The organism is Bacillus cereus group sp. BfR-BA-01380, assembly GCF_022663535.1.
GTDB lineage: Bacteria > Bacillota > Bacilli > Bacillales > Bacillaceae_G > Bacillus_A > Bacillus_A cereus_BB.
The window spans coordinates 1-57,671 of record NZ_JAKUFS010000019.1 but is presented as its reverse complement, the minus strand read 5'-3'; the positions used below and the strand labels follow the sequence as shown (position 1 = coordinate 57,671).

Genomic DNA, 57,671 nt, shown 5'->3' with positions numbered 1-57,671 from the left:
GCTGCAAATTCAATATCATGCGTCGCCATAACAATTGTCGTTCCTTCTCTTTGTAATTGTTGAAACAACTTGCCCAGTTCTTCTTTCTTCCCTGGATCTAGTCCCTTTGTCGGTTCATCTAATAATAAGAGATTTGGCTTTGATAATAATACTGTACAAAGAGCAATTAATTGCTGTTCCCCGCCGCTGCAATCATGCGGATGGCGATTGCGAATATGGAAGATTGAAAACTTCCGAAGCATTTCTTCTACTTGTTCATTCGCTTCTCTTTTATATAATTCTTCTGCACGGCTCAATAACTCGTCCCAAACAGTATCATGCGTAAAATGATAGTAAGGATACTGGGACACATAACCGATGTTTTTAAAACGTTCTTTCACTTCCGCTTTATGAATGGGCTTTCCTTCCCAAATTACTTTTCCTCTGCGACATTTTTGCAATCCTGCTAAAAGCGTTAATAGCGTTGATTTTCCAGTACCATTTTTTCCAACAAGCGCTGTCCATTGCCCTTGTTTAACATCCAACGTCAAATCCTGTAAAATGAACGGTCCATGTTTTTCATATTGAAATGAAACATGTTTTGCTTGTAATAGTACATCTCTTTTTTCTATATGCTGTAATGGTATGTCATACCGAAACTCATTTAAAATAGGACGAATTTGTTTTTGTGCATCACGAACTGTAAACGGAACATGTTCAGCCTTCCACTCTAAAAACAATCGTGGAATTTGCGGAATATATGGGCGGAACGCTTCTACTTTCCACATTTCTGGAATCACTTCATTTGGCTTTCCATCATAAACAATGGTTCCTTCATCCATAAAAACAATTCGGTCAGCAAGCGGAACCACTTCGTCTAAACGATGTTCACTCATAATAATTGTAATTCCTAATTCTTCATGAATTCGTTTCAATAGTCCTAAAAAATCTTTTGCTGCAATTGGATCCAACTGTGCTGTCGGTTCATCTAATAACAACAATTTAGGCTGTAAAACAAGTACAGCAGCTAAATTTACAAGCTGCTTTTGTCCTCCAGATAACGTATGTACAGATTGATGTAACATATCTTGAAATCCTAAAAAACTAATTAATTCAGCAATTCTCTTTTGAATGACAGTTGTTTCATAGCCGATGTTCTCTAATGAAAATGCAAGTTCTTGAATCACCGTATCCATCACAAGCTGATTCTCTGGATTTTGAAATACCATACCGATTTCCTGAGCCGATAATAAATCTGGTATTGTTTGTAAGGATGCTCCATCATAATACATGTTGCCCTCTCTCATACCAATTGGGAGAAGTTCTTTTTTGAAATGTTTTAATAGCGTCGTCTTACCGCAACCAGAACGGCCTGCTAATACAACAAATTCTCCATGGGAAATAGATAAAGATACATTGCATAAAGCAGCAGACTCCTCGTCTGTATATGTAAATGACAACTCTTTTATTTCTGCATGCGCCACCATAACCACTCTCTTCCTTCTATTAGAATTGGTAGACTTATATACATAAGAAATGGAATCAATACAAGCACATCATTCCGCTCTAAAAACAGCGATTCTACTTTTGGATAGATTGTTAAAATACCATATCCCCTACTTACACCGAAAAGACAACATACAAATAAAATGACGAACAAACTAAGGATCAACCAATCTCTACGTCCCATACGGTACCGAATATATGTACTTCGTTTTGTCACACCGAATCCACGTGCTTGCATAGAATCAGCCGTTTGAAGTGCTTCTTCTAATGAGAAAACTAATAATACTTGTAAAAGCTTCATACCATTCTGTGCCCTTTCTTTCAAAGAACCCGCATCCACTTGAACTCCCTTTGTTTTTTGTACAAGTGTAATATGAGTAAGACGCCTCATAAATAAAGGTACAAAACGGACTGTAATCATCGTGAGCAATGCTGCTTTTGGTGAAATACGGGAAAATAAATATAAAAACTTATGACTCGAAATCATTTCATTATAAGAGGTGAATGTAAACATAATGACAACCAACGATAACGCCATTGTGCATCCATATGTTACAGCTTCTAATGTAATTGGATTATAACCAATATAAAATAAAATCGTACTGCCTCGATGCGTTAATAACGGATTGGCTATTGTAATAATAAAAGCGAAAAAAAGTGAACTAGGTAACATTTTTCTCAATTTTTCTCCATTACCTTGCGTAATATTTAATATAAGGATCATACAAATTGCACCAATTAAAAAAACAGGGTGAAGACATACCATACATAGTATCATCACCCCTACATAATACAGGAAATTAACGAATGGATGCATAGAAGAAAATGCTAGTTTCATTGACCTTTACCGCTCTTCTTTCCTATAATCTAACGTATAAAACCATTCAATTTTATCTCCTTGTTTCACTTTATACCTACCCGCACCCATATTAGCAACAACGCCATTTACACTATATTTCCATCCACTCCCGGCACCTTTAGCTTTCTCGTATAAGTTATTAATCCCTTGAACATATACACCACTTCCTGAACCTGTATATTCCATTTGAATCCCTTTTTGCTTCAATGTCCGGCCTAACACTTTAAACACAGTATCTCCATCTTGAAGTTCTACTTCTGTATCTCCTAAAATTGCACCTTGATCATCCCGAACTGATAACGTAACTATCTTTTTCTCTGGTTTTGGTTCTGGTTTCGGCTCCGATTTTGGTTCTGGTGCAGGTACTGGATTTACTTGTGTCTGCTGTACATTTTCTTGTTTCGGTGTTTCTTTCGGTTCATTTACAACTTTCGATTGTTCTTGTTGATTTTGTGATGGTTCTGCCGCTTTCGTTTGAGAGTGATTCTGTTCTATAGATTTTGAATCTGCATTTTTTTCTTCTTTTTGTTTCTCTGCTTGTTTCTGTTCTTCTGCTGGCTTTTGTTCTTGCTTACTATCTTCTTGTTTTTGCTCTTCCTGTTTATTCTCTTCTTGCTTCTTTTCTTCTTTTTTCTCTATTTGCTTTTCAGCAACTTTTGTGTCGGTTTTCACTTCATTTTGACTACATCCCGCAATAAAGCTAAATGAGAAAACTAACAATACAAGCCATTTCATCATTTTCATCTTTCTCACACCTTTCTTTCATAATAAAATTAGGAGCAAATATTTGCTCCTAATTTTGTCAAGCCGCATTTCTTCTCCATAATACATATGCACCGGTCATACATAATACGCCGAGCGCTGCTGACGTAGCAATGCCTCCACCTGACATACCTGTCTCTGGTAAGTAACGATTTTCTACTTTCGTCTCTTTTTGTACGGGTTGCTTTCCATCATTTGAGGCAAAAGGTTCATTTGTTTGCTTTTGCGGTTCTTCTGCTACTGGTTGTTTTGGCTCGTCAGTTGGTTTATTTCCTTCATTTGTTGACGCCCCCGTTTTTGTCCAATCATAAACAGAGCCTTTACCCGTTAAAAAGTTCTTATATTGTACAAGTGCTAACATTGCTTGCTCCGTTGTCATGCCACTATCTTCCGTATCAGCTGGCAACCATTTAAACCCACCATTTTCCAGTTGATAGGATAATAGATTTTGGACCGCATTATAATTATTTTTTGTAAATGTAGCACTCGTTGGATCGATACCAGCTGCCGCTAGCCCAAGAACAGCTTGCGCTACACTGTTAGCATTTTCTACACCAGCAGATAAAAATCCACCTTTACCTGTTTGTGTACTAGCTAAATATTGCTTCGCTTTTTCTAACGATTGTTTTACTTCTGCTTGATCTTGATATGGTGCTAATGCCGTAAGAGCCATCCCTGTTACATCAGCATCACCTGGTTCCTCTAAATTCCCCATATACGCCCAGCTACCGTCTGTATGTTGTGATTTTAAAATTGCTTTAATTAAGCCATCGCGATTCCATTTTGCATTCGCTGGCACTTCATATTTTTTTGTGTCTAACGCAATTAAACTAAAAATGTAACCTGTAATAGAATCTGTCTTTTCGAAGTTATATAACTTTGAAATTAAGTTATTACTAGCAATGTTTGTTGGATCTCCACCTACTGCTGAAACTGCTAAAATTGTACGCGCTAATTCAGTAGAAGAAAAATTATTTTCTTTTTCTTCAACACGTTCTACTATCGATTGTAAATAACTAGACTTTGCATCTTTAGAAACTTCTTGACCTGATTGAGTAAGTCCAATCATGACCCAGTCACTATCGATACCGTCTTTCATCATCTTTTGTGCAGTTTTTGCAATCGCTTCATCAACTTTCTTTGTTACATCAACTTTTGTAGGTTCTTGTGGTTTTGGTGCATCTGGCTTATCTGTATTTGGTTTTTCCGTATCAGGTTGTTTCTTACACGTACCAAGTTTCTCTAACACTTGCTGCAAAGTTTCTTGATTCATATTGTTCCAATCCACAACATAGCGATACGCTACAACATCTCCAGCCTTTAATTTATAGCTATCTGCCCCAACCATTGGTGATTGATTATTTACCTCATATGTCCAGCCGCTTGTTGCACCAGCCATTAATCCATCAATACCTTTAATATATGCACCGTATTTTGTATTTTCTGCCGTTACTTTATTACCCATTTCTTTGTTGAGTAAACTATAGGCTGTTTCTCCATCTTGAATGGCAACTTCTTTTGGACATAGCATAATTCCTTTTTGTGAATCTCCAACAATCGCTAACGTTGCTGTATTCCCTTCAGCAAACGTAATATGTACAGTATTTACAAAAGACAACACAACCAATGCAACTGTCATAAATGACGTTAACAACCACTTTTTCATGTTCGTCATACTGATGAATCCTCCCCTCTCCTAACAATCACATAAAGTGAAACTTCCATTAGTGGGGGTTTCCTTCATCCCACAATGGATCCGCATAAACACGCGTCGAAATGAATATTCAATACATACATAACACCTTTGTTGCTTCCTTTATATAGGAAACAATAATTTTTTACATCATAAAATTTTGCGATCTTACAAAATTCTGTACTATTTTACTATTTATATATTTTTTTGTCCATCATTTATCATATTTCCTTCTTAAGAATAACAATATTTTTATCCGTCTATTCGTGGGCATTAAGCCCCCCATCTCAAGATTGTAAGAAATTCCAAAAAGATAGGATCCGTAACAAGTAGCCATCAATAGAAGATGGAAAAAACACGAATAGAATCTTCACTTTATTCCCTCATTTTTATATCATTACTCATGATGAATTTCTTTTTCACATACAATTACACCATCTTCGTCAACATAAACATAATTTCCTGGAATCCAAGAAACTCCGCCAAAAGACACAGGAATATTTGTTTCTCCCTTCCCTTCTTTCACACTTCGCTTTGGCATTGTCGCAATTGCTAAAATACCGAGTTCTATTTTCCGAAGTTCCACACAATCACGAACACATCCATAGATAATTATGCCTGCTAAATTCCGTTCCCTTGCTATGTTTGCTAAATTATCACCAAGTAATGCGCAATTTGTTGAACCCTCTCCATCTACAACTAATACCGTTCCCTCTGGTACCATCTCTAGCGCCCTTCTTACGAGTACGTTATCATCTTTAACTTTCACCGTCGCGATTTTCCCGTGAAACTGCTTTGTCTTTCCATACGATTGAAATAATGGTTTACATACTTGCACTTTCATTTCATTTGCATCATAAAGATCAGTCGTTCTCCACATCACTTTTCCTCTTTCCTTTTTACGATTTATCCCGCTACTTTAGGGCAGTAAAAGCCCGATTGGGCGGGCTTTCCATGAGTGGGGGATGAAGAAAAATCCCCACTCATGGAAGCTTCACTTTATGTTACATATTCTTGTCCTTTCCTATTTTCCCTGTCTTAATTTGCAAAATTTTGTATACTAAAAAGAAGAACTAAAAAAGGAAGTGTGTAACATGAGTAGTAAAACAAATGCTTGTCGTTTATTAGATAAGCACAAAATCGCATATACAGTTCACGAATATGAATGGGATGAGGAGAACCTAGATGCGAAACATGTCGCTGAGCAAGTTCATTTACAATTAGAACAAGTCTTTAAAACACTCGTCCTTCGCGGCGATAAAACGGGGGTCATTATGGCTTGTATCCCTTCGCATAAAGAGCTCAATTTAAAAGCGTTAGCATCTGCAAGTAAAAATAAAAAAGTTGAAATGGTTCCAATGAAAGAAATACTCGGATTAACAGGATACATACGCGGCGGTGTTTCACCACTTGGTGTGAAGAAAAATTATCCACTCTTTATTGACGAATCTGCTGCAAATTTAGACCCAGTTAGCATTAGTGCTGGAAAAAGAGGATTACAAATTTTTATGAATGGCGCCGCCCTAATCAAAATTAGTAACGCAACACCTAGTTCCATTACTTCATAACAAAACCTGTCTCAACAGATGAGACAGGTTTTGTTTAAAATTCTCGGCGAATTGCTGATAACACATTAATATTAGTTGCCTTTATTGCCGGCCTTAGTCCAGAAAAAATCGCAATAATTATACTAATAGAAACAGAAATAACAATAAGAAATGGGGGAATCATTGAAAATATAAATCCTTTTGGTGCCTCCGTTTTTGCAAATTCTTTTAATAAAATGGGAATTAATTCATTTACACCTAAACTAATAAGGTATGAGATGAAAATCGCTAACAGAGAACCAACAAATCCTATTATTGCGCTCTCCATTACAAACATCCTTCTAATGATTGCTGGATTTGTTCCAATAGCTTTCATAATACCAATCTCACTTGTCCGCTCCGTTACAGCCATCGTCATCGTATTAAAAATTCCAATTGATGCAATGAGTACAGCAATTGTACCTACAAAGATTAGTCCAATCTTTACAATCAAGAAGAAAGTATCTACTTGTTCAATTTCTTCACTAACAGAATATACATGAAATCCCTTTTCTTTTAACATTTTTGTTGTACTTGCCACTTTATCAAACGATTTTGCATATACCTTTATTTCAGGATGAAATAGTTCGTTTTTCCCCCCCTGCTCTTTAAATAATTCATTTATTTCGTTTTCTATTTCTGCATTCATATAAATTCGATTGTCTTCCATCCAATCTCTTGATGGTGCCTTTAAAACTCCGACAACTGTAAAATTGTATTCTTTTTTCACTTCACCTTTCTCATCTTTTATTTTTAATATTATGTTCTTATTTAAAAGTTTTCCTTCATAACCAGTCACCTTTTTATCCGGCTCATTTTCTATTACTTGTTTTTCTTCCGCAGTTAACAAACTCTTCGCGAAATTATGACCAATTACTACTTCTGTTTTGTTTTTCGGAAGGCGGCCTTCTGCTAGTTCTGCTTGCGCTTTCAGTTCTTCTTCCATATTCGTTGTTACTGCTTGTACATTTCCAATACGATTTTCAAAGAAAGCTTCAGTTTGCATCGTCCAATATTTTTGCATAATTACTGCTTTTATTTCAGAACTTTGCTTTAAATAATTTAAATCTTCCTCAGAAATTTCTTTTTTATCTTTTTTTCCATGAATACTAATTTCCGTAATAATTTGTCTTGATAATATATCATCTGTAATACTCTTTTGTAGCCCAAAACCAACAGAGGCTAAGACAATAAGAAATGCACAACCAATTGTTGTCGCAAAAATCGTCATAAATACTCTTAGCTTATTTTTCTTCATATTCCGCCATACAAATTGTAACTGATCTTTAAACTTCAAATGGAACCCTCCCATCTATTAAACGACCATCAATTAGGCGTAATTTCCTATCAGCAATTGAAGCCACTGCTTCATCATGCGTAATCATGACAAATGTGATGTTCTTTTCTTCGTTCAATTGTTTAATAAGCTGCAAAATATCTTGTTCTGTTTCTGTATCCAGACTTCCAGTTGGTTCGTCAGCTAAGATAATCCCCGGTTCTGTAATAAGCGCTCTTGCAATACTAACACGCTGTTGTTGCCCACCTGATAACTCATTCGGATAATGATGCCTATATGATTGCAAACCTAATTTTGTTAATAATTCTAAAACCCTATCTGTCCGCTCTTTCTTTTCTATTCCTTTGAGTGTAAGCGGAAGTTCCACATTTTCAAAAGCTGTTAAACTAGAAATCAATTGAAAGTTCTGAAAGACAAACCCAAAATGTTCTAGTCGAAATAGAGCCCATTCTTTTTCAGTAAAATTTGTAGTATCAATATCTTGTACAAAAATACTGCCTATATTTGGTGCTATATACCCAGATAATAAATGTAATAGTGTGGATTTTCCTGAACCACTTCTACCAACGATTGCTACTCTTTCTCCTTTATTTATAGAAAATGAAACATTGTCTAACACTCGAATGGATTGTTCCTTTCCTTTTTTACCGACCTTAAAAGAGTATGATAAATTCTTTACTTCAATCATAGAATTCCTCCATCTTCTTAATATTACGTGTACTATTACATATAGTACACCTAATACACTATTAAACATTCCTAATTTTGTCAATCTATTTTTAAACAAAAATAAAAATTGATAATTCCAATAATTCGTAGTATACTACTTAAAAATCTATAGGAGAGATTGCTTATGTTTAGAATAGATTGTTCTTTCCAACTTCATCATCATACATAAAGCCTTGTATCCGAAGAAATTTTTTCTTCGTGGGTACAGGGCTGTTCCTGTTTACCCACGAAGCGATTATAAAGCTATGTGGGTATTTTCATACCTGCATAGCTTTTTTTATTTTAAAAAGGAGTGATAAATATGAACTTGCAAAATGTAAAAGGGACAAAAGACTATTTACCTGAAGAACAAATGCTGCGTAATACAATTAAACGGACTTGTGAAGAAACATTTGAGGCTTATGGCTGCAAACCACTAGAAACACCTATTTTGAACATGTATGATTTGATGGCTTATAAATACGGAGGAGGATCTGAAATTTTAAAGGAGATGTACACGCTTCAAGATCAAGGTAATCGCGAACTTGCACTGCGGTATGATTTAACCATTCCCTTTGCAAAAGTTGTCGCTATGAATCCAGAAATCCGCCTTCCTTTTAAACGTTATGAAATTGGGAAAGTATTTCGTAACGGTCCAATTAAACAAGGGAGATTTCGAGAGTTTGTACAGTGTGATGTAGATATAGTTGGCGTTGAATCTGTCTTAGCAGAAGCTGAATTAATGGTAATGGCTCTTGATATATTTAACAAATTGAACTTAGACGTAACCATTCAATATAATAACCGAAAACTATTAACAGGATTGTTACAAGCGATTCAAATCCCCGAATCACAGGTGCAAGATGTTATTTTATCTGTAGATAAACTTGAGAAAATCGGTATTGACGGTGTAAGAAATGATTTAATGAATCGAGAAATACAAAGTGAAACGATTGATATGTTATGTAAGACATTAGAAACATGTATGTCCATGCCACTTTCTGAATTTGATAAAGCCTTCCCTAACCCTCTTGTTAAAGAAGGAGTTACTGAACTTCAAGAACTTAGGCAATACTTAGTTGCACTTGGCATTCAATCTAATACAATGTTCTCTCCTTTTCTTGCAAGAGGGCTCACAATGTACACCGGAACGATTTATGAAATATTTTTAACCGATGGCAGTATTACTTCTAGCATTGGTAGTGGTGGGCGCTATGATCACATCATTGGTGCATTTCGAAGTGATCATAAATCTTATCCGACAGTTGGAATCTCGTTTGGTTTAGACGTCATTTATACTGCTCTTATCCAAAAAGAACGTGCCTCCTCTTCTGTCGATATCTTTATCATTCCACTCGGAACACAGGCAAAGTGTTTAAAAATTGCTCACACATTGCGAACAAATGAAAATGTAAAGATAGAACTTGAACTGGCAGATCGTAAATTAAAACGAGCCCTTAACTATGCAAACAAAGAAAACATTCCATATGTACTTATTATTGGTGAAGAAGAAATAAATAACAATGTAGCTGTTTTACGAAATATGAAGGAAGGAACAGAACAAACGATTCCTCTTGCTTGTATTGAAAATGGAACTTTCAAACAATATTTATATCGTTAATTGACTCCTCCCGTACATACTTGATTTTTTTATGTATTTGTTACAACGAATTATAAAAGGAGAAACGTACATTTCTGCTACGTTTCTCCTTTTAATACATAGGCTATATATAAGATAAGATTTAATTTCGCATTCATTTTTGATTAAAGCTTATTCAAAAATTGATTTAAATCTTGCTTTGTTTTCGTCGTTAATGTCTTTAGCTTCTTTAAATCTTGTTTTTGTTTTCCCATTTCAACAAGGAGTGGATATAAATTTTGCTCAATTGTTTTATAATCGGATACGTGCTGCGTTTCAACTTCTTTCTCAACTACATCCCATTTATCAGTAAGTTGCTTGCCAAGTTTATTTACAGCTTCTTGTTTTGGATTAGCTTTCAATTGCTTGTCCACTTCTTCTATTAATTGTACAACTTCTTTTACCCCACTCTTCACACTAGCATTTTGCTTTCCATTTGTTGATTTTGTTTCAGTTGTTCCGTTTTTCTCATTTTTTGTTTGATCTGTATTCGTTGATTTCGTTTCATTTGTTCCGTTTTTCTCATTTTTTGTCTGCTCTGCATTCGTTGATTTCGTTTCAGTTTTCCCATCTGCGTTTGTTGTTTTTGAATCCTTTTCCTCATTTTTACTCGTATTTGTTTGTTCTGCACTTGTTGTTTTCGCTTCTTCTTGATTGTTTGTTTGTTCCTTTTTACCTTGATTTGCTTGTTCTTTTTCTGTTGAGGTACCGCAAGCTGTAATGGAGAGCATCGCTCCAATTGCCAAAGAAGCAATCGATATTTTTTTCAATTTCATAATAAGCCTCCTAAAATTACAATTTCGCCTCCCAAATAGGTTTCTATATACTTCCAAAAATCCCTTTTTATTATTTATTGAAAATGAAAATTTCTCAATAACATCCTCCAGTCGAATGAATAACCTGTCCGGTCACCCATGCCGCTTCTTCACTTGCTAAAAAAGCAATCAACTGAGCTGCATCCTTTGGCTCACCAATTCTTTCTGCTGGAAATCTCGTTACAAGATGCTGTTTCACCTCTTCATTCATCGCCCCTGTATCCGTTGGTCCTGGATTAACCGCATTTACTGTGATTCCTTTTTTGGCAGCAGCTGGTGCAATCGAAGTCGTAAATGTTTCGATTGCACCTTTTGTTATGGCATATGCAAGTTCATCTGGCATCGGCCTTAATGATTGCCCCGACGTAAGGTTAATAATTCTTCCGCCTGTTTCTTTTGTAAAGTGCTTCATAAATAGTGTACTTAACAAAATCGGTGCTCTTACATTCACCGTATAATGCGAATCTAACTCTTCCACATCGATTGACTCATAATTTGTATTTATAGAATATGCAGCATTATTTACTAAAATTGTTGGCTCTCCGAAACGTTCTGATACCATATATAACAAACGGTTCGGTGCATAAGACTGCGCCAAATTAATCTCAGCCATATCACAACGTACGCCAAAACTTTCAACTTCTTCTTTTAATAAAAACGGCTCATCTCTGTTCATTCCCCAAGACATCGCTTTATCATAGCGAGAACAATAAGTAAAAAAGATATCTATTCCTTTCTGAGCTAATTCTTTGCAAACTGCTGCTCCAATCCCATGTAACCTTGTTGCACCTGTGACAATTGCAATTTTCCCCATAGCAATTTCTCCTCCTCATATAATAAATCCTCTGTACAGTAACAGAGGATTTACGATTTATTTAATATTTGCTAGAATACGTTCAGCACCAAGTTGTAAACTACGAGACACGATCACATTTACAATAGTGAAAATAACTAGGATACTGAAAAACATCCCCCACATTCCAACTCCTAATGAGAAAAATAATGCACATACTCCGCCAACAGTAATGCCCACTAACAGTATATTCACAAAAAAGTTCCAAAGCGTAGTATAACGACTTTTAAACATTTTTTGTTCGGTATCCCAATGAATATCAGCTGTTTGCGCATCCCAACGTGTGCCAATTAAATTGTTTAACCATAACCCATTTGCAGAAAGTAAGAACCAAAGTAAGATAAATACTAGTGACACACCGCCTACAATGATAAGCACTAGACCAACGATCGCTAAAATAGTAGTATTAATGAGCCAAGCTGTAAATACTTTCGCAAAGAAAATGCCTTCTGCCTTAACTGGTAAATAACGATTGATAAACCACGTACGACCTTCCCTCGAAAAAGATGTTGTCGCAATAACGTTGGACCCCATTAAAAACATACCTGCACAAAAAGCAAGACCAAGCGCAAGACCTGTTGTTTTACTATCATTTATAAATTTATTTATCCAAGCTAAGTTACCGTCTTGCACAAAAATAATAAAGAAAAACATAATTGGCATCACGAAAGTTTGCACAATACAATTAATAAAAAATTGTGGCGTACGAGTCAAAATACGAAATTCTTTTTTCACATATGCTTTCCAGTGTGAATTTTGTACGGTAGCTTTATTAAAATTCTCAGAAGAAATCACTTCTTTTTTCGCAGTACTATTTGAAATCCCAATAACCCCTTTTAAATATGTGCGTTCTGCAACATAGAAAAACAATGCATAAAATGCGAACGAAATCGCAGCGAAAAGAAGTAAATATAAAGTCCCTTTCCACGAAGTACTTTCTGTTAATGCAATTGCACCAAAATATGTTGTCGGAAAATAGCTTGTCATTTCAAATAGAAATGAAGACTGATTATTTGTAAGAAAGTCTGCTGCTGATCGCCCAGAAGCAGCACTTCTATTTTTCCATTGTATAAATATATTAATACCGACAACTAGTAATAAAGTAAATAACCCCATAAACATATTATTTCGATCTTTATTTTTTGCAATATTTGTATAACGCATAATGATTATCATAAGAAGTGAAGCAAGAACTAACGGAATAATCGGGAAAAATACGTAAACAATTAAAAAGTAAACATAATATGTAATAAATGCACCACTTTGTAATCCATACACAATGAAAATAGGAAATAAAATAAACGAAGTCATTACATATTGTGTAATTAAAACGGTAATAAACTTCGCAGTAATAATGTGGGCGGGCTTAAGTGGTAGTGGTAATAACATTTCAACGTCATTGCTATAGTAAAACACTGTTAAAATTGTCGTAATACTAAACACAAATACCCAGATGCTGCCAATAGCTAATCCCATGCCAAGTAGTACGTTTTCCTGATTAACTTGTTTTAATACGCCATACACACCATTCGCAAGTGGAGCTATAAATAAAAACCCAACAAGCAAAAGACCTAATAATGAAAATAAAGATGTAACACGCTTCTTCTTATCAGTTACCATATCAGCATAGTTCATCTTTAATAATATTTTCGTTAACATCCAAATTTTATTCATTTTCTGTCATCTCCAAGAACATTTTTTCAAGAGATTCATTAGATTCAAAGTGCTCCCGTATTTCTGCTAAATTCCCTTGAAATTGAAGTGTTCCTTTATTAATAATCGCAACTTGATCACATATTTTTTCAGCAACTTCTAACACATGCGTTGAAAAGAACACTGTTTTCCCTTTATCAGCGTGTTCACGCATCATTTGTTTTAATATAAATGCCGATTTTGGATCTAATCCCGTCATTGGCTCGTCTAAAATCCAGACATCTGGATCATGCAACAAAACTCCAATAATAATAATTTTTTGGCGCATTCCATGTGAGTAACTTTGAATTTGATCAGATAATGCTTCGTACAAACTAAAACGCTCTGCTAGTGTTCGAATCTTTTCTTGGCGCACGTCCTTCGGAACATCATACATATCCGCCATAAAATTTAAATATTCAATCCCTTTTAAGCGCAAAAACATATCAGGACTGTCAGGAACATACCCAAATAACTTTTTCGCTTCAAGCGGCTCTTTCGTAATGTCTTTTCCATTTACAGAAATCGTCCCTCTATCAAGAGAGTGAATACCTGTTATCATTTTAATTGTCGTTGATTTCCCTGCACCATTTGGTCCTAAAAAACCAAATATCTCTCCGCTCGGCACTGTTAAATTTAAATCTTTTACCGCAAATTTGCTACCATTATAGCTCTTTGATACACTAACAATTTCAATCATCCATATCCAACCCTTCTCTTATTTTCCAATAATTACATTATGATTATAACATAATACGTTTCTGTACTTTGTAAATTCCTAGAATTATCAGACACGAAAAAACCCTCTTCCTTCCACATTAACGAATAGTAAGACCTCCACTGCCGGAAGTCTTACTTTATTTCTACTATCCTATGTTTCCTTATCCATAAAAATATATATACGAAGCTACCCCAACTGCTAAAATAACCCCTAAAAGAAGATAAATAATTGAAAGTCTTGTAATATTTCCTTTCGTTGAAGTTCCGTAATTTTCTTCTTCACTTTTTCCTACCATAATCGTCACCATAACTGTCACTACTACTATAATTAATACCCCTAATATCCATGTTAACATTTCATCATCTCCTCCCTTCATTTCAAATTTTACGTTATTTATACTATTTATAACGTTGATACCTTTGTTATTATTTCAACAATTTTCAAATTAATTGTAAAATAAAGAAAATAAAAAAGATAGAGATTCTAAAAAGTAATCTCATGACTCTTTAAAATCTCTACCTTCTATTTTATTTTTCTTCTAACAATAAATCGCGCAAAGCGTGTAACTGTTCTTTCGTAAGTCCAATTCCTTTTTCGGCATATTGCCACGCGGAACCATATACATTGTGAATTTCATCAAATGCCGCTTGTAAATATTCAACTCTTGCTTCAAACATTGCACTTAAAATTTCAATACTTGCTTCATCTTTAAGATGTGCTCCTAAAAAGGCCATCATTTTCTCATTCAACTGTTGACGAAATCCATTACTCAGTAAATAATCCTGCATGATCGTCTCTTCTGGTACACCTAGTAACAGTAATAATAAAGCAGATGCAAAGCCAGTCCGATCCTTTCCTGCTGTACAATGGTTTAGAAGCGGTAAGTTGTTTGCGTCTTGTATAAGTTCTAAAAATGTCACAAATGCATCATTACCCGTCACGAAATCTCGGTTCATCTTCACTAAATATTCTCCCGGCTTGCCAAGCATTGATAAATCTCCTAGACGGAAAAACTCGTTAATATTTAAATCTTTCGCTAAATCTTGCATAACTGGTAAGGAAACTTGACGAACATCTTGTATCTCAGGGTTTGGTTTATGTTGCACTTCGAAATCTGTACGATAATCGCAGACAGTTCTTAATCCTAAATCATGTATATAACGAATATCTTCTTCTGTTAATCCTGCCAATTCTTCAGAACGGTACAATTTCCCCCATTTCACCATGCGGCCATCTTTTGTTTCATACCCGCCTAAGTCACGAAAGTTAAACGCACCTTGCAATGGTAAGCGGCGCTCTGCTACTGTAATACGCTCTCCTTTATTCGTAACTAATCGAAAATAAACTCGCATAGCTGGATTAGGATCTTCAATTGTAACTGAAGAAGCGTTTGTTACAATCGTTAATAATTGCCCATTTTCTTCAATACCTTCTGGAGATGTACTCCAATAAACACGTACTGATTCTTCAACACTGCCCCAGTTTATAGATAGAATGTTATCGTTTTCTCGTTCTACTGTTACATCTAAACCTGTCTGTTTCATGTTCGTTGCCATTTTTTCACCTATCACTTTCTCTATCGTTTCTAGCATTTATTGTATATCACATCATATAACACATCTTACATATTTCATGACATTTTGCCATCAATTTTTATATACGAAGAAAACATTCCCTGTATATCTGTAAAAGATGTACAAGGTATTCCTCGAAATACATAGGCAATTTGTTCATTCCCCAAATCCTGATATACAACTGTACCTCTTTGTGGATGCACATAGTATTCACAGTTTCCAATCTTTTGCGGGGAACTGTAATTTCTTATCCATGAGGATACAGGGTGATAGCTATAATTGGTATGCCGACATGCCCATAGTGTATATAATTGTTCTTTTGCATCCCAATATACATACTGCGTTTCGTTATCACCAAAACCAACAGACTCTAATTCCCATGAACAAGGAACTAAAAGCGGTAATGATACAAATTCCTTTTCTTCAGGTGAACACCATGCGGAGCAACGACTGATTTCGCCTCCAGCCTTTTCTATATGAGCCTGAAAACTTAGACGATGAAATGGTAATTTCATTTGTTGTTTTGCTTTTTCTAATTCAAGTGGCTGTAGTCCATATAAAAATTGCTCCATCTGATGCTGTTCGATAACTCCATCATCAATAGAAATTTCAATTTGTGTTTTCCACTTAGAAGTGACGTAACTATCGTATCCTTTATAATTTATCCCGCGCCAATATGTAAGTTTATTATATTGAAAACAGTCACCCTGTGCGTGATACAGACAACTGTCTGGAAAAGTTGGTTCCATAATATCCAGAAAAAACTGTTTCACGCGAAATATTCCTGTAGGAGTAATCACCTGAAACCAAAGCGTTTCCCACTTTCCACTCTCCTGCCGCTGCGATATGTGCTCTACATGCCAGTCTGGAAATAAAATTTCCGGATATAACGGAATCATTCTTTTAAATGCTTGTTTTAACATCCAATTCCCCCTTGATTTATTTCTTCAATATTTCGAGAGGGATCTTCATTTACCCTTTTCTAATCGCTCTAGTGTATTTCTCTATCTTCCCTAACTGTATACAGTTGTTGTTAGAAAACACTCGTTTCATAGCATCGTTCATTTCGTCAGTGCTCCCTACATAATATGAGGCACCAATTTCTTTTAAAATGTATAAGGCTTTTTCATGAAGCATTGTCCCGTATCGTTTACCACGCATATTCGGGACAATACCAAGATAAAACAATCTTCCCTCTTCTACTGTACCTGGCTCTATATGCGGCAAAATAACACCTACTGGATCTTCTTCTTGAAAGGCGACTAAACAATGTTCGTTCCATCTGCCGCCAATTTCTGTTTGAAAAGCAGCTAATAATTGATCTATTGATAATGTTTCTTTCGTATGCAAAGAATCTTGCATAGATTCCAGCCAAATTGTTTTAAATGTGTCTTCGCCTACTTCATCTATTGTTTTCAACGTAAACGGAACTTCCACATCCGTAACATCAGATAAATCTTTCAGTACCATAACACAACTTTTTTGATGCTGAAATTGTAAACACTGAAACACCTCTTCATAATGTGTATAATTTGGACTTTTTGATGAAATAACAAAATGTAAATGTAAAACTCCTTTATCTGTTGCTTTTTCTATCCAATATTGTACAACATCTGTCACTTGTTCCTTTGTAAAGGAAACTGTATTATTTTCTTCAATGGTAATATAATAAGGCTCCCCTACTAATACTTTAAAATCTCGTTCCAAATTAACAAATTGATTCATTCTTTAACCTCTTTCTGTAAAATTTTTAAAATAACACGTTTTCTATTGCATGAGCAGGAATTTTTATGAATATGTAGAATACTAGAAATTTAATATTTATAACATCCATCTTCGGTCAAGAAAAGGGATCTGATCGATAAAGTCATAACGAGGAGGAGCATCATTGAATACCATTATGCTGCAGCAATTATTAGAAACGATTCAAAAAAACGGATATTTATTGCCTCAAAATATCGATTTAAATCGATTAAGCTTACGTATGCTAAAGCATATTGGAACGTTAGACAGCTATTTACGTGATCAATTGATTTACTCTACCTTTTCTAACCTCATTTCATGTGGTTACTTTCATGAAACTCAGTTAGAAAAATTACTTATGCTAACTTTAGAAGACCAATACTTATATTACGACATCAATTCTAATGATAATGATAGCGTGTTTACACGTTCTTTCACAACATTATTAATCGCATTAATATTATGTGCAGATAATAAAACAGATTTTTTATCACAAGAAACGATTGTTACCGTAAAAGAAAAATTAGTAGATTACATGAACAAAGAAATGGATTTAAGAGGATATGTACACCCTCACGGCTGGGCACATAGTATCGCTCATGCAGCCGATACTTTTGATGCCCTTATTCACAATCCAAAACTGCCGCAGCAATATTACGAAGAACTAACTCATTGTCTTTTAAATAAAATATTCGTCTATTCTATTGTGTATCATTTTGATGAAGATGAGCGTATTATTACCCCTCTTCTTTCCATGATATCAAACGGTTTCTCGCAAACGCAGCTATTTGAGATTATTCGTATCAAGCTAAATTTGCTCCCACAATACCAAAAAAGACTTCCAGTCAACGATTATTATAATCTATGTACAAATATAAAAACTTTCCTACGCAGTTTATATTTTAGAACAGCACATAATATTCAGTTTAGTTATATAACATCCCAAACAGAAATGATGTTAAAAGAACTTCCAACATTCTATTAATATATATATGAAAATAGTAAATGTCGCAACTATACAAAACGCGAAGAAAAAAGCCTTATTTTAGCAATATGTCAGGCAGGAGCAGGTCATTCTGCTCCAACTCCATGCGAAAACATACTTACCATTTGTATGTATGTAATATAAATAAAGGAACCGGTGTCTATATGGGATATATCGAAGAAATGCGCAATTTAGTTGGAAATCGTCCACTCATTTTAATAGGTTCACATGTGATGATCTTAAACAAAAATAATGAGGTACTTCTTCAACTTCGCAGTGATTACAATTGCTGGGGCATAATTGGCGGTGCGCTTGAATGCGGTGAAACATTAGAAGAAGCCGCTAAGCGAGAAGTTTATGAAGAAACAGGGTTAATCGTAAAACATTTAGAACCATTTCAAACCTTTTCTGGGAAAGAATTTTTTAATATTTATCCAAATGGAGATCAAGTATACGGAGTTCTTGTTACATATATTTGTCGTGATTTTGAAGGAACATTACAGATTGATCACGCTGAATCAAAAGATTTGCGATTCTTTTCCATCCATAATCTTCCTGACAATGTTGGATCAGTGCATAAATTAGTTTTAGATACATTTTTAAAGAAAATATAAATGAATTGCAGGCTCTCTCCTATTTCGTTAGGAGAGAGCCTTTATTTTGCCGTCTCATTTTCCAAGACAATAAACTAACCCTTTATTTTTAAATTGACAGGTTAGTTTTTAAGCCGTAAAATAATATGGAACAATTTGTTAAGGAGGTTTTTTTATGGAAAAAGAAATCAATTATTCATCTTTTGAGAATAATAGATCACTTACAAACTTTTTAAGAAAAATGAAAGGTACCGGAACATCAACGCTCAAGATTAATATGCATGATGTTGCTCTTGGATTTATCGGAGGATTTCTAACGATTGCAATTCTTGCGTATTTAACAACCTTTACTTCTACACCTTGGCTTATGGCTCCATTCGGTGCAAGCTGTGTATTAGCATTCGGATTATGGAATGCCCCGCTTTCTCAGCCTCGTAATATTATTGGTGGACATATAATTTCAACATTAGTTGGAATTAGTTTATATCAACTCTTTGGTAATGAACCATGGGTCATTGCACTAGGAGTAGCCACTGCAATTTCTTGTATGATGCTTACTAAAACAACACATCCACCAGCAGGTGCTAATCCAATTGTGGTTATTTTAACAGGCAGCTCTTGGCACTATTTATTTAGCCCTGTTCTTATTGGTACTATTGTTATCGTTATCATTGCATTACTTGTAAATAATTTGAACCATAACCGACAATACCCAACTTTTTGGGTATAAGTACCTTTATTTTTAGGTACTTTTCTTTTATCATCAAAGAAAGGAGATCTTGGAAAGAAGGTTGAATGATGGAAGAACAAACATATTTCCCATTAATCTCTGGGGAAATTGCAATTGATTTTGTAAATACAGAAGTAATTCGCTGGGGAAAAAGACATGAATTATTAACAAATACAGCTACGTTAGAACAGTGGTTACATACAATGAGCACTCATCATTTAAGCTTACAATATATACTACAGAAGCATGAACACACTTTATCAGAAACAGATGTAGCAGACATGCTAACGTTTCGCAATGTACTGCGCCAAGCGTATGATATAGTCATTCATAAAAAAGACTGTTCTTCTCTCATAGAACTCATGCAGCAAACTATTCGTGAAACACCATTTATTTTCACACTTTTTCAAAATGAAGTTATACCAATACCAACAGGCAATTATATTTCATCGTTGCAATCCCTTATTTGTTTAAATGTCTTGCAACTTATCGCAAACAATCAGCTGCAACAATTACGTCATTGTCAAAACGAAGCATGTATTCTACTGTTCATTGATAAGACAGGTCGGCGAAAATGGTGTTCTATGAAAATATGCGGAAACAGAACAAAAGTCACGAAACATATACAAAAAAATAAACAAGTAGAATAGAAAATAGGCACAGATGAAAAAGCATCTACTTTCTGTGCCTATTTCACATCACTTTAGTTAGTAAGAACTTCTTATAAAAAGAGCCGAATACACCGGCTCCCTTACAAGTTAACACCCAATCCGTTTTTTTATTTCCGCTAAATTCACCCTAGCAATTCCCCTTACCCGCTCTACTCCTTTTTCCATTGCTTCTTGAAGTAAATGAGGCTCATTCATATACATTTCATATTTCTTTCTCGGCTCTTCTAACTCACGATTGATGACATGAAATAGCTCTTTTTTTACATCCCCCCAGCCAATTCCTGTTGCATATTGCCCTTTCATTTTTGCGATTTCCTCAGCTATCGCAAATTCTTTATACAACATAAATAATGTTTCGAGTTCCTTCGGTTCACTTGGTAAGGAAGAATCTATTTTTATTTTGAAAATAAGTTTTTTCAGCTTTTTTGGTTCTTCAAATAACGGAATGACATTTCCATAGTTTTTATTCATTTTCCATCCATCGAGACCTGGTACAATTGCTCCTTCTTCTTGAATGATATATTCTGGCAATATAAAGATTTCACCGAACGTGCCTATACTTTTAATTATAAATTGCCATATAGTAAACTTCTTTCTATTATTAGAAAATAACACCTTAAAACCCCATGACTTATTTGTTATACTGAATAACGTAATAGATTCATGTTAGTTTTAAGGAGGACATATTTTGAAAGACACTGTAAAAATACTAAAATGGGTAAGTGGTGGTTTGGAAGCCCTATTAGGAATACCTGTACTAGGTGGAACAATTATTGTTTCTTTATTTTGGCTACCTCTTCTCTTCATGTTAGCATTACATATCATTACTTTAGTATTAGCTAAACAGAGTGGTATGAACGCTAACGGTAATATTTTAGGAATTGTAACATCTTGTATTGCTTGGATTCCATTTGTCGGAATGATTATGCACATTTTATCGGCTATCTTTATTATGGTGGACGCAGCTCGTAAAGAAGAAACTTCAATTTAACATTCATCAAAAAAGGTAGAGTTACATGTATTTTATCTTATACACAAAAGCTCTTCTCATATGAGAGGGCTTTTTACTTTATTCATTAAGTCTCGTGAAAAAGTTTCTTCTAAGTATCTAAATGCAGCAACCTCTTCTTTTTTCATTTCTTTTACATAAATTGATTCCTCGCGTGTCAATGGCTCTAATAATACCAATCCTGACATGTTTCTATACTCTCTTCCAAAATTCATTTTATCTTTCTCACTAGGAATTTTACTAAGAAATAGTCCAACAGGAACAGGTGTTAAAAATTTATTATTTTCATCAATTTCCCGAATGTAAAACAAGAAATTTTTATCTTGCTGAGATACTTGCACTAAATACGATATTATCTTTTGCTCATCAATTAGTGTCCATTCCAATAAAATCAGCCTCTTAAGTTGACGGACATGTGGTGTGTGCTACCCCCTATTAAAATTAAAGTGGGTCAAGTCAGAGGAAGGTACCTTAAGGTGTCTTTTCTTATTTACTTTCAATATACGATGAATTACTAATGGCCGTATAATATTTAGTCATACATGTTACCTGTATCTATCTCTTAAGAGACTTTCCAACAAAACTGCTATTCTAATATCAAGAGATGTTCTTTTGAACTATCTCCATCAGCATAACTAAATTTAACCTTATGTTCATTTACCCAAGTTGGAGAATCTGTAGGTAATCCAGAATTAATTAGTACTAAATCTTTTCCTACTATTTTTTTCATAAAAACACCATATTTCTCTTGGTAAAAAACATATATATAACGAGTCTCCCCTAACGTTGCCGTACGATGTCCTATATAAAGTATTTCACTTTCCTCAGGTGAAGTACTGGTACTATACTCAAGATTAGTAATAGAAAAGAAAAATGAATAGCCTCCTAAAATGATTATCCCTAAAATTAAGACAATACCATTAATGTCATTAGAAAGCTTTAACGTTTTTCCTATCACAAAAAACACTATAATATTTAAAATGATTGGAAAAATATAACCTGTTGATTTAAGAAAAATAAAATAATATTCATTTCTATCTAACCAAAACAAGACCATATCAAATAAAATAATAACTAATAATAACAATATACATATTACTTTCCTTCTACTCATTTCACACCTCTAATATTTTTAACTCCATGAAATACTAATTATCAACCCCTATAAACTATATCAACCTTAAATAATTTGATTTTTCAACAACTCAAACTTCTCAGTATAAAATGTACTCTTTGTACCATCAGCTTTTGTAGTGTCCACTTTAAAACGACATGTACCCACTTCTACAATTGTTCCACCCTAACCTGATTCTAACCAACCTTCTTCCCATGTATTTGCCGATAATTCAGTATGATAAGGATAAGTATCATACTAAACCCATCCATCTTTACTCAATTTCTCAGTACTTACATAAAAATATGCTTTTTGATCAGTATCATTTATCAATTTGAAAATAATATTTTGACCTTGTCTATACGATTCGGCTGAAAGGTTCAAACGTAAATTATCCTGCGTAGCCGCAGCTGCTTGCTTTGTTGTTGAAATCATATCTACCGTCGCGGAAATCCCAAAATTCAACAATACGACTAGCGCCATTTTTCCTAATCCCCCAAAGAACACCCTAATATTTTCAATAAATAGAATACTATTCAAGTATAAACAAACGAAATAGTAATGTAATGCTAATTTGTAATTACGTATTTTTTATATTCAATAAGTAAGATTCTTCCTCAGTAAAACCTCATACCCATCAAGCTAATATTTTGAGAAACCTCCCATAACAAAAATTTTATCTTTTCACAGTTATTTATAAGAGTTCGGCTCATTTTTTCTTTTTTTGGGCGTTTATTTTTCTTAAGTTGATGGGCATGCGGCATGACCCCACCAAGGAATTATTGCACTTTTTAATAATGCTTTCTATTATCACTATTATTAAAGGGTTTTTTCTCCATGCAATGGTATATCACCAAGCCGCACATACCAGAAACAAGGGGACAATAAAAAACCTAACTAATTATAGTTAGGTTTTTATAAAAGTTTAATTTATCTTTTTAAATGGTTTTATATATATTATAAAAATTAAACTGACTATTATGTAATAGATTCCTAATATTGATAAGCAATCTGTTGTAACGATCCATAGTTGAGTATTTTTTATAAAATATCTCCAAAGAAAAGAGCTTATCAAAAATATACATGGAAAAAGCACAAAGTAACCAATAAAATAATATATTATTTTTTTATTCACTATAAAACCACCTTATATTAATTTAACTTGCACATTTTGCACCATAGTAAGTTGAAAATAGTGTGAATTTCTGGAAATTGAGATTATACTTTTTCTGTTTCATAAACAACACTCTTTTTTTAATATTTTGGTAATAAACTTTATTAATCCAAATTTTAACAGTTGATATTTACTAATGCAACCCTTTTTTGAAATTAACAATATCTTTATCTGAATATTTTGAAATATTTTTCAATAAGTGTAAAAGAAGTATTGGTTGTTGATTCTGGTGATATGGATCCCAATCATGCTACTGTAATTACCTTAGATTTTAGTGATTGGGTAAATGCAGGGTGTTTAAATGAGAAAACACAGAAGATAGCAGTGGAATTTCCTGATACGTGTAATATAGTGTTAGTTGGAACTCCTAATGGAGGATTAAAAGACTTAGTAAAAATAAAAAGTGTATTAGCACTTGACATTTCAACAGGGGATTTATTAAAGGGTTCGAAAAATCATGTTAAAGTTGCATAGCATAAGTTTTTACATGTCAGCATTACATTTTAGGTCTCGTATATTAACGAGACCTCTTTTTTAGCGCAAATACGCACCTTTAAATTGGACACATTTACCAATATTATTTTTTGAAAGTTCATGTTAAATTTACTTAGTCGAGTACGCCATTACTTGACACATTACCCGTAGAAGTCCCGTATACCCCGGGACTTCTTTTTTTAAGCATTCCTGAGTTAATCAACAAAAAATTATGTTTCCTTTTTAATTGCCTCAATATAGTTCCCAAGATGAGGATGTCCAGTTGGTTTAATTCCTGTTAACATAACTTTTTTATTCACAACTATTCCCCCTTTTCCATATAAAAAAGCCCCTCAATCCTAACAAGGACGAGGGACTCCCGTGGTACCACCTTTATTAGCTACAATTTCATAGCTCTCTTTATGATTCGAATAACGTCGAAACAACCGTCAAAGCCTACTCAATTCAGCTTGCAGTCCCAGAGCCCATTCCATATTTCCCCTTTTGTTTTCACCTGCAATGCTCACTTTTGTGCAAGTCATAAATACCCTCCACACCTAAATAAAACTAATCCATTGAGTGGTTTTCACATTAACACCCAATCCGTTTTTTTATTTCTGCTAAATTCACCTTAGCAATTCCCCTTGCCCGCTCTGCTCCTTTTTCTATTGCTTCTTGAAGCAAATGAGGTTCATCCATATACATTTTATATTTCTTCCTCGGCTCTTCTAGCTCACGATTGATGACATGAAATAGTTCTTTTTTTACATCCCCCCAGCCGATTCCTGTTGCATATTGCTCTTTCATTTTTGCGATTTCCTCAGTTGTCGCAAACTCTTTATACAACATAAATAATGTTTCAAGTTCCTTCGGTTCACTTGGTAAGGAAGAATCTGTTTTAATTTTGAAAATAAGTTTTTTCAGCTTCTCTGGTTCTTCAAATAACGGAATAACATTTCCATAGCTTTTACTCATTTTTCGTCCATCAAGGCCTGATACAATTGCTCCTTCTTCTTGAATGATGTACTCGGACAATGTAAAGATTTCACCGAACGTGCCTACACATTGAATTATAAGTTACTCTTCTTACATGAGAGGGCTTTTAATCATTGTAATATAATTATCTTCTAAATACTTAAATGCATTAATCTCATCTAAAGTCATATCTCTTATATAATACGATTCTTCACTCGTTTTTGGTTCTAATAAAGCAAACCTTCCTTCGAGCGGAAATATTGTAAGCACTCTCTCTTTTTCATCTATGAAGTCTACATGTAAAAAAATTGCTGTTTTACATAAACGAAATAAATAACTCTTTTTTCGTCGGGATATTTGCACCATTGTAATTGTCATTTCCTGTTCATTGATTACTGTCAATTCCACTAAAACCATCCCCCTTAATTGTTATTTTATGCAAATTTTAACAATTAAATATTGGGAACCTGTAAAATTATGGATAATCCATCCATGGAATCTGTTATACTTTTATTGACAATTTTATACATAAAACGGAAAGGTGGGACAAATTAATTGGGGGAAATACGAGTTACTCCTGAAAGATTAGAGGAAATTGCAAGTTCTGTAGTACGGGCAAAGGAAGATAGTGAAAGAACCATTCAAGATCTTACACTAATCATTTTCAATTTACAAATGCAGTGGATTGGGACATCGCAACAACGCTTTTATGCTGATTTTTTTGAAGCGAAAAAGTTTCGAGAAGCGGATGAAAAAGCGTATGGTGAATATAATCCAGTTGATAAAATGTGGGAAGCCTTTCAGCGAGGAGGAGCGCGAGCAGCAGAAGACTCTATTTTTGACCCACTTCAAAAAGCGTGGAAACAAACATCAGACTTTTTTGGAAACTTGGTTGATGATCCACAAGGAACACTCGAAGACGCAAAAGATAGAATCAAGGACTCTATTGATGGCAAGAAAGAGGAATTTAAAGATAAATACGAATTTATTAGAGGCCTGTGGAGTGACCCTATCGGAACACTGAATCACGAAAGAAACGAAGCAATTCAAAAGATGTATGCTATACGAAATGTTTTGTCTGATTGGTATGTAAAGAACGTAGAATACGGAGATTTAGAAAGCGGAACCGAATTAGTAGCATACGGAGTGACTACTTTAGCGTACTTGGGACTTGTCACAAGAGGCGCCGGTGCTGCAGGTTCCGCAGGTAATGGTGCGAGATGGGGAAAAAATTTGTCATCTCTTTCCGAGTTTCAATTAGGAAGTCGTTTAGAGACAGCTTATGCCTATGGTAAGATCGATTATAAAGTAGATACTATTAAACCTTTAGATACATATTCGTTTGCAAAAACTTCAAGTGAAGTAAAAAGAAAGACACCAGGTGCAGTGACTTCAAGTTTTAACCTTGAACGAAGTTTAGGTACACAAAAGAAGTTAATGTATAATGATGGTGCTATTGGTATTATTCCGCAAGAAGTTCGAGAAAAATTAGTAGGAAGAGAATTTAGTTCGTTTGATGAATTTAGAAAAGAGTTTTGGAAAACCGTTGCTGAGTCAAGTTATGCTGAAGAATTTGAATCGAGAAATATTAAACTTATGTCAAAAGGCTTGTCACCGTTTGCTCCTGATGCACAACAACATGGTAAACATGGAGTATATGTACTTCATCATAAACAACCTATTCACCAAGGTGGTGCGGTCTACGATCTTGATAATTTAATAATTGTATCTCCTAAAATGCATCAAAATATTTTAGATCGTTCATATCATTTCGGTACTAAAGGTCAATAATTATGAAAGGATGATTAGTATGGAAAGTAAAATGACAAAAAAGGAATTAATTGAACTTGTAACAAAAATATGTGAGCTTGATTCAACTGAAGAAGAACTTAGTGAATATGTTTATACTTTTAAAAATAACGTACCTCATCCTGCTCCAAGTGATTTAATTTTTTGGAATCCTGTAGAATTAACACCTGAAGAGATAGTAGAGATTGCTTTGAACTACAAAGAGGAAGAAAAATAAAATAAAAAACTGAATATTCTATCTATTATTGAAAAATAATTAATCCACCTATTCGTTTATCCAAATTATGTTAATATTTAATCATTATTTATGTGGATGAGGAGGATATTATGAACATTCAAATGAAGGGGAATGAACAGATTACAAAGTTACTAAATGATTGGTATCAAGTAATGCTACACAAACAAGTGTTAAAAGCAACAAATTTAAAGCAAGAAATTGATGAACAAATTAACATGTTGAAAACTGAAGAAAATACAGAACTACAAGACCAAAATTTACTGTTATATTACTCTCTACTAGATTTTCGTTATAAGTTGTTAACAACTAACACATATCTTTCTCTTGATGAATTTGATGTAATCGAAAAACTCAATAAGAAGTCCGTCGATAACTACTTATCGTATTATTATCATTTTTATAAAGCAATTCATAATATGATGTTAGCTAACTACATAGACGCTGGTGAACACTTTGGAAAAGCAGAAAAACTTTTAATATATGTTCCTGATGAGATTGAACATGCAGAATTCAACTACAAACTAGGAGTGCTATATTATCATATTCACAAACCTTTATTAACAATTAAACATGTACTTAAAGCAAAAGAACTATATGAGAAGCAGGATAATTATAAACTTAATCAATTGGAATGCGATGTCACATTAGGACTAGCAAGTATTACTTTAAATCAATTCGAACAAGCTGAAGAATATTTTGTAAAAAGCTTAGAATCTGCAAAAAAACAAAATCATGAGAATTTAGTTATGTTAATTCGTTACAATCTAGGTTTTTTATATGCAAAACAAAATATATCGGAAACTGCTATACGTTATCTAACAGATGTTTATAACAATGAAAAACCATATCATAAGACATTATTCTTGTTAGCACAGGAACATTACAAGCTAAAACAGCTTGAGAAAGCTAATGCTTTTTTAGAAAAAGGTATGCAGTTAGCTGATACAGAATATATACATCATTTCCGCATAGTACAAGCTTTATATGACGTAGAATATAGACAAAACCTAGAATCTGCTATTGTGGCAGGCATTAATTACTTTGAAACACAGCAACTTTACGGTTTTATTGAAGAGTACGCAGGACATCTTGCAAAACATTTCTATAATGAAAGTAATTATGAACAGGCTAGTAAATATTTTAATATTGCCTATGAAGCAAAGCAGACACTTACACAAAGGAGTGCATTGAAATGAAAAAATTATTAATTGGTTTTGCGGCAGTTCTAACTATAGGTAATGTTTCAGTTTCGTATTCACAACAGGCTGACCACGGTAGACCACCTGCACCCAAAAACCCTGACTTAGCTTATATGACTTGGTCTCCAGCTTATGATCATGGAAGACCACCAATGTTAGCTAATGCCGACGGAAATCACGGTGATACACCGGCGCCTGCTGATAATAAAGGTGACACACCTACACCACAAAGACCTGATTTAGCTCATACACATGGAGAAACTTGGTCTCCGGCTTATAATATAGGAGGCGGTGGTATTATAAGTAATAAATCTGTAGAGGATCCAGCTGGTTCTGGTAGTATAAGCAATGAAGCTCATGGAAATACTGGTATTATAGCACAAGCGTAAAATTTTAATAGAATGAAAGAAAAAGCCGCCCGCCTAAAAATGAGCGGCTTTCTTCATTATCTAAGCCAACTTACGTATAATTCATCAAAATACATCCAGCCATCATTTACGAAAATCCAATTTTCATAGCGATAGTGTACATCATATGCTCCAACTTTAGTAATCTGTTCAACAACAATATTACCTGTACTTGCACCTTTCCGCAAATTGATGTCAGTACCATTTATCCATACAACACCAACACCTGTTGTTATTGATTTTACAAACATCAGCACGTAACCAGTTATTCTCTGCGATTTTGTACCAGAAATAAGAGCCGTCGTAGTGCCAATCAAGGTAAACATGATCACTTCCCTTGATGCTGAGCAGATAGCAAAGGTTATCTGCACTTTTTTCAAAACAAATTAGCTATATTTACTAATGTTATTTCTCGAAAAATCATGTTAAAGTTGCATAGCATAAGTTTTTACATGTCAGCATTACATTTTAGGTCTCGTATATTAACGAGACCTCTTTTTTAGCGCAAATACGCACCTTTAAATTGGACACATTTACCAATATTATTTTTTGAAAATTCATGTTAAATTTACTTAGTCGAGTACGCCATTACTTGACACATTACCCTTAGAAGTCCCGTATACCCCGGGACTTCTTTTTTTAAGCATTCCTAAGTTAAAATTATGTTTCCTTCAAAGGTATAGCATTTTACTGGTTTAATTGCCCCAATATAGTTTCCAAGACGCGGATGTCCAGTTGGTTTAATTCCTGTTAACATAACTTTTTTATTCGCAACTATTCCTCCTTTTCCATATAAAAAAGCCCCTCAATCCTAACAAGGACGAGGGACTCCCGTGATACCACCTTTATTAGCTACAATTGCATAGCTCTCTTTATGATTCGAATAACGCCGAAACAACCGTCAAAGCCTTCTCAATTCAGCTTGCAGCTCCAGAGCTCATTTCATATTTTCCCCCTTTTGTTTTCACCTATAACGCCCACTTCAGTGCAGGTCATAAACGCCCTCCACACCTAAATGAAATAAATCTATTGGGTGATTTTTACATTAACACCCAATCCGTTTTTTTATTTCCGCTAAATTCACCCTAGCAATTCCCCTTGCCCGCTCTGCTCCTTTTTCTATTGCTTCTTGAAGCAAATGAGGTTCATCCATATACATTTTATATTTCTTCCTCGGCTCTTCTAGCTCACGATTGATGACATGAAATAGTTCTTTTTTTACATCCCCCCAGCCGATTCCTGTTGCATATTGCTCTTTCATTTTTGCGATTTCCTCAGTTGTCGCAAACTCTTTATACAACATAAATAATGTTTCAAGTTCCTTCGGTTCACTTGGTAAGGAAGAATCTGTTTTAATCTTGAAAATTAGTTTTTTCAGCTTTTCTGGTTCTTCAAATAATGGAATGACATTTCCATAGCTTTTACTCATTTTTCGTCCATCAAGGCCTGGTACAATCGCTCCTTCTTCTTGAATGATGTACTCGGGCAATGTAAAGATTTCACCAAATGTATTATTAAAATACGAAGCAATATTTCTCGCGATTTCTACATGCTGAATTTGATCTTTTCCAACTGGAACATAGTTTGATTGAAATAGTAAAATATCGGCAGCCATTAAAATAGGATACGTATATAATCCCATGTTTACACCAGTATCTACATCTACTCCTGCTTCTATATTTTGATCAACCTTTGCTTTGTAAGCATGAGCGCGGTTCATTAAGCCTTTCGGAGTAAGACAAGCTAAAATCCAGTATAATTCTAAGATTTCTGGTACATCTGATTGACGATAAAAAATTACATGTTCATCTAAGCCTAATGATAACCATGTCGCTGCTACTTCCTTCGTATACTCACGAAACTTTCTTGGGTCTTGTACAGCATTCAATGCATGATAATCAGCAATAAAATATAACGCCTCTCCTTCTCTTTGTTTAGAAAGTTGCAAGGCTGGTTTAATTGCCCCAATATAGTTTCCAAGATGCGGATGTCCAGTTGGTTTAATTCCTGTTAACATAACTTTTTTATTCACAACTACTCCTCCTTTTCCATATAAAAAAGCCCCTCAATCCTAACAAGGACGAGGGACTCCCGCGGTACCACCTTTATTAGCTACAATTTTATAGCTCTCTTTATGATTCGAATAACGTCGAAACAACCGTCAAAGCTTACTCAATTCGGCTTGCAGCTCCAGAGCCCATTCCATATTTTCCCTTTACTGATTTTCACCAACCATCAGTTCTCTGTGAAGTTCCAAATATGTACTCTTCTCTTTCATTGCTTTTTCTTTTATTTTTCCCTTATTATACCACGTTTTTTTAGATAAAAGAGAACTTTCTGTCTTATCAAGCAGGAATTTTCCTTTTTTTATCTAATTACATATAAGTTTACGGAAAAGATTCATTTAACTACGGAGGACTTATTATGGTAAAATACATTTCAATTCTAGGATCAACTGGCTCGATTGGGACGTCAGCTCTAGATGTAGTCGCTGCTCACCCAGAACATTTTCAAATTATCGGTTTAACTGCAAATAAAAATATTGAAATGCTAGAACAACAAATCCAAACATTTCAGCCGCGCATTGTAAGTGTGAGTACGAAAGAATTAGCAGATACACTGCGCTCACGAATTTCTACTCAAACAAAAGTTGTATACGGAGAAGATGGCTTGATTGAAGTTGCTACGCACCCCAATAGTAACCTTGTCTTAACTTCCGTCGTTGGTGTAGCAGGACTGCTTCCAACAATTGAAGCCTTAAAAGCGAAAAAAGACATTGCGATTGCGAATAAAGAAACATTAGTGGCAGCAGGTCATATTGTTACAGAATTAGCAAAGAAAAATGATTGCCGCCTTATTCCAGTAGATAGTGAGCATTCTGCTATTTTCCAATGCTTACATGGTGAAAATAATAAAGAAATTGAAAAATTAATTGTAACAGCGTCTGGCGGCGCATTTAGAGATAAAACACGTGAAGAAATGAAGCTTCTCAAAGCGAAAGATGCGCTAAAACATCCAAACTGGCTAATGGGAGCAAAATTAACAATTGACTGTGCAACATTACTAAATAAAGGATTTGAAGTAATGGAAGCACGTTGGTTATTTGACGTTCCCTATGAAAAAATCGATGTTATGATTCATAAAGAAAGCATTATTCACTCTCTTGTAGAGTTTGTAGATGGCTCCATTATGGCTCAGCTTGGGGCATCTGATATGCGTATGCCGATTCAATATGCATTCCACTATCCATCACGTTTAGCATCTTCTTTTAAAAAATTAAATTTATTAGAAGTTGGCAGCTTACATTTTGAAAAACCTGATTTAGAGAAATTCCCTTGCCTTCACTATGCTTATGAATCCGGGAAAATCGGGGGGACAACTCCAGCTGTATTAAATGCTGCTAATGAAATTGCGAATGCTTTATATTTACAAGATAAAATTTCATTTTTTGACATTGAAAAAACAATCTATTCTGCATTAGAAGCTCATCATAATATTGCAAACCCTTCATTAGAAGAAGTATTAGCAGCTGATCAATGGGCACGTCAATATGCTAATCAATTACTTGTAAAAATGTAAAAATAATAATACGAAAGAGTGAGAATATAAGCTTCTCACTCTTTTCATAAAAGGAGGCCTTCATTTGATTCGAAAATTATCTCCTTCTTCTATTGAAGAAGCTGCGGAAATTTTAGAAGTTCAAATTCCCGCATATAAAATTGAAGCACAGTACATTCAAAACGATTCAATTCCTCGATTATATGACACGATTGTTGATATTCAAAATTGTAATGAAATCTTTTATGGATACTTCATTGATGATAATTTAGCTGGATTTATTTCGTTTCTATATGAGGATGCTGTTGTCGATATTCATCGCCTCGTTGTTTCTCCTACGTATTTTCATAGAGGAATTGCAACAGCGCTATTGCAACACCTATTTCAACTACATGAAGAAACAACAAACTATATTGTACAAACCGGTAAGAAAAACACGCCTGCAATTTCTTTATATAAGAAACATAATTTTATAGAAACAAAAGAAATTACATTACCAGACGGTCTCGTTCTTGTGCAGTTAACAAAGCTAAAATGAATTGATTAACTTGGATAAATATGTTAATTTATTTCATATACAACCTTTTGCTGAATCCAAATTTTGGAGCGGGGGAACCATTTCTGTGGCATTTGCCACTTGGGGCGAATCTTTTTTAGTAGGGATACTCTCACATTCCGAGTCCGACAGCTAACCTCGTAAGCACATTGAGAGAGGCAGGTGCTTTTTACTTATGCTACAAAGTATTCCTCCTTAACTCTAACAATATGTTTCTATTCACTTCAAGTATATTGTTAGATAAAAGGAGATGATTTTCATGTTACGTATATCCGACCATGAAAAGAAAACAATGGAGCAAAGAGTAAAATTAGAACAACAACGTCCATATTATACAGCAAAAACAGCAAGTTGCATTCAACATAAATATGTTATGCAGCACATTGTTCAGTGTAGAAAGTAAGAAAATAGCGGAAGCATTGCATGACTGCAAAGCTTCCGCTATTTTATCCCGCTATTTGTGGGCAGTAAGACCCCCACCTCAAGATTCAAAGAGAAACGAGGAAGTTAGGTGGGAGATAACTGCCCGTAAAAGCCCGATTGGTTCAACTAACCATCAGTGGGGGATGAAAAAACCCCCACTGAATGGAAGTTTCACTTTATGTAACTTGAACTCGCTTTTCTCTTCGCTCGATGCCTTTTTACTTTTGCAATTGTTCCGCAAGCTCGTCCCCCTTCTCCTTCAGCGTACATACCACACCAACGTTTACTACCGTTACGAGATTGATCGAAAAACACCCATTTACAATCTGGACAAGCTTTTAATCTCCCCCACTGTTTGTTTGTAATGGCAGAAATAATAATCCGTAATAAAAATGTATATAAATTTTCCTCACCAATTGCTTGATATGTAATGACGTCCGCTTCATCCACAGTCATTACTTGCAATGGATATTTTTCAAACAATGGCTTTAACGGCTTTTGTTGTTCCACTGCCTCACGAATCGTATCCCGGAAATTTTTTACTTCTTTCACTGAACCAAAAGGCAGCTTTTCATTCCACTGTTCAATCATAAATTGATGTATAGCTTCTTCTGATTCAAAAAAGTCAACTGGTTCTCTCGTCTCATTTGGTATTCTCCATGTATTTAAAAAGGCTCTTATATTTTCTAACATCTCTGGTGCAGTTTGGTTGTTACTCAAAATCACCACCAACTTTCCATATTTTACTTTCCCTCTAATTTTCAGTATAATCATAACATAAAAATGTTAACCACTATAAATTTTAGATGGTTAACAAAAGGAGTGGCTACTTTGAGGTCTTTTTCATTACCTATTCGTTTTGTATTATTTTCTTCTTTTTTTATGACGCTCGGTCATTTTGCTGTGATGGCTTTCTTGGCTATCTATTTATCTAATTCTTTACATTTTTCCGCTATGCAAGTTGGTACCATTTTAACAGCCCTTACGATTACCTCTCGAATATTCCCATTATGTACTGGAATACTTGCAGATCGGATTGGCTATATTACTATGATGATAACTGGAATGGTTTTACGAGGTATTGGTTTTCTTTCTTTAGGAATATTTTCTGAATTTCACGCCATTATGCTTGCAACAATATTCATTGGCTTTGGAACAGCTTTCTATGAACCTTCTGCACGTGCTGTCTTTGGTTCTCAACCAGCTCATATAAGAAAAGATACCTTTACATACCTAAATCTCTTTTTAAATGGCGGAGCAATTATTGGGCCGATCGCAGGGGGTATATTGCTTCAATGGAATCCTATGTATCCATTTATATTTACCGGATCACTCATGTTCGTTCTAGCATTCCTATTCTTTTTTCTTAGATCTCACTTTCATATTACTGTGTACGAAACACAACTTTTAACAGGAATAAAAGCGGCTGGACAAAACAAACCCTTTCTCTATTTTTCACTCATCATGGTGTTTTTTTATACGATGTTTACACAACTTACGGTTGCACTACCACTTCATATGAATAATATAAGCGACAATCAAAACTTAGTAGGACTCGTCATTACAATAAACGCCATTACAGGTTTTTTATTTATGATTATATTTAAATATCTCTTCAAAAAATATCATGCTCTTTCACTTGTAAAGTATGGCGTATTACTAATGGGGCTATCTTTTCTTCTCATCCCATTCTCTTTTCATCCAAATTGGTTACTAATGTGTGTCATTTTATTTACAATCGGAGAAACGCTTGTATTACCTAATGCGGATATTGCGGTGGCAAACTTTAGCAACGAACAATACACAGCAACCTATTTTGGTTTCTTCCAACTATCACTTGCCCTAGGATTTACGATGGGAAACTATACGGGAACTTTCTTTACAAAGTATTGGAAAGATATGAGTTTTCCTTGGATTATTTTTGGTCTTTTAGGCGTTGTTGGATTTTCACTTCTTCATTTTTTAAATCGAACTGTTAAAATGAATGAAAATCTATTGCATCTAAAACAGAGTATGTAACGTTCTTACATACTCTGTTTTCGTCTTCACATATGTTAAGTTAATCTATATAAATACAAATTAAAACACATATATCCAAAAACAACCTTTTTTTCATATATTTGTTATAATATAAAAAGAGAATATATTAAATAGAAAGGAATGAAGCGTATTATAACGAAAGAGACAAACAAATCCCGTATTATTTTCATGACTTTATTGTCCGCTTTACTATTTTGTTCTATACTAGTTGCGACTTCACTTTCTCAACTTGCTGATTCCGGACCTATCGCTAATAAGTTTGGTAATTCCAATATGTGGGCAAGCATTAATATGGTTCTTGTATTTTATATCCCGCCTTTAATTTTATATATGGTAGGAGTAAAAGTAATGAAAATTGTCATGGCCGTTTTTTGTGGATTGGGGATTCTCGCAACCTTGACAATACTTATAGCCATTTTAACGATGGGTAAACCCCCTATTTTACTAGTACTTTGCATAGCTTCTTTAATCGTTAACGTTTTGTGGTATTTCATAGCTTTTCGTTCACCATCAAAGCTTAATCATCAAAAACGCTTTATCTAATATAACTAGTTATTTACGATACAACTTGTTTTAAGGAGCTACCAAAATGAAAATTACATTTGTAAAAGTTGAGGTATTATTACCAGAAGAATATATCGAAACATTAAGAGATAGACTAAACGATATTGGTATTTTGACAGTAGGTAAGTATGATCATGTTATTTCTTACTCACTTGTTAAAGGATCTTGGAGGCCACTAGAAGAAGCGAAACCTTTTAACGGTACTACAGGTGAACTATGCTTTGGCACGGAATATAAAATGGAATTTAGGTGTTTGTATGAGAAAATTGAAGAAGTGTTAAGCATTATCAAAAGCATTCATCCTTATGAAGAACCTGTCATTCATGTATTGCCATTATTGTTCTAAGTGAAACATTATAAAATTTGTAAAAGAAAATGCGAAGCAACTCAGCTTCGCATTTTTTAAATCATACTCAAAATCATTCTGCCCATAATCTCTTTATATCGATTAATTGCTCACCATCAAATTTCATCCTGTATACATCTGGTTTTGATGTCTGCATTAAAAATTCAAATCCATATTGACTATCAAAATGTTCCATCATTAATGTCATGACAAGTCCATGAGTTCCCATTACAATTTTATGCCCTTTAAAATTTGTTAACATCTCTTTCAATACTGCCACAGCTCGGCTCTGACAATCTATTTTTGATTCCCCGCCTCGTAACGCAAAATCCGGACTCGAAAACATCTTCTTTACAAGTGGATACAATTCCTTATCTGGCATTATCTTGTCTTCACTTATAAACACATATTCTTTGAGGTTTTCGTCTACTAATATATCTTTCTCATAATAATGAGCTAACTCCTCTATCGTCAACACAGCTCGGCTATATGGACTTGAAACGAACGTGTCTACTCCTTCATCTTTCAATAATTCAGTTACTCTATATGCATCATTCTTCCCCTTCTCAGTCAATCCACGCGCTCGTTCGTTCCCATCTGTTTTAGGTGATTCACCATGCCTAACCATGTAAATGTATGTATACATAATTTCCTCCTGAAATTACTATGATTTTATATTACAATTAATATCCGTTGCACAAACCTATATATCCATTTTAATTTTTCAACATATAAATCGCTGCTATGCAGAATACACCATGACCTGCGCTCGTTTTCTCCTTTTGTTTTCAACATTGCATGTGGCAGAAAAAGGCCCTGACCGCTTCTATGCATAGCCAGATGCTCTCGCCCACCTAAAAAAAAAGTATTTTATGTCAATTTTTTAATTTGTATTTATATAGGATTTAACTTCGCTAAAACTTACACAGCGATAGATGTTGCTAATTTCTTGCATTCTTAGAATCTCTTTTTCTTTGCTTTTATAATTAAAAAGCTTGGTTGTTTTAAGAGCTTTTCATAAGATGATGGGTAATTTCTTCTAAATTCTTCTGTAGGGATCGGTTCAATCATTTTTTCAATTTCGAAGTGATGGAGTGTATCATTGATAATGTCTTGCAGTGGCCGTCGGTAAAAATACATATCAACATATTTACCGCTTTTCTTCCATCGATCGTGAAGAAATTCACGCTTAAAGTATTCTTTATTCTCTGACAAATGAATATCCATTGCTGGATGATGAACGGAGAACAAAAATGTTCCGCTTGGCTTTAATAGCCTCACAAATTCAGCAAATGTTCGTTTCCAATCTGCAATATAGTGAAGAGCTAATGAACTAACAATGCAATCATATGTACTGTCTGCAAAAGGTAAAGTATTTTCAAAGTCTAGTTGAAAAACCTCTGCTTTCTCCCCTATTCTTCTTTTTGTAGCCGCAACCATCTCGCTACTAACATCAATCGCGGTTACATTTGCTCCCCTATTTAGAAACTGTTCTGTATACCATCCTGCTGCACACCCAGCATCGAGTACATGTATTCCTTTCATACTACTAGGCAACTGACTCATCATAGCCGGCCGTTCATACTCTGTATTATACGGACTCTCATAATCGACACTATGTTCGTAATGTCTAGCTAATATATCGTATGCATCAATAATTTGCTGTTTATTCATATCCCATCCCCCTTTCATTTTAAAAGACGTAATTTTCATTTTATCATATTTTTAAATAATTAGGAGTATTTACCATAAACAATAAAATCATTTCATTCTTTCTTTTAAGAACAAAACCTTTCCGACAAACAATTTATAGGCGTATCGTCCACATGTTAACGAAAATATGCGTTAAGCAATTTTTAACATCGAAAAGCGTTGATTTTACTACTCTAAACGGGGGAATGTCAGGAAATGCGGATTTACAGCGCTAAGTACATTTCCCTAACGCTCTCCCTAAACGAAGCATGTAATCTCAAAAACGTAGGGATTTGAGACTTTAACTTCTAAGCAACAAAAAACGCTATTCTTTTTGTAAAAATATACAGAAAGAATAGCGTTTTTGATGTGAATGTATATATTTCCAATGAATTAGAAATGTTTAAGTATTACTTTTGGAAAAAGATTGATCATTCTCTACTTGTATTGCTCCATAATTGCACCTTTTCGTTCAATAAAAAGTGGTAGTTATTTACTCTTTTCCATGACTGCAAAGTAATTTTCTTCACTATCTGCAAAGTTAAATACTCTACCAGAAGGCATATTTACGATTTCTCCAACTGTAACATTTTTATTTGATAAGTCGTTATATAATTTATCGAGATTTTTTGAGAAAAACATTAAAGAAGGTGTACCAAGGTTTAATTTAGGTTCCATTTTGGAGATTACTTCCTTATCGTGGAGTATAATACTTGTTTCTGCATCATTTGTTGGAGCGATTTCAATCCATCTCATTCCTTGACCGTTATCCTCTTCGGCAATTACACGAAACCCTACTTTTTCAGTCCAAAAATTCACTGCCTCATCTTGATTATTTACATACAACATAATTTGACCGACTTTATTAATCATTAAATTCCCCCCTAAATATTTTGGTATTTTTATTAATTTCTGCAATCACTACGAATAATCCTTTTAATCTAAACTTCTCCAAACTCTACACCAATTTCATCATAAATATTCAATTTTATTAAAAAGCCTTATTTCATGAAATGACCCGTTTGCGGAACCAAAAATCTGCATACCAATACAGAATTTTTAATCAAACCTTATTATAAATTATCAATCTTTATCGTTCGTTTTGTTCTGAGGAAATATAAGAATATGAACTAAAACTTTGTTTAGCACCTTCTCGAGATAGTACCCACAATATAGAAGGAATTTAATGTTATTTCTTTACTCTCAAAGTAGTATCAGCTTAGCTTTAAAACAGGACAAACACGTAAATATTTGCCGATATACCTTTTTTCGAACTATTACGTAATGATTGTCAGACGTCCAATTTGATTACACTCCTCAGCAAACCAAATATCGCCATCCGGACAAATCGCGATACCATGTGGCTCTGCATTCTTTGTAGGTATCGCATATTCTGTAATAACTCCTTCAATTGTAATTCGGCTGATCTGGTTACCGCCCCATTCCGTGAACCAAAGGTCCCCGTTCTTCCCGGATATGATGGCATGGGGGCGAGCGTTCGGCGTCGGTATAACAAATTCGCTGACCTCGCCTGAGGGCGTAATTCTACCGATTTTATTACCCATGATTTGCACAAACCATAATGCTCCGTCGGGTCCGCTCGCAATCCCAACCGGTCCGGAGTTAGGTGTTGGGAGCGGATATTCCGTCACCTCACCTTTGATGGCTATTTTCCCAATTGTATTGTTCTGATTCTGTGTAAACCATAATGCCCCGTCTGATCCCAAAGTAATAAAAGAGGGAAATGATTTGGTATTAGGTAATTCAAACTCAGTGATTTCCCCTGAATTTGTTATTCTACCGATCCTGCCGCTATTCATTTCTGTAAACCATATTGCTCCATCAGGGCCTTCCGTTATGCCAAAAGGTGCAGCATTCGCCGTAGGGAGCTCATATTCTTCAAAAAGACCGTTCATCGACATTTTCCCGATCTTACTTGCGTTATATTCTGTGAACCATAAGTCGCCAGTCCGGTCCGAAATGATTGACATAACCCCTGCATTCGGTGTCGGAATGGGAAAAGAATTTATTTCACCTTTAGCATTTATTCGTCCGATTCGATTCCCCTTCTGTTCCGTAAACCACAATGCCCCGTCTTTTCCAGCGGTTATTCCATATGGTCCTGAATCTGTTCCATTGACCACATATTCCTGTATCGTGATTCTCATATCATTTACCTCCCCTTAAAGCATCATAGCTGCTGTTTCATTTTTCTCACCGTATCCAAATCCCCGCTTACGATTGCGCCAATATACTGGCCGATGAGTTCAATATCGAAATCCCACCATTGTATGTCCAATAGTTCTTGAATAACCTCTGTAGAGAAACGCTTTCGTATTTCCCTGGCAGGATTTCCACCAACTATGGTATAAGGTTCAACATCCTTTACGACTACGGTTTATGGTGTTTTCTTTGTTTTGCTTATATTTTCGTTCTTTGTCTAGCAAGGCAGAATTATAGGTTTGACGACAATATTGTAACCAACAGCCTAACACTTCTTTTTGCGCTTCTGTTGGAAAGATTTCATATTTTTGATTCAACAACATTGTCATCACCTCCCATTCGTTTTGTCCTTGTGTTTCGATGTATTGTTTTAGCATTTCTAATGGTGCACTGCCCACAGCCAGCAAACAATAACTTTGAGATCCAAATCATTCTTTACATACATTCTATCTGATTAGAGGAAATTCCTTTTTCAATCCTTTGGCTTACGCCAACCAAAATTCATCCCCTCCCTACTCATTGGGCTTCACCCTTCTCATTCCTTGAGGAAGGGGAATTCTTTTGGAAATATGTTAAATATATAATGATAGAATGAAGAATTTGAGCGTACAAATAGATTTTTATTGTAGCTTTGAAACAAAGTCACGACGTTTTAAAAAATGTTACGATGTTTTCAATCTTGTTTAGCTTCTGTTTTAGAGGTTCTTTGTTTAAACTAAAGAGGCAGTTTAATTGAAGATGATATAATCAATCTGATTATACTAAGGGGGGATTGTTTTGCTTGGAAAATGCATTAAATTTTATGAGTTCGGTAGTCCTAAAAATGTGTTAAAAGTTGAATATAAAAGTATAGAACCGCCCAAAAACAAAGAAGTTATCGTTCGAATGTTAGCAAGGCCTATAAATCCATCTGACTTAATTCCAATAAGGGGGGCATACGCACATAGGATTTCTTTACCCAATATACCTGGTTATGAAGGAGTTGGCATTGTAGAAGATGTAGGTCCTTTAGTTTCCAAAGACCTCATTGGCAAACGTGTTTTACCTTTACGCGGGGAAGGTACTTGGCAAGAGTTTGTTAAGACATCAGCAGACTTTGCGATTCCTATACCTGATTCAATTAATGATTTTACGGCGGCACAAATGTATATCAATCCAGTTACAGCATGGGTGACTTGTACGGAAATTCTAAAATTAAAACCTAATGATGTTTTATTGGTTAACGCTTGTGGTTCCTCCATTGGGCATCTTTTTGCTCAATTATCGCAGATTTTAGATTTTCGATTAATTGCAGTTACAAGAAATAATAAATATACAGAAGAGTTACTTCGTCTTGGTGCTTCTTATGTAATAGATACTTCTACTGTTTCACTGTATGAATCAGTGATGGAATTAACAAATGGAATGGGTGCAGATGCTGCTATTGATTCCATTGGAGGCTCAGATGGAAACGAATTGGCTTTTTGTTTACACCCTAATGGTAATTTTTTAACCATAGGTCTTCTATTAGGGATACAAGTAAATTGGGCAGATATTGTAAATAAAGCAAGAGTAAATGCTAATATGTTTCATTTGCGGAATTGGAATAAAAATATCTCAGTAGATAAATGGCAAGAAACTTTTCAGCACTTAATCAGTTTAATAGATGATAAAAAATTACGTCTAATGATGGTAAATTCCCAGTATGACTTGATAGATGTAATAAAAGCTATTGATGTAGTCGATTCTTTTAAAAAAACGAAAGGGAAAGTATTTTTAACAAGCTATTGAGTTAATTCTTCTTTAACTTATGGAAGCATGAGTTAAAAAAGAAAAAATAATCAAACCTTTTTATAAACTTGATATACCAATTAGTAGGGAAATAATCTATTTTAAAAATGGCTTCTTTTTGGCTATTACCAAATAAGGATTTGCAAAACATTTCTGAACAAACTTTATTCCAAACTAACAAAAAAGCCGATTTTCCTCAGCGTATAGAAAATCGGTTTTTTTGTCGAAATTTACTTAGCGTATGTTTTCCACGTTTTATTGGCGGTATCCTATGCCTATCAAGTTAACATTTTGGGGTATCCCCAAAATATTAGCTTAATAGGTGGACGATACTTGAATTGCTCCTGAGTTGTAAAGCATAGTTACAAATCTATGCTTGAGACGTGATTGGATGCTTAATATGTAAAGGAAAGTCCTCATCACTAGCGGATTTTACAAATAATACTTCACTTCCATTAAAAACATGACTTTCTGTTTGAATATTTTCATAGTCCGGGGTGTAATGAAATACTATTTTTTTCGTAGAATGATCAGCAATTTTTGTTAAAATGTGTTGAATTTCAATTTCCCTTTTACTAACAATATCAAAGATATGAATTTGTTCTTGTTCTTTTTTAAAGATTACAATTACATCTTCATGTTCAAGATAGTAAATATCATGAGAAAAAACATATAGACAGTAAAACATGAATATGCCTTGTGTATTTTCTGTACTAAATATTTGAGAAACAGGAACCCTTTTGGATACAAATTCATATATGAAATTTCTATCTTTTATGTTCGTTATATCTAATTTACGAATATTTGTATTTAAAACCTCTTTTAAAGAGAACTCCATTGAAAATTCATATTCATTAACTGCTTTGAAACGACTGTTCTTTTCTATTTTTACATAAAAACCTAAAGAAGCAGCAACTATACCGTTGCTGCTTCTTCTTGTAAATCTATTTTACGGATTTCGATACGCTTAATTTGATGTGCATCTTTTTCTAAAACTTTAAATTTATATCCTTCTGTTTCAACAAATTGTCCTTCTTGAATTTCGTGATTTTGTGTCATCACCCAACCGCCAATTGTATCAACTTCTACTTCATCAATGTGTAATCCAAATAAATCTTGAATCTCACTAATCAATACTTTGCCGTCAACAATTTTATGATGCTCATCAACATGATGAATGGGAGGATGCTCATCTTCATCATATTCATCACGAATTTCACCAACAATTTCTTCTAATATATCTTCAAGCGTCACAATTCCCGCTGTCCCGCCATATTCATCATATAATACAGCCATTGGAATCCTCTTCTTTTGCATTTGCAAAAGCAAATCATGGATTGGAATTGTCTCCATTACTTCAATAATAGGACGCATAAATGTTTTGATAGATTGTAGGTCTTCTTTATCATTTTTCATATAACGAATAAAGAAATCTTTTACGTTCACCATACCGATAATATCATCTTTATCTTCTCCAAAGATTGGGTAACGTGTATACTTTTCACTTCGGATAACTTTCATATGATCTTCTACTGAATCTTCAAGATAGAAACCAACGATTTCTGTACGTGGCACCATAATCTCTTTTGCAATACGATTATCAAACTCAAAAATATTGTTTACATATTTATACTCCGCCTGATTAATTTCCCCATTTTCATAGCTCTCTGAAAGAATTAAACGTAATTCTTCTTCCGAATGCGCTACTTCATGTTCAGAAGCTGGCTTTAATCCGAATAAGCCAGTTACAAGACGCGCTGATTTATTTAACATCCAAATAAACGGGAACATGATTTTGTAGAACATAATAAGCGGTGCTGCAGACAACATTGTAATTGTATCTGCTTTTTGAATTGCTACTGTTTTCGGTGCTAACTCACCAACAACAACATGTAAAAAGGTAACCGTTGCAAATGCAAGAATATATGATATTGAATTCGCTGCTGTTTCTGGAAAATGCAGATCTTGAAATAACGGCTGTAATAAACGATGAACCGTAGGCTCTCCCAGCGATCCGAGCGCAAGAGCTGTGATAGTAATTCCTAACTGACACGCCGATAAATATTCATCTAAATTTGCTGTTACCTTTTTGGCTGCTAATGCTCCTCGTTTTCCCTCTGCAACAAGTTGGTCGATACGGCTTGAACGCACCTTAACCATAGCAAACTCTGCTGCCACGAAAAATCCAGTAAATGCGATTAAAATCGCAATCATAACTAAATTAAATATTTCCAAAGAATCCCCCTTAGTTCGAAAACTAAGGTGTCCACCTCCTGTATGAATAATTGCTTTCTTTTACTCTCTAAATTTAGAAAATAAAGCGCTATACAGAAATTAAAAGGGTGGATAGCTTTATCTACTATAATAGTAAGATAAGAGATTGTATTAAAGCTGTCGTTTGAGTTGATAAATGTTTCGTTAGTTTTTCGCGCTGTGAATCTGTTAACCCATCTAATAACGGTTTTAATTCTACTAATTCCGTCTCCAAACGGTGGATACGCTCTGTTACATCATTTACTTGTTCCGAAACGTTTTCATTTACACCGAGCAGCTTTTTTTTCTCCTCGATCCTATCCTTAATTTCAGAAAGCGGTATATGCATTTCTTTACATCTCTCAATAAAACGTAATGTTTCAATTGCTGTTTCGTCGTAGTAGCGATAATTAGATTGAGATCGCTCCGCTTTCAAAATACCTAGATTCGTATAATAATCAATTGTTCGTTTCGAAACATGAGCCATGTGAGCCAACTGTCCGATTCGGTACACCTTCCCAACGACCTTCCCTCCCCATATATGTTACAAACATCATACAATACATAAACTGTACAGTCAAACGTTACGGTTGAAAATAACATTTTATAAAGATATTAGAATATATTTTATCTCGTGCCACAAAAAGAAGCCATTCTACTGTGTATAGATCAATAGAATGGCTTCTTTTTCTTATTACATTTCAGTTGATAAAAATTCTGTTGTCTTTATTACTTTTGCAAACATATTATCTAAAGCACTCATGAATGCCACATGAACATGTTTAGCCTGAATCGTTTCATTGTTAAATACAAGATCTTTTGTCGCACAAGCATCTTCAATTACCGTGCATCCAAACGCTAAATCACTAGCAGCTCTAACTGTTGTATCAATACACATATGCGTCATCATTCCGCATATCACCAAGTGTTCAATCTCTTCTCGCTGAAGTAACTCTAATAAATTGGTTTTCCGAAAACTATTTGGATAATTTTTTTGTACAACATATTCATTTTTAAAAGGCGCTACATGAGGATGAATTTTTACACCTTCTGTATTCGGAAGAAAAAAAGTAGCCCCTTCTTTCACTGAAATATGTTGCACATGAAATATAGGTAAATTCGTTTTTCTAAAGAAATCTAACACTTTTTTTGCATTTTCTACCGCTTTTAATGGTTCATGTAATTCACATCTGCCAGCTGGAAAGTAATCATTTTGAATATCAATTAATACAAGTCCTGTTTTCATTTTTAGTCCTCCAATATTTTGAAAATTAAGTTATAATCTAATTATAGAGCTTTATCGAGTTAGCTATAATACTCCCATGAAAGACTTTGATGTCATCTGATTTCACCATGAAAGGGTTTGAACCATGATTGATTCAACAGATTTGCAAATTCTTGATTTACTAAAGAAAAATTCACGAATGCAGTGGAAAGATATTGGGAAAAGCGTTCATATGACAGGACAATCCGTTGGAAATCGCATTCGAAAAATGGAAGATGAAGGACTAATAAAAGCGTATACCATTTTAGTAGATCATTTGAAATTAGGCATGCAGTATACCGCTTTTATTACTGTTTTTATGAAAACAAATGAGCACGCAAAATTCACATCATTCATCACAAATAAAGATTCCATTGTAGAAGCTCATAAAATAAGTGGTGAAGGATGTTATTTCTTAAAAGTACAAATAGACTCCCAAGAAAATTTACATACTTTATTAAATGAAATTTTAAACTTTGGCAACTATCGCTTAAATTTATCAATTCATCAAATAAAAGAAACTTATTCAAAATAGAAAGGAGAATTGTGATGTATTACAACAACTTATTCGAAAATGATCAACCAGCAATCCGTCTCTAAGACGGGCATAATAAAAATTGCTTCGTCTTAAGGATACCTATTCCTAAAAATAGACGGAGGTTATATGATATGAAATATTCATTACTCGGTGCATTTTGTTTATCGCTTGCTGCAAGCATTTGGGGAGGCATGTACGTTGTCAGTAAATACGTACTAGAGTTTATTCCACCGCTGACGCTTGTTTGGTTACGTTTCGTTATCGCTTTTGCGATTTTATTTATCATTTTACAAATCACGCAGCGAAAACAGAAAACAAAGATTCCCATCGAGAAAAAGGATTGGTTATTATTTGCTTGGATCGGTTTTATCGGTTATTTTGTTTCCATTACATTTCAGTTCATTGGGACAAAATTCTCTGATGCCCATACAGGTTCTTTAGTAACATCCGCAACACCAGCCTTTATGATTATTTTTGCAAGAATGATAGTAAAAGAACGTATTACCATTCGTAAATTCATTTCCGTACTCCTAGCAACTTTAGGTGTTTCTATTGTTATCGGCTGGAATATAAAAATTGGAACGTATTTCACCGGAACAATTATCTTAGTGGGGGCCGCTATTACGTGGGCATTATTATCGATATACGTCAAAATCGCCTCGCAGCGTTTTTCGTCCTTAATCATTACTACGTACGCTATATTGTTTGCGATTTTGTTTATTACGCCTTGTATGATATGGGAATTACAAACATATCGCATACAGAGCCTTAATACATTGTTGATCTTAGGAATTATCTACCTTGGTATCATCTCAACTGCTGGTGCATTTTTTCTTTGGAACAAAGGTTTGGAATTAATGGATGCAGGAATTGGCTCGCTCTTTTTCTTTTTTCAACCCCTTGTTGGATCATTTCTTGGGTGGTTATTACTGCACGAAGAGCTAAAAGCTACATTTTTCATTGGGGCTGTGCTCATTGTAGTCAGCGTCCTTATCGTTACAATTGATAAAGGAAAGACATCTTCACATAATAAACATACAATTCCATATATCAATGATAAATAAAGAAAACAAGGGTGGTGTAAATACCATCCTTGTTTTTTCATAGCTTATTTTATCCCGCATTAACGGGCAGTAATACTCCCACCTCAAAATTCAGCGAAAGCATTGTCCAGCTCTAGCGGCTAGAATCTCCGGCCGTTTCGCCCCCTCGGACGAGGCAAAAAGCGCCTCTCTGTCAGGGGCTCCAACGTCCTGCGATTCTGAACGAGCCGCTTCCGCTTTCCTTAAGAAGTTAGGCGGGATATAAACTGCCCGTAAAAGCCCGATTGGTTCAACTAATAATCAGTGGGGAATGAAGAAAACCCCCACTGATTAAAGTTTCACTTTATTCGTTACATCTCATCTGGACTATAATAATCTATCACATTATTGCCTATTCCTACTTCTGAAAAAACAACATGTGTAACTGTTTCAGCAAATTTTGAAACATCATCAATAAACGCTTCTACTTCTTGAAAACTTCGGACAGAAATTTTCACTATATAACTAGCAGGCCCTGCTACGCGATAACAAAAAACAGCTCTCGGATAAGCTTTCATGTATGCTCTAAACCTTTCACACTGTCCACTGTTTGTTTTCACTTCTAATACAGCATGAATGTTAAAACCTAACTTATCATAATTAATTTTTGTTGTATAACCTTCAATAATCCCCTCATCCTCTAACTTCCGCACTCTTTCAGCCACGGAAGGCGCAGACAAATTAACTTTTTTAGATAGTTCACGAATAGAAAGACGAGAATTCCGAGTTAAACATTGTAAAATTTGTGCGTCAATTACATCCACTTTCATTTGTAATATTCCTCTCATAAATTCGTTTTAAACACAAAGAAAAATCTTAGAATACATTATTAACAGAAAGGCAACTAATTCCATCCTATATTATCATATACTTATAAAATTTATTTCGCTATGTAAGGAGGAAGCCCCATGTCACTAGAAATGAAAGCAAATTGTCAAACTTGTAATACTGCCCTTCAAGGAGATTCAGAAGCATACATATGTGTATATGAATGTACCTTTTGCTCACCTTGTACAGAAAACACAAATCACGTCTGTCCAAATTGTGGTGGTGAATTAGTCCGAAGACCGAAAAAGAAATAACGGTTTATGCAACAAAAGCGCAAAATCCGTAAGATTTTGCGCTCTACTTTTGTTTTTTAAATTTGATTTAAATCCGCACACTGTAAAACTTATCTTATTTATGTATGAATTTCCCTTCAAGTGCCTCAATATACCTTTTCGCTGATTTTTGAACAGCTTCATTTGCTTTTTCCTTCACAATTCCATGAAATGCATTATACAATCGGTTAAACTTCAATTCCTTTACTTTCTCAGCCATTTCTTTCACTTTCCATGCTGGTAATGGTATGAGATTCGGATAACTGTACATAAAGCTTACCCATCTTGAATCAGCAACAACTTGAATAATATCTCCAGTTAAAAGAACTCCTCTTCCTTCATCCCCATTTTTCCAATGTAAAACCGAACCACCGCTAAAATGCCCACCTAAACGGTATAATGTTACGCTCTCTGAGATTTCCATAGATTCTCCAGACCAATATACAATTCGATTACTTGGACGTATTACCCATTCTTTATCATCTTCATGAATGTATATCGGGACATCAAATCGTTCTGCCCATTCTACTTGTGTAGAGTAATAATGTGGATGCGATAAAGCAATCGCATGAATTCCTCCTAACTCATTTATTTTCGCTACGGTCTCCTCATCAATATAAGTAATACAATCCCATAACACGTTACACTTATCTGTTTGAATTAAATATGCATTTTGACCAATTGCAAACTTCGGTTTTGTTGTGATGCTATATAAATTTTCTTCTTCTTTTACAATCTCATTCTTATATGTTTTGCTTTGCTGTAGACTGTCTAACGTTGTCCACGATTGTCCCATCGGATTTACATATTGACGTTCTTCATTACAAATTACACAGTCTACAGGCGGTTCATCATAAAGTGGATATTGTACACCGCATGTAATACAAACATAATGCTTCATCTTTATTTCACTCCTTTTCATTTCATTGCGCTTAAATTAACTAGAAATATCATAATCAATGTGTAGTCCAGTTAAGTACACACTTAATATCCCTTGATGTGTACATTCAAAGTGAACCAACCAATTAAAACATTTTTCAATATCAGGATCGTTCATTTCTTTCCAACTTACTACTCTTTCCAATTCTATTTGCCTTGAAATAAACATTTTGTAACCATTATCTAATTCACTATAATACGCTTTCAACTTATCGAGATTTACAGCCATTTCTGAATCCATCCGTTTTTCCCGCCATGATGGTCCTTTTTTACCCCGCATTAACGGGCAGTAATACTCCCGCCTCAAAATTCAGCGGATGCATTGTCCAGCTCTAGCGGCTAGAATCTCCGGTCGTTTCGCCCCCTCGGACGAGGCAAAAAGCGCCTCTCTGTCGGGTGCTCCAACGTCCTGCGATTCTGAGCGAGCCGCTTCCGCCTTTCTTAAGAAGTTAGGCGGGAGATAAACTGCCCGTAAAAGCCCGATTGGTGAGGGCTGATAATCAGTGGGGGATGAAAAAAACCCCCACTGATTAAAGTTTCACTTTATTCATCATCGCACGTAAATAAATTTCCCGTGCATCTGCAATATGACGAAGTTCCTCTCCTAATGTTTTCATAGATTCATACGGCCGAAAAGAAAGATCTTCTGAATTTAGGTGCTCCATTAAACCATTGGTAAGATTAGAATAATACTCCCAATATTCAACAATTGATGTTTGAGCCATAACCACCCCCCTACAAACATTTGTTCTTTTTATAGAATATCACATAATAAACTTCCAAATCAATATTTTATGATTATTTAAAAATAATTGAATATTTAAATTATTATTTCGTTTGTTATACAAAAATAATAATTTTCATAAAATATCATGTAATACACTATAGAAAGAAAGCGCTTAAAAAACGAAATTGATTAAATTTTCTATATAATAAAAATGATGAAAAAAATAAATTTGCGAAAAATTCATTTTTGTCTTGCATAATAATTTATTTTTGTTATTATCGTAGTAATTCGACAAAAAGTGACTTTTTATCACACTCACTGTACAAAGATTCAAAATATTTCAATTTGGAGGTTTTTTCGTGTCAAAAAATGTGCAAACATCACATATTTTTGTGATTGGGCTTATGCTCTTTGCCCTTTTCTTTGGAGCAGGTAATTTAATTTTCCCTGCTATGTTAGGACAAACAGCAGGAAGTAACGTATGGGTTGCTACCGCTGGATTTTTAATTACAGGAGTTGGTGTACCACTACTTGGTGTAATAGCATTCGGTGTTTCTGGTAGTGATGACTTACAAGCAATGGCAAGTCGCGTACATCCATTGTTTGCGAGTATATATACGTTTATTCTGTATTTAGCAATTGGCCCTCTTTTCGCTTTACCGAGAGCAGGAAGCGTATCATTTGAAATAGGTGTAAAACCATTCGTAGGAGAAAATAGCGGTCATTTACCTTTAGTTATTTTCACTATTCTGTTTTTCGGCATTACTTGTTTACTCTCTTTAAACCCAACAAAGATTGTTGATGTTGTCGGAAAGTTTTTAACTCCGATCAAATTATCATTTATTGGTATTTTAGTTGTTACCGCTGTTGTAAAGCCAATTGGTGACATTCAAGCGCCAACACAAGAATTTGTTACAAATTCCTTCTTCAAAGGCTTTCAGCAAGGCTATTTAACAATGGACACTCTCGCAGCTTTCGTATTTGGTATTATCATTATTAATGCGATTAAAGCGAAAGGTGTAAGTGACAAAAAAGTGGTTATAAATGTTTGTATAAAAGCATCGCTTATTGCCGCTGTCGTATTAATTGCTGTTTACACTGCACTTGCATTTATGGGCGCTTCTAGTGTTTCTAAATTAGGACACTTAGAAAATGGCGGAGAAGTTTTATCAAAAGTAGCAAATTACTACTTCGGTTCTTTAGGAAATTTATTATTAGGAATGATGATCACTGTAGCTTGTTTAACGACAAGTGTTGGACTTACTACAGCATGTTCATCATACTTCCATAAAGTATTTCCACAAATATCATACAAAACATTCGCTGTTATTTTAGCAATTTTCAGTGCTGTCATTGCAAACCTTGGTTTAACAGAGCTGATTACCATATCTGTACCTGTATTAACAGCGATATATCCTTTAGCGATTGTGCTCATTTTCTTAACGTTTTCACACCGATTGTTTAAAGGAAAATCAGAAGTATATCAAGTAAGCTTGCTATTCACTTTTATTGTAAGTCTCTTTGATGGACTAAATGCTGCGAATCTAAAAGTTGAAGCAATCAATTCTTTATTCTCTGGCATCTTGCCTTTATATGATGCTGGATTAGGATGGATTGTTCCAGCACTCATTGGAGCGGTATTAGGCTATGTAATTAGTTTATTACGAGTGAAAAATCATTCTAATGTAGATACTTCTCATGATCTTGCACGTAAAAAAACATCCTAAACTTAAAAAGTTTAGGATGTTTTTTGTTTTCAGTTTTCTTCTGTCCATTTTTTTACTTTCTCTACAGCTTCACTAGAAGCATCGCGATGTCCGTAACGCACACCTTCGTAGATCGAGACAATATCTTTACTTTTCTGTATACGAAATAACCATTTCTGAATGGTTTCAAATGGACGACGTTGTTCATATTGTGGTAATGTTCGCTCCCACTGTGCAACAGCGGCTCTAATTTTATTTTTTGGTAAAAAAGAGAAAACTTGCTGAATAGGAGCATCCTCACTTTTCTGCTCACTGCTCATTTTAATAATTTCTTCTTCACTTTTCCCTCTCTTTCTCTTCAAACTGTATACTACAATCATAACAAGTACGATTGTGATAACTGAAATCATGAGGAACAATTGCTGATTAGGAAAAGATTTACTGTCAACAAGAGGCGCTGTATTTCTTTTTTCTACTTCGTTATCTACTTGTTCAATCGGCTCCCCTCCACCTTTTTTGCTTTTCGATTTTGTTTGTATCCGTTTTTCCTTCTCCCAAGGAGGTATCTCTTCTTTCTTCTTAGAGGTTTCGGGAACCTCCCATCCATCTGTATTATGTGACTGCTCTTGTTTCAATAATTCTTTCAATATAGTTTGCGTATAAAGCGCACCGCTTGATATACACATCGCAACTAATAAACAAATACTAACTAAAAGCATCTGAAATACAAAACGCTTTCGTTTATATATCATATTCGTATGTCCTCCCGCATCAATAACCATAAAATCTCTACTTTATTTCACCACTTGCAACCATCCTCCATGCTTTTCAGGTGGATTCCCAATAATAATCGGAATAGCTCCAACTTCTTGCTGGCGGAAACCTGTTTGATAAAAATAGGAAGATGACAGCGGAACATCGCGATCTGTTAAGGACGACAATAATTGTAATGTTTTATGTAATTGTTTTCGGTATTTACCAGCCGTTATATGGACAATTCCGTTTTCACACATACTATTCACCCATAGCTCAAATGAACAATCTTGTGCTATTAGTTGCCGGCAAACACCCGCTGTTACTTCGATTAAATATTCTACATCTGGACGTAATGTATAACCTGTTGAACCTAATACATTTAAATAAACCGCATATCGATCACCTTGCGTATATTCATACTTTTTTGCACTTAATACACCAATTTTTGCAGTCGCTCCCCAATGGATAGCACGAAATGATTCCTGTTCGTATTCCTTTACGCCAATAATTTTCGTTTCATCATAAAGAGGCGAAACCGCTGCAGTTCGAAATCCGTGCTTCCAGCTGTTTGTTTCTGGAATATTTACTTTGGCAATGCGAGGATAAATACGAAAACACGGCATTTGTTGTTTCCGAATCGGGATGTGAATTGTAATGAGATGAAATGGATCAGACAAAATGATTTCAGCTTCTTGCCAGCTTTGCAGTCCTCTTTGCTGCGCTGATACATGTAAATCTATTTCTAACGTTTCCTGTTTCTTCAGATGCAAAGGAATACGATACGAATGAACCGATTGTTCTAATTCTCCTTCTGACCATCCCCATTTCATATGTTCATCTGAGCGAAACCGAAAAGCAACTTCAAAAATCGGCAGTTTTGTTGGATTTGCAATGCGTATACGGCAGTGCCCAGTCTCATCGATAAAAAGACGTTCGTGTTGCTGTGTTATTTCACAATATATTTGTGAAGCTTTTCGAATATACCAATGAGCAAAACTAACCATAAGCAAATAGAAAAAAGCAATTACAAACAGAATGAAATTTTGTACAAATAGCCACATGAGTATTGTAATAAAAGCGACACTCCATGCAACATACGCTTCCACAAACGGACGTTTCATTATTAATTTCTCTTTCATACATTCTCCACTGGAACAGCTACTTGCTCCAAAATCTCTTTCATTACATGTGCTTTCGTTGTTTTCATATCTCCTTCAATACTAAGAGTTAACCGGTGCGCACATACTGGCTCTGCTAGCGTATAAAAATCATCCGGTGTACAAAATTCTCTTCCCTTTAATAGCGCCCGAGCTTGTGCTGCTTTCATGAAAGCTAATGAACCACGCGGACTTACCCCAATTTCAACGAGTTCATGCTGACGTGTTTTTTCCACAATATCCAATAAGTAATCTTCCACTTCTTCGTGAATTTCAACCTGCTTCGCTTTTTCTTGCAGAGAAAGAATATCCGCAAGAGACACAACACTTTGTAAGCTGCGCAGTGGGTCTTGTTTGCGGAAACGACGTAACATCTCCTTTTCATGCATTCGACTTGGATATCCTTGCCTGATCGTTAATAAAAAACGATCTAACTGCGCATCCGGAAGCGGAAATGTGCCGGCAGACTCTAACGGATTTTGCGTAGCAAGTACAATAAACGGCTGCGGCAACACATGCGTTTCTCCCGCAATCGTAACCGTACGCTCCTCCATTACTTCTAATAAAGCAGACTGTGTACGCGGAACAGCGCGATTGATTTCATCGACTAGCACGATATTAGCGAAAATCGGTCCCATCCTTGTTTTAAAATCGGATTCTTTCATATCAAAATACTCTAAACCTACTACATCCCCCGGCAATGTATCTGATGTAAACTGTACACGCTGAAATTTTCCATCTATACTTTTCGCAAGACTTTTCGCTAATGACGTCTTCCCCGTTCCTGGAACATCCTCTAATAAAACATGTCCATTTGCTACTAATGCGATCATCGCTAAATCAATAACCTCTTCTTTCCCTACAATCACTTGTGAGACATTTTCTCGAATTCTTTCTAAAATTGACATGCCCTCTTCACCCTTTCTCTTCCCATAGATAATTATCTGTTTTTTCTGATATTTATTTATAGTATACCAAAATCCTTATGCTAACTGCTTATTTTTTGAGATTTTTTGTAAAATAAGTTTTCTTCTTTCATATAATTAATTATAAAAAATACAATTCATTCCAAAAAAACATTTGCAAAAACAATTTAAATACTGTATATTATGAATCAACATACTAATGCTATGAAAAAGCAACGAAAAGGACACGAGATATTCTTTACGGTTTTACAGAGAAGGAAGAATTGCTGAGATCTTCCTAAACGCAGGAGAATATTCTTACCACCTTGGAGCTGTATTGGGGAATTATAGTATCCAATGCCGTAGACGCTACGTTACAGCGAATGGAGCCATCGGTGCTATTTAATATAGTACGATGGGAATCTGGGTGGAACCACGGGTATTAACGCACTCGTCCCTGTTTTAGGGATGAGTGCGTTTTTTTATTTTCTCAATTCCATATAACAATTGGCTATGAAAAGGACATGAGGTATTCTTACGGTTTTACAGAGAAGGAAGAATTGCTGAGATCTTCCTAAACGCAGGAGAATATTCTTACCACCTTGGAGCTGTATTGGGGAATTATAGTATCCAATACCGTAGACGCTACGTTACAGTGAATGGAGCCATCGGTGCTATTTAATATAGTACGATGGGAATCTGGGTGGAACCACGGGTATTAACGCACTCGTCCCTGTTTTAGGGATGAGTGCGTTTTTTTATTTTCTCAATTCCATATAACAATTGGCTATGAAAAGGACACGAGGTATTCTTACGGTTTTACAGAGAAGGAAGAATTGCTGAGATCTTCCTAAACGCAGGAGAATATTCTTACCACCTTGGAGCTGTATTGGGGAAACATAGTATCCAATACCGTAGACGCTACGTTACAGCGAATGGAGCCATCGGTACTTTTTATGAAGTGCGATGGGAATCTGGGTGGAACCACGGGTATTAACGCACTCGTCCCTGTTTTAGGGATGAGTGCGTTTTTTTATATTATGAAATGGAGTGATAATAATGAGTAACAAAATGATTCAAATTCGTTTTCCAAATGGTCGTAAACAAGAGTATATGAAAGGAACTACATTAGAAGCAATTGCAGAATCGATTAGCCCTGGGTTAAAAAAGAAAGCTATTGCCGGAAAAGTGAATCAGCAACTATTTGATTTACGTAGAGGTATACAGGAAGATGCAGAAATTGAGATTTTAACTTTAGAATCAAAAGAAGGCTTAGATGTACTACGACATACAGCAGCTCATATATTAGCACAAGCCGTTAAAAGAATACACGGTCACATCAACTTAGGCGTTGGTCCTGTTATTGAAAATGGATTTTATTATGATATGGATCTTCCAAATAGTATTGCAGTTGAGGAGTTAGTTCATATTGAACAAGAAATGCAAAAAATTATTGATGAAAATTTAGAAATTCAACGAATCGAAGTAAGCCGCGATGAAGCAAAGAAAATATTTGAAGAGCTCGGTGATCATTTAAAACTAGAGCTGTTACAAGATATCCCTGCTGATCAAAACATAACTCTTTACAAACAAGGTGAATTTTTAGACTTATGCCGCGGACCACATTTACCGTCTACTGGCTTTATGAAAGCTTTTAAATTAACAAATGTTTCAGGAGCATATTGGCGCGGTGACAGCAATAACCAAGTTCTTCAAAGAATTTATGGGGTTGCCTTCCCTTCTAAAAAGGAACTAGATGAGTATGTTATCTTTTTAGAAGAAGCCGCAAAACGCAATCATCGTAAATTAGGCAATGAATTAGAATTATTTATGTTCTCTGAAGAAGCACCAGGAATGCCATTTTATTTACCAAAGGGACAAATTATCCGAAATGAAATGGAAGCTTTTCTAAGAGGGATTCAACAAAAGCGTAATTATCAAGAAGTTCGCACTCCTTTAATCATGAATCAAAAACTATGGGAAAACTCCGGTCATTGGGATCATTATAAAGAAAATATGTATTTCACAGAAGTTGATCATGGAAAATTTGCTTTAAAACCAATGAACTGCCCTGGTCACATGCTGATGTTTAGAAATAAGCTGCACTCTTATCGTGATTTACCGGTTCGAATAGCTGAATTTGGGCAAGTTCATCGCCATGAATTTAGCGGTGCTCTAAACGGACTTCTTAGAGTTCGTACATTCTGTCAAGATGATGCCCATATTTTTGTAACACCTGAACAAATTGAAAATGAAATAAAAGAAGTAATTGATTTAATCGATTATGTATATCGTATATTTGGTTTTGAATATGAAGTTGAGCTCTCTACAAGACCGGAAAATTCAATGGGAGACGACGAGTTATGGAACAAGGCGGAAGGCGCCCTGCAAAATGTACTAGAAGAACTAAATTTCCGCTATAAAATCAATGAAGGTGACGGAGCATTTTACGGCCCAAAAATCGACTTCCATATTAAAGACGCTTTAAATAGAAGTCATCAATGTGCAACTGTACAGCTCGATTTCCAAATGCCGGAGAAATTTAACTTAAGCTACATTAATGAAAAAAATGAAAAGCAACGTCCGGTTGTCATTCACCGTGCTGTATTTGGTTCAATCGATCGATTCTTCGGGATCTTAATTGAACATTTTGCCGGAGCATTCCCAACATGGTTAGCTCCCGTACAAGCGAAAATTATTCCTGTATCTGCCGAAGTACATGAACAATACGCAAAAGAAATAGAAGAAAAGTTGAAAGATGCTGGCGTACGCGTAGACCTTGATCTTCGCAATGAAAAACTCGGTTATAAAATGCGAGAAGCGCAAGTTCAAAAAATCCCATATGTACTTGTCGTTGGCGATCAAGAAGCCGAGCGTAACGAAGTAAACATTCGAAAATTCGGAGAACAACAATCTAAAGCTGTAGGATTTGCTGAATTCTTTGCAAATATTCAGCAGGAAATTCAAAATAGAAGTTTATAACACGAAAGAAACCGCAAGAAGTTCAAAAGATATAATTTGAGCCTTCTTGCGGTTTCTTCTATATAAATACAGATTAAAAAATCTCTTTCTTTTTAGGCGGGCGAGAGCATCTGGCCGCGCATAGAAGTAAAATGTACCCTATAGAGTAGACGCTAAAAAAGTCTCTCTCTGTAGGGTACATTTTTGTATAATTAAGAAATACAAAACTTGAGAATACAACATGGAGACGGAGAACGAATGAGCAAAAAGATTTTTACAGAAAAAGAAATGCAGTTACTATCATCT

61 protein-coding genes, 4 pseudogenes, 1 riboswitch and 4 other annotated features (1 of these 70 running past the window's edge) are annotated in these 57,671 nt (G+C 34.9%); of the genes and pseudogenes, 24 read left to right on the top strand and 41 right to left on the bottom strand.

All coding sequences use genetic code 11. The annotated features are described in order from the left end of the window. The 5 genes from MR076_RS17215 to rraA all read right to left on the bottom strand — a co-directional run. A protein-coding gene (locus tag MR076_RS17215; RefSeq protein ID WP_242222503.1) for an ABC transporter ATP-binding protein crosses the window boundary here: on the bottom strand, window positions 1-1,466 show its 5' portion. Its footprint begins 193 nt before the window's first position; 1,466 of the gene's 1,659 nt are visible here — the first part of the coding sequence; its start codon is at window positions 1,464-1,466; its stop codon lies off the left edge, out of view. Continuing rightward, complete coding sequence (locus tag MR076_RS17210; protein WP_242222501.1) at window positions 1,445-2,323, bottom strand: energy-coupling factor transporter transmembrane component T; 879 nt, start codon at window positions 2,321-2,323, stop codon at window positions 1,445-1,447. Before MR076_RS17210 ends, MR076_RS17215 begins: the two co-directional genes overlap by 22 nt. 6 nt (window positions 2,324-2,329) lie before the next feature. Continuing rightward, entirely contained in the window at window positions 2,330-3,088 is a 759-nt protein-coding gene (locus MR076_RS17205) for a DUF4430 domain-containing protein (protein WP_242222499.1), read from the bottom strand. Window positions 3,089-3,146: 58 nt separating this feature from the next. Next, a complete protein-coding gene (locus MR076_RS17200; protein WP_242222497.1) occupies window positions 3,147-4,781 on the bottom strand; it encodes a DUF4430 domain-containing protein in 1,635 nt (544 codons plus the stop codon). Window positions 4,782-5,196: 415 nt separating this feature from the next. After that, on the bottom strand, window positions 5,197-5,679 hold the full coding sequence (rraA, locus tag MR076_RS17195) for a ribonuclease E activity regulator RraA (protein WP_242222495.1): 483 nt from the start codon (window positions 5,677-5,679) through the stop codon (window positions 5,197-5,199). A gap of 214 nt (window positions 5,680-5,893) precedes the next feature. Between rraA and ybaK the strand changes: the two genes are divergently transcribed. Then, window positions 5,894-6,367 carry a Cys-tRNA(Pro) deacylase gene (ybaK, locus tag MR076_RS17190; protein WP_242222493.1) on the top strand — a complete coding sequence of 158 codons (474 nt, stop codon included), beginning with the start codon at window positions 5,894-5,896 and terminating at the stop codon, window positions 6,365-6,367. 34 nt (window positions 6,368-6,401) lie between these two features. Here ybaK and MR076_RS17185 read toward each other — a convergent pair whose 3' ends face one another. Further along, on the bottom strand, window positions 6,402-7,682 hold the full coding sequence (locus MR076_RS17185) for an ABC transporter permease (protein WP_242222491.1): 1,281 nt from the start codon (window positions 7,680-7,682) through the stop codon (window positions 6,402-6,404). Then, window positions 7,672-8,370 (bottom strand): ABC transporter ATP-binding protein, encoded by a 699-nt coding sequence (locus tag MR076_RS17180; protein WP_242222489.1) that lies wholly within the window; start codon window positions 8,368-8,370, stop codon window positions 7,672-7,674. The genes MR076_RS17185 and MR076_RS17180 overlap by 11 nt, the downstream gene beginning before the upstream one ends. 342 nt (window positions 8,371-8,712) lie before the next feature. Between MR076_RS17180 and MR076_RS17175 the strand changes: the two genes are divergently transcribed. Beyond that, window positions 8,713-10,011, top strand: a complete 1,299-nt coding sequence (locus tag MR076_RS17175) for a histidine--tRNA ligase (RefSeq protein ID WP_242222487.1) — start codon at window positions 8,713-8,715, stop codon at window positions 10,009-10,011. 143 nt (window positions 10,012-10,154) lie between these two features. Here the strand turns inward: MR076_RS17175 and MR076_RS17170 are convergent, their stop codons facing one another. The 8 genes from MR076_RS17170 to MR076_RS17135 all read right to left on the bottom strand — a co-directional run bounded on the left by MR076_RS17170 (window position 10,155) and on the right by MR076_RS17135 (window position 17,409). Then, entirely contained in the window at window positions 10,155-10,805 is a 651-nt protein-coding gene (locus tag MR076_RS17170) for a hypothetical protein (protein WP_242222485.1), read from the bottom strand. A gap of 94 nt (window positions 10,806-10,899) precedes the next feature. Continuing rightward, window positions 10,900-11,658 (bottom strand): SDR family oxidoreductase, encoded by a 759-nt coding sequence (locus tag MR076_RS17165; protein WP_242222483.1) that lies wholly within the window; start codon window positions 11,656-11,658, stop codon window positions 10,900-10,902. Window positions 11,659-11,715: 57 nt separating this feature from the next. Then, window positions 11,716-13,371, bottom strand: a complete 1,656-nt coding sequence (locus MR076_RS17160) for a putative ABC transporter permease subunit (protein WP_242222482.1) — start codon at window positions 13,369-13,371, stop codon at window positions 11,716-11,718. Beyond that, window positions 13,364-14,089 carry an ABC transporter ATP-binding protein gene (locus MR076_RS17155; protein WP_242222480.1) on the bottom strand — a complete coding sequence of 242 codons (726 nt, stop codon included), beginning with the start codon at window positions 14,087-14,089 and terminating at the stop codon, window positions 13,364-13,366. The genes MR076_RS17160 and MR076_RS17155 overlap by 8 nt, the downstream gene beginning before the upstream one ends. Window positions 14,090-14,270: 181 nt before the next feature. Further along, window positions 14,271-14,465, bottom strand: a complete 195-nt coding sequence (locus MR076_RS17150) for a hypothetical protein (RefSeq protein ID WP_242222478.1) — start codon at window positions 14,463-14,465, stop codon at window positions 14,271-14,273. Between the two features lie 172 nt (window positions 14,466-14,637). Then, window positions 14,638-15,654, bottom strand: coding sequence for a tyrosine-protein phosphatase (locus tag MR076_RS17145; RefSeq protein WP_242222604.1), 1,017 nt, complete (start codon window positions 15,652-15,654; stop codon window positions 14,638-14,640). Window positions 15,655-15,740: 86 nt separating this feature from the next. After that, the gene (locus tag MR076_RS17140; protein ID WP_242222477.1) at window positions 15,741-16,607 is read right to left on the bottom strand and encodes a hypothetical protein; all 867 of its coding nucleotides are present in this window, start codon (window positions 16,605-16,607) and stop codon (window positions 15,741-15,743) included. A 49-nt stretch (window positions 16,608-16,656) separates the two neighbouring features. Continuing rightward, the gene (locus MR076_RS17135; protein WP_242222475.1) at window positions 16,657-17,409 is read right to left on the bottom strand and encodes a GNAT family N-acetyltransferase; all 753 of its coding nucleotides are present in this window, start codon (window positions 17,407-17,409) and stop codon (window positions 16,657-16,659) included. Window positions 17,410-17,572: 163 nt separating this feature from the next. Here MR076_RS17135 and MR076_RS17130 point away from each other — a divergent pair, with 163 nt between their 5' ends. The 4 genes from MR076_RS17130 to MR076_RS17115 all read left to right on the top strand — a co-directional run bounded on the left by MR076_RS17130 (window position 17,573) and on the right by MR076_RS17115 (window position 20,385). Further along, a complete protein-coding gene (locus MR076_RS17130; protein WP_242222473.1) occupies window positions 17,573-18,412 on the top strand; it encodes a DUF2785 domain-containing protein in 840 nt (279 codons plus the stop codon). A gap of 164 nt (window positions 18,413-18,576) precedes the next feature. Then, window positions 18,577-19,026, top strand: a complete 450-nt coding sequence (locus MR076_RS17125; RefSeq protein WP_242222471.1) for an NUDIX hydrolase — start codon at window positions 18,577-18,579, stop codon at window positions 19,024-19,026. Between the two features lie 154 nt (window positions 19,027-19,180). Continuing rightward, window positions 19,181-19,735: an HPP family protein gene (locus tag MR076_RS17120; protein WP_396021710.1), complete on the top strand. Its 555-nt coding sequence runs from the start codon at window positions 19,181-19,183 to the stop codon at window positions 19,733-19,735. Window positions 19,736-19,803: 68 nt separating this feature from the next. Next, window positions 19,804-20,385, top strand: a complete 582-nt coding sequence (locus tag MR076_RS17115) for a CGNR zinc finger domain-containing protein (protein ID WP_242222469.1) — start codon at window positions 19,804-19,806, stop codon at window positions 20,383-20,385. A gap of 108 nt (window positions 20,386-20,493) precedes the next feature. On the opposite strand, the pseudogene MR076_RS17110 reads toward MR076_RS17115, so the two are convergent. Beyond that, window positions 20,494-20,958 (bottom strand): annotated as a pseudogene (locus MR076_RS17110) (nucleotidyl transferase family protein); the annotation flags it as partial. Window positions 20,959-21,094: 136 nt separating this feature from the next. Here MR076_RS17110 and MR076_RS17105 point away from each other — a divergent pair. After that, window positions 21,095-21,397: a hypothetical protein gene (locus MR076_RS17105; protein ID WP_242222467.1), complete on the top strand. Its 303-nt coding sequence runs from the start codon at window positions 21,095-21,097 to the stop codon at window positions 21,395-21,397. 56 nt (window positions 21,398-21,453) lie between these two features. Here the strand turns inward: MR076_RS17105 and MR076_RS17100 are convergent, their stop codons facing one another. The 3 genes from MR076_RS17100 to MR076_RS17090 all read right to left on the bottom strand — a co-directional run bounded on the left by MR076_RS17100 (window position 21,454) and on the right by MR076_RS17090 (window position 23,012). Further along, window positions 21,454-21,801, bottom strand: coding sequence for a hypothetical protein (locus MR076_RS17100; protein WP_242222465.1), 348 nt, complete (start codon window positions 21,799-21,801; stop codon window positions 21,454-21,456). Window positions 21,802-22,001: 200 nt separating this feature from the next. Then, complete coding sequence (locus tag MR076_RS17095; protein ID WP_242222463.1) at window positions 22,002-22,529, bottom strand: hypothetical protein; 528 nt, start codon at window positions 22,527-22,529, stop codon at window positions 22,002-22,004. Between the two features lie 258 nt (window positions 22,530-22,787). Then, window positions 22,788-23,012, bottom strand: coding sequence for a hypothetical protein (locus MR076_RS17090; RefSeq protein ID WP_242222461.1), 225 nt, complete (start codon window positions 23,010-23,012; stop codon window positions 22,788-22,790). 892 nt (window positions 23,013-23,904) lie between these two features. On the opposite strand from MR076_RS17090, the pseudogene MR076_RS17085 reads away from it, so the two are divergent. After that, a pseudogene (locus MR076_RS17085) lies at window positions 23,905-24,159 on the top strand (SMI1/KNR4 family protein); the annotation flags it as partial. 609 nt (window positions 24,160-24,768) lie between these two features. On the opposite strand, the pseudogene MR076_RS17080 reads toward MR076_RS17085, so the two are convergent. Continuing rightward, a pseudogene (locus MR076_RS17080) lies at window positions 24,769-25,233 on the bottom strand (nucleotidyl transferase family protein); the annotation flags it as partial. 30 nt (window positions 25,234-25,263) lie between these two features. Continuing rightward, window positions 25,264-25,560 (bottom strand): hypothetical protein, encoded by a 297-nt coding sequence (locus tag MR076_RS17075; RefSeq protein ID WP_242222460.1) that lies wholly within the window; start codon window positions 25,558-25,560, stop codon window positions 25,264-25,266. 147 nt (window positions 25,561-25,707) lie between these two features. Here MR076_RS17075 and MR076_RS17070 point away from each other — a divergent pair, with 147 nt between their 5' ends. From MR076_RS17070 to MR076_RS17055, 4 genes are all read left to right on the top strand, one after another. Continuing rightward, complete coding sequence (locus tag MR076_RS17070; protein WP_242222457.1) at window positions 25,708-26,943, top strand: WXG100 family type VII secretion target; 1,236 nt, start codon at window positions 25,708-25,710, stop codon at window positions 26,941-26,943. Window positions 26,944-26,962: 19 nt separating this feature from the next. Then, entirely contained in the window at window positions 26,963-27,178 is a 216-nt protein-coding gene (locus MR076_RS17065) for a bacteriocin immunity protein (protein ID WP_242222455.1), read from the top strand. A gap of 116 nt (window positions 27,179-27,294) precedes the next feature. Then, window positions 27,295-28,395, top strand: a complete 1,101-nt coding sequence (locus MR076_RS17060) for a response regulator aspartate phosphatase (RefSeq protein ID WP_242222601.1) — start codon at window positions 27,295-27,297, stop codon at window positions 28,393-28,395. Next, the gene (locus tag MR076_RS17055) at window positions 28,392-28,787 is read left to right on the top strand and encodes a hypothetical protein (protein WP_242222612.1); all 396 of its coding nucleotides are present in this window, start codon (window positions 28,392-28,394) and stop codon (window positions 28,785-28,787) included. The genes MR076_RS17060 and MR076_RS17055 overlap by 4 nt, the downstream gene beginning before the upstream one ends. 56 nt (window positions 28,788-28,843) lie before the next feature. Here the strand turns inward: MR076_RS17055 and MR076_RS17050 are convergent, their stop codons facing one another. Together MR076_RS17050 and MR076_RS17045 are read right to left on the bottom strand one after the other, a co-directional pair. Further along, window positions 28,844-29,131 (bottom strand): hypothetical protein, encoded by a 288-nt coding sequence (locus MR076_RS17050; RefSeq protein WP_242222453.1) that lies wholly within the window; start codon window positions 29,129-29,131, stop codon window positions 28,844-28,846. A gap of 719 nt (window positions 29,132-29,850) precedes the next feature. Beyond that, window positions 29,851-30,837, bottom strand: a complete 987-nt coding sequence (locus MR076_RS17045) for a tryptophan--tRNA ligase (RefSeq protein WP_242222451.1) — start codon at window positions 30,835-30,837, stop codon at window positions 29,851-29,853. A 41-nt stretch (window positions 30,838-30,878) separates the two neighbouring features. Then, window positions 30,879-31,092: a binding site (T-box leader), on the bottom strand. Between the two features lie 137 nt (window positions 31,093-31,229). On the opposite strand from MR076_RS17045, the gene MR076_RS17040 reads away from it, so the two are divergent. From MR076_RS17040 to MR076_RS17030, 3 genes are all read left to right on the top strand, one after another. Continuing rightward, window positions 31,230-32,384 (top strand): 1-deoxy-D-xylulose-5-phosphate reductoisomerase, encoded by a 1,155-nt coding sequence (locus MR076_RS17040; protein ID WP_242222449.1) that lies wholly within the window; start codon window positions 31,230-31,232, stop codon window positions 32,382-32,384. 64 nt (window positions 32,385-32,448) lie between these two features. Further along, on the top strand, window positions 32,449-32,901 hold the full coding sequence (locus MR076_RS17035) for a GNAT family N-acetyltransferase (RefSeq protein WP_242222447.1): 453 nt from the start codon (window positions 32,449-32,451) through the stop codon (window positions 32,899-32,901). A 38-nt stretch (window positions 32,902-32,939) separates the two neighbouring features. Further along, window positions 32,940-33,082, top strand: a riboswitch (cyclic di-AMP (ydaO/yuaA leader). Window positions 33,083-33,178: 96 nt separating this feature from the next. Then, window positions 33,179-33,322 (top strand): hypothetical protein, encoded by a 144-nt coding sequence (locus MR076_RS17030; RefSeq protein WP_242222446.1) that lies wholly within the window; start codon window positions 33,179-33,181, stop codon window positions 33,320-33,322. 191 nt (window positions 33,323-33,513) lie between these two features. Here the strand turns inward: MR076_RS17030 and MR076_RS17025 are convergent, their stop codons facing one another. Further along, complete coding sequence (locus tag MR076_RS17025; RefSeq protein WP_242222599.1) at window positions 33,514-34,035, bottom strand: CGNR zinc finger domain-containing protein; 522 nt, start codon at window positions 34,033-34,035, stop codon at window positions 33,514-33,516. Between the two features lie 138 nt (window positions 34,036-34,173). Between MR076_RS17025 and MR076_RS17020 the strand changes: the two genes are divergently transcribed. The 3 genes from MR076_RS17020 (at window position 34,174) to MR076_RS17010 (ending at window position 36,292) form a co-directional block, all read left to right on the top strand. Continuing rightward, on the top strand, window positions 34,174-35,361 hold the full coding sequence (locus MR076_RS17020; protein ID WP_242222444.1) for an MDR family MFS transporter: 1,188 nt from the start codon (window positions 34,174-34,176) through the stop codon (window positions 35,359-35,361). Between the two features lie 141 nt (window positions 35,362-35,502). Next, complete coding sequence (locus MR076_RS17015) at window positions 35,503-35,925, top strand: DUF5391 family protein (RefSeq protein ID WP_277928522.1); 423 nt, start codon at window positions 35,503-35,505, stop codon at window positions 35,923-35,925. Window positions 35,926-35,971: 46 nt separating this feature from the next. Continuing rightward, on the top strand, window positions 35,972-36,292 hold the full coding sequence (locus MR076_RS17010; RefSeq protein ID WP_242222443.1) for a YqfO family protein: 321 nt from the start codon (window positions 35,972-35,974) through the stop codon (window positions 36,290-36,292). A 73-nt stretch (window positions 36,293-36,365) separates the two neighbouring features. On the opposite strand, the gene MR076_RS17005 is transcribed toward MR076_RS17010, so the two are convergent. The 6 genes and pseudogenes from MR076_RS17005 to MR076_RS16980 all read right to left on the bottom strand — a co-directional run bounded on the left by MR076_RS17005 (window position 36,366) and on the right by MR076_RS16980 (window position 40,530). Then, entirely contained in the window at window positions 36,366-36,938 is a 573-nt protein-coding gene (locus MR076_RS17005) for a histidine phosphatase family protein (RefSeq protein ID WP_242222441.1), read from the bottom strand. A gap of 311 nt (window positions 36,939-37,249) precedes the next feature. Further along, complete coding sequence (locus MR076_RS17000; protein WP_242222439.1) at window positions 37,250-37,966, bottom strand: class I SAM-dependent methyltransferase; 717 nt, start codon at window positions 37,964-37,966, stop codon at window positions 37,250-37,252. 507 nt (window positions 37,967-38,473) lie between these two features. Continuing rightward, on the bottom strand, window positions 38,474-38,857 hold the full coding sequence (locus MR076_RS16995; RefSeq protein ID WP_242222437.1) for a VOC family protein: 384 nt from the start codon (window positions 38,855-38,857) through the stop codon (window positions 38,474-38,476). Window positions 38,858-39,261: 404 nt separating this feature from the next. Continuing rightward, window positions 39,262-40,152 carry a Vgb family protein gene (locus MR076_RS16990; protein WP_242222435.1) on the bottom strand — a complete coding sequence of 297 codons (891 nt, stop codon included), beginning with the start codon at window positions 40,150-40,152 and terminating at the stop codon, window positions 39,262-39,264. Between the two features lie 23 nt (window positions 40,153-40,175). Next, window positions 40,176-40,379 (bottom strand): annotated as a pseudogene (locus MR076_RS16985) (acetyltransferase); the annotation flags it as partial. Further along, window positions 40,360-40,530: a helix-turn-helix domain-containing protein gene (locus MR076_RS16980; protein WP_242222433.1), complete on the bottom strand. Its 171-nt coding sequence runs from the start codon at window positions 40,528-40,530 to the stop codon at window positions 40,360-40,362. The pseudogene MR076_RS16985 and the gene MR076_RS16980, both read right to left, overlap by 20 nt. Window positions 40,531-40,984: 454 nt before the next feature. Here MR076_RS16980 and MR076_RS16975 point away from each other — a divergent pair, with 454 nt between their 5' ends. After that, entirely contained in the window at window positions 40,985-41,977 is a 993-nt protein-coding gene (locus MR076_RS16975) for a zinc-dependent alcohol dehydrogenase family protein (protein ID WP_242222431.1), read from the top strand. Window positions 41,978-42,347: 370 nt separating this feature from the next. On the opposite strand, the gene MR076_RS16970 is transcribed toward MR076_RS16975, so the two are convergent. From MR076_RS16970 to MR076_RS16955, 4 genes are all read right to left on the bottom strand, one after another. Continuing rightward, a complete protein-coding gene (locus MR076_RS16970; protein ID WP_242222429.1) occupies window positions 42,348-42,665 on the bottom strand; it encodes a hypothetical protein in 318 nt (105 codons plus the stop codon). A gap of 227 nt (window positions 42,666-42,892) precedes the next feature. After that, the gene (locus MR076_RS16965; protein ID WP_242222427.1) at window positions 42,893-44,212 is read right to left on the bottom strand and encodes a hemolysin family protein; all 1,320 of its coding nucleotides are present in this window, start codon (window positions 44,210-44,212) and stop codon (window positions 42,893-42,895) included. 124 nt (window positions 44,213-44,336) lie between these two features. Next, window positions 44,337-44,744: a MerR family transcriptional regulator gene (locus MR076_RS16960; RefSeq protein WP_242222425.1), complete on the bottom strand. Its 408-nt coding sequence runs from the start codon at window positions 44,742-44,744 to the stop codon at window positions 44,337-44,339. Between the two features lie 180 nt (window positions 44,745-44,924). Further along, window positions 44,925-45,476, bottom strand: coding sequence for a cysteine hydrolase family protein (locus MR076_RS16955; protein WP_242222423.1), 552 nt, complete (start codon window positions 45,474-45,476; stop codon window positions 44,925-44,927). Window positions 45,477-45,600: 124 nt separating this feature from the next. Here MR076_RS16955 and MR076_RS16950 point away from each other — a divergent pair, with 124 nt between their 5' ends. After that, window positions 45,601-46,029, top strand: a complete 429-nt coding sequence (locus tag MR076_RS16950) for an Lrp/AsnC family transcriptional regulator (protein ID WP_242222421.1) — start codon at window positions 45,601-45,603, stop codon at window positions 46,027-46,029. 134 nt (window positions 46,030-46,163) lie between these two features. Then, complete coding sequence (locus tag MR076_RS16945; protein WP_242222419.1) at window positions 46,164-47,096, top strand: DMT family transporter; 933 nt, start codon at window positions 46,164-46,166, stop codon at window positions 47,094-47,096. 329 nt (window positions 47,097-47,425) lie between these two features. On the opposite strand, the gene MR076_RS16940 is transcribed toward MR076_RS16945, so the two are convergent. Then, window positions 47,426-47,884: an Lrp/AsnC family transcriptional regulator gene (locus MR076_RS16940; protein WP_242222415.1), complete on the bottom strand. Its 459-nt coding sequence runs from the start codon at window positions 47,882-47,884 to the stop codon at window positions 47,426-47,428. 138 nt (window positions 47,885-48,022) lie between these two features. Here MR076_RS16940 and MR076_RS16935 point away from each other — a divergent pair, with 138 nt between their 5' ends. Next, the gene (locus tag MR076_RS16935) at window positions 48,023-48,196 is read left to right on the top strand and encodes a DUF1272 domain-containing protein (protein ID WP_242222414.1); all 174 of its coding nucleotides are present in this window, start codon (window positions 48,023-48,025) and stop codon (window positions 48,194-48,196) included. 94 nt (window positions 48,197-48,290) lie between these two features. Here the strand turns inward: MR076_RS16935 and MR076_RS16930 are convergent, their stop codons facing one another. The 3 genes from MR076_RS16930 to MR076_RS16920 all read right to left on the bottom strand — a co-directional run bounded on the left by MR076_RS16930 (window position 48,291) and on the right by MR076_RS16920 (window position 49,878). Then, window positions 48,291-49,115 (bottom strand): MBL fold metallo-hydrolase, encoded by an 825-nt coding sequence (locus MR076_RS16930; protein WP_242222413.1) that lies wholly within the window; start codon window positions 49,113-49,115, stop codon window positions 48,291-48,293. A 36-nt stretch (window positions 49,116-49,151) separates the two neighbouring features. Continuing rightward, entirely contained in the window at window positions 49,152-49,394 is a 243-nt protein-coding gene (locus MR076_RS16925; protein WP_242222412.1) for a hypothetical protein, read from the bottom strand. Window positions 49,395-49,683: 289 nt separating this feature from the next. Further along, entirely contained in the window at window positions 49,684-49,878 is a 195-nt protein-coding gene (locus tag MR076_RS16920; RefSeq protein ID WP_242222411.1) for a DinB family protein, read from the bottom strand. A gap of 361 nt (window positions 49,879-50,239) precedes the next feature. Between MR076_RS16920 and brnQ the strand changes: the two genes are divergently transcribed. Continuing rightward, the gene (gene brnQ / locus MR076_RS16915) at window positions 50,240-51,607 is read left to right on the top strand and encodes a branched-chain amino acid transport system II carrier protein (protein WP_313897344.1); all 1,368 of its coding nucleotides are present in this window, start codon (window positions 50,240-50,242) and stop codon (window positions 51,605-51,607) included. A gap of 29 nt (window positions 51,608-51,636) precedes the next feature. Here brnQ and MR076_RS16910 read toward each other — a convergent pair whose 3' ends face one another. Genes MR076_RS16910 through MR076_RS16900 form a run of 3 tightly spaced genes read right to left on the bottom strand, consistent with a single transcriptional unit; the run spans window position 51,637 to window position 54,407 of the window. Next, entirely contained in the window at window positions 51,637-52,338 is a 702-nt protein-coding gene (locus tag MR076_RS16910; protein WP_242222410.1) for a hypothetical protein, read from the bottom strand. 42 nt (window positions 52,339-52,380) lie between these two features. Then, window positions 52,381-53,481 (bottom strand): DUF58 domain-containing protein, encoded by a 1,101-nt coding sequence (locus tag MR076_RS16905; protein ID WP_242222409.1) that lies wholly within the window; start codon window positions 53,479-53,481, stop codon window positions 52,381-52,383. Beyond that, window positions 53,478-54,407: an AAA family ATPase gene (locus tag MR076_RS16900; RefSeq protein ID WP_242222408.1), complete on the bottom strand. Its 930-nt coding sequence runs from the start codon at window positions 54,405-54,407 to the stop codon at window positions 53,478-53,480. The genes MR076_RS16905 and MR076_RS16900 overlap by 4 nt, the downstream gene beginning before the upstream one ends. 224 nt (window positions 54,408-54,631) lie before the next feature. After that, window positions 54,632-54,866: a binding site (T-box leader), on the top strand. Between the two features lie 42 nt (window positions 54,867-54,908). Further along, window positions 54,909-55,142: a binding site (T-box leader), on the top strand. Between the two features lie 42 nt (window positions 55,143-55,184). Next, window positions 55,185-55,417 (top strand) — a binding site (T-box leader). 46 nt (window positions 55,418-55,463) lie between these two features. Between MR076_RS16900 and thrS the strand changes: the two genes are divergently transcribed. After that, window positions 55,464-57,386, top strand: coding sequence for a threonine--tRNA ligase (gene thrS, locus MR076_RS16895; protein ID WP_242222407.1), 1,923 nt, complete (start codon window positions 55,464-55,466; stop codon window positions 57,384-57,386). The last annotated feature ends 285 nt before the right edge of the window (window positions 57,387-57,671 follow it).

Excerpts from the sequence above, each read along its gene's own strand:
- MR076_RS17180 (WP_242222489.1), bottom strand. The coding sequence starts at position 8,370 with ATGATTGAAGTAAAGAATTTATCATACTCTTTTAAGGTCGGTAAAAAA.
- ybaK (WP_242222493.1), top strand. The coding sequence starts at position 5,894 with ATGAGTAGTAAAACAAATGCTTGTCGTTTATTAGATAAGCACAAAATC.
- MR076_RS17145 (WP_242222604.1), bottom strand. The coding sequence starts at position 15,654 with ATGAAACAGACAGGTTTAGATGTAACAGTAGAACGAGAAAACGATAAC.
- MR076_RS17135 (WP_242222475.1), bottom strand. The coding sequence starts at position 17,409 with ATGAATCAATTTGTTAATTTGGAACGAGATTTTAAAGTATTAGTAGGG.
- MR076_RS17200 (WP_242222497.1), bottom strand. The coding sequence starts at position 4,781 with ATGACGAACATGAAAAAGTGGTTGTTAACGTCATTTATGACAGTTGCA.
- MR076_RS17165 (WP_242222483.1), bottom strand. The coding sequence starts at position 11,658 with ATGGGGAAAATTGCAATTGTCACAGGTGCAACAAGGTTACATGGGATT.
- MR076_RS17175 (WP_242222487.1), top strand. The coding sequence starts at position 8,713 with ATGAACTTGCAAAATGTAAAAGGGACAAAAGACTATTTACCTGAAGAA.
- MR076_RS16950 (WP_242222421.1), top strand. The coding sequence starts at position 45,601 with ATGATTGATTCAACAGATTTGCAAATTCTTGATTTACTAAAGAAAAAT.
- MR076_RS17010 (WP_242222443.1), top strand. The coding sequence starts at position 35,972 with ATGAAAATTACATTTGTAAAAGTTGAGGTATTATTACCAGAAGAATAT.
- MR076_RS17065 (WP_242222455.1), top strand. The coding sequence starts at position 26,963 with ATGGAAAGTAAAATGACAAAAAAGGAATTAATTGAACTTGTAACAAAA.
- MR076_RS17000 (WP_242222439.1), bottom strand. The coding sequence starts at position 37,966 with ATGAATAAACAGCAAATTATTGATGCATACGATATATTAGCTAGACAT.
- MR076_RS17170 (WP_242222485.1), bottom strand. The coding sequence starts at position 10,805 with ATGAAATTGAAAAAAATATCGATTGCTTCTTTGGCAATTGGAGCGATG.
- MR076_RS17210 (WP_242222501.1), bottom strand. The coding sequence starts at position 2,323 with ATGAAACTAGCATTTTCTTCTATGCATCCATTCGTTAATTTCCTGTAT.
- MR076_RS17115 (WP_242222469.1), top strand. The coding sequence starts at position 19,804 with ATGGAAGAACAAACATATTTCCCATTAATCTCTGGGGAAATTGCAATT.
- MR076_RS16925 (WP_242222412.1), bottom strand. The coding sequence starts at position 49,394 with ATGGATTCAGAAATGGCTGTAAATCTCGATAAGTTGAAAGCGTATTAT.
- MR076_RS17205 (WP_242222499.1), bottom strand. The coding sequence starts at position 3,088 with ATGAAAATGATGAAATGGCTTGTATTGTTAGTTTTCTCATTTAGCTTT.
- MR076_RS16945 (WP_242222419.1), top strand. The coding sequence starts at position 46,164 with ATGAAATATTCATTACTCGGTGCATTTTGTTTATCGCTTGCTGCAAGC.
- MR076_RS16970 (WP_242222429.1), bottom strand. The coding sequence starts at position 42,665 with ATGTTTTACTGTCTATATGTTTTTTCTCATGATATTTACTATCTTGAA.
- thrS (WP_242222407.1), top strand. The coding sequence starts at position 55,464 with ATGAGTAACAAAATGATTCAAATTCGTTTTCCAAATGGTCGTAAACAA.
- MR076_RS17150 (WP_242222478.1), bottom strand. The coding sequence starts at position 14,465 with ATGTTAACATGGATATTAGGGGTATTAATTATAGTAGTAGTGACAGTT.
- MR076_RS16905 (WP_242222409.1), bottom strand. The coding sequence starts at position 53,481 with ATGAAAGAGAAATTAATAATGAAACGTCCGTTTGTGGAAGCGTATGTT.
- MR076_RS17005 (WP_242222441.1), bottom strand. The coding sequence starts at position 36,938 with ATGTATACATACATTTACATGGTTAGGCATGGTGAATCACCTAAAACA.
- MR076_RS16995 (WP_242222437.1), bottom strand. The coding sequence starts at position 38,857 with ATGATTAATAAAGTCGGTCAAATTATGTTGTATGTAAATAATCAAGAT.
- MR076_RS17015 (WP_277928522.1), top strand. The coding sequence starts at position 35,503 with ATGAAGCGTATTATAACGAAAGAGACAAACAAATCCCGTATTATTTTC.
- MR076_RS17050 (WP_242222453.1), bottom strand. The coding sequence starts at position 29,131 with ATGTTTACCTTGATTGGCACTACGACGGCTCTTATTTCTGGTACAAAA.
- MR076_RS17120 (WP_396021710.1), top strand. The coding sequence starts at position 19,181 with ATGGAAAAAGAAATCAATTATTCATCTTTTGAGAATAATAGATCACTT.
- MR076_RS17090 (WP_242222461.1), bottom strand. The coding sequence starts at position 23,012 with ATGGCGCTAGTCGTATTGTTGAATTTTGGGATTTCCGCGACGGTAGAT.
- MR076_RS16990 (WP_242222435.1), bottom strand. The coding sequence starts at position 40,152 with ATGAGAATCACGATACAGGAATATGTGGTCAATGGAACAGATTCAGGA.
- MR076_RS16955 (WP_242222423.1), bottom strand. The coding sequence starts at position 45,476 with ATGAAAACAGGACTTGTATTAATTGATATTCAAAATGATTACTTTCCA.
- MR076_RS17025 (WP_242222599.1), bottom strand. The coding sequence starts at position 34,035 with ATGTTAGAAAATATAAGAGCCTTTTTAAATACATGGAGAATACCAAAT.
- MR076_RS16900 (WP_242222408.1), bottom strand. The coding sequence starts at position 54,407 with ATGTCAATTTTAGAAAGAATTCGAGAAAATGTCTCACAAGTGATTGTA.
- MR076_RS17155 (WP_242222480.1), bottom strand. The coding sequence starts at position 14,089 with ATGATTGAAATTGTTAGTGTATCAAAGAGCTATAATGGTAGCAAATTT.
- MR076_RS17095 (WP_242222463.1), bottom strand. The coding sequence starts at position 22,529 with ATGAGTAGAAGGAAAGTAATATGTATATTGTTATTATTAGTTATTATT.
- MR076_RS17030 (WP_242222446.1), top strand. The coding sequence starts at position 33,179 with ATGTTACGTATATCCGACCATGAAAAGAAAACAATGGAGCAAAGAGTA.
- MR076_RS17160 (WP_242222482.1), bottom strand. The coding sequence starts at position 13,371 with ATGAATAAAATTTGGATGTTAACGAAAATATTATTAAAGATGAACTAT.
- MR076_RS16940 (WP_242222415.1), bottom strand. The coding sequence starts at position 47,884 with ATGAAAGTGGATGTAATTGACGCACAAATTTTACAATGTTTAACTCGG.
- MR076_RS16980 (WP_242222433.1), bottom strand. The coding sequence starts at position 40,530 with ATGTTGTTGAATCAAAAATATGAAATCTTTCCAACAGAAGCGCAAAAA.
- MR076_RS17140 (WP_242222477.1), bottom strand. The coding sequence starts at position 16,607 with ATGTTAAAACAAGCATTTAAAAGAATGATTCCGTTATATCCGGAAATT.
- MR076_RS17055 (WP_242222612.1), top strand. The coding sequence starts at position 28,392 with ATGAAAAAATTATTAATTGGTTTTGCGGCAGTTCTAACTATAGGTAAT.
- MR076_RS17040 (WP_242222449.1), top strand. The coding sequence starts at position 31,230 with ATGGTAAAATACATTTCAATTCTAGGATCAACTGGCTCGATTGGGACG.
- rraA (WP_242222495.1), bottom strand. The coding sequence starts at position 5,679 with ATGTGGAGAACGACTGATCTTTATGATGCAAATGAAATGAAAGTGCAA.
- MR076_RS16930 (WP_242222413.1), bottom strand. The coding sequence starts at position 49,115 with ATGAAGCATTATGTTTGTATTACATGCGGTGTACAATATCCACTTTAT.
- MR076_RS16920 (WP_242222411.1), bottom strand. The coding sequence starts at position 49,878 with ATGGCTCAAACATCAATTGTTGAATATTGGGAGTATTATTCTAATCTT.
- MR076_RS16935 (WP_242222414.1), top strand. The coding sequence starts at position 48,023 with ATGTCACTAGAAATGAAAGCAAATTGTCAAACTTGTAATACTGCCCTT.
- MR076_RS17125 (WP_242222471.1), top strand. The coding sequence starts at position 18,577 with ATGGGATATATCGAAGAAATGCGCAATTTAGTTGGAAATCGTCCACTC.
- MR076_RS16910 (WP_242222410.1), bottom strand. The coding sequence starts at position 52,338 with ATGATATATAAACGAAAGCGTTTTGTATTTCAGATGCTTTTAGTTAGT.